Consider the following 57671-nt stretch of genomic DNA (forward strand, 5'->3'; position numbering starts at 1 on the left):
TTTTTCTCCCCCTCTCCCCCCCCCCCCCCCCCCCCCCCCCCCCCTCCCCCCCCCCCCCCCCCCCCCCCCCCCCCCCCCCCCCCCCCCCCCCCCCGCGTGAGCGGCACAGTCGCGCGATCGTTCCCCGCCCCGACAGACTGAACAGGACATCTTCTGTGACCGTCACCGACTTCGGCCCCGAACTGACCCACGACAACGCTGAGGCCAAGTGCTCCCGCTGCGGATGCACTGACAACTCGCCCTGCCCCGGCGGCTGCGTCTGGGTCGCCAACAACTTCATGGACGACCTGTGCAGCGCCTGCGCCGCCGAACCGGAGACCGCGGAGCTGCGCCGCCTGGTCCTGGAGCTGGGAAGCTCCGCCTTGCACCGCAAGACCGAGGTGATCGCCGCCCGCAGCAGTAAGCCCAAGGCCGCCGAGGACCTGCTCGCCTACTCCTCCACGACATTCCTCAGCTGCGCCGTACTGCGTCTTCTGGAACTGGCCCTGCGCCTCGACCCCAGCGGCGCCGAAACGGTTGCCGCCGAACTCCACGAGCTACGCGACGACGCTCCCCACGAGCTCGACTCCTTCCTCAAAGGCCACGCCGACGCCATCGGCATCGAGCCGAGGGCCTACTAACCCGACCCGCGCCAGCCCCTCACCCACCCGTCCTCAGAGGGCATTTGATCTAGGCGTATTGCCCTGTATGCCCTAGTAGGTTCCTCGCCAGGTTGGCGTGGTCTCGTCCGTTATGCGCTTGCTGAGGTTGTCGATCGAGGCGATGTGGATCATGGCCTCGGAGCTGGTGGTGAGGGTCTCGTAGTCTCGGGCGAGACGCCTGTGGAGCATGATCCAACCGATGCTCCGCTCCACTACCCAGCGCCTTTTGACGACGTGAAACCCGCGGATGTCTGGGTTTCTGTTGACGACTTCGACGTCGATTCCGAGGCGGGCTCCGTGTTCGATGACGGCGTTCTTGAAGCCGGTGTCGACCCAGCTCTTGGAGATGGTCGGGTAGGTCTTCTTGGCTTGGTCGAGGAGGCGTATTCCCAGGGCGTTTTCCGAGAGGCTGGCGGCGGTGACGGTCACGGCGAGGATGAGGCCGATCGTGTCGGTGAGGATGCCTCGTTTCCGGCCGACGATCTTCTTCGCGGCATCGGTTCCCTGGCTGGTCAGGGGCACGTTGGTGGAGGTCTTCACGCTCTGGGTGTCGATCACGGAGGCGGTCGGTTCGGGCTTGCGCCCCTCCTTCACGCGGGCGAGTCCGGTCAGGTCGTAGTTGAGTTGGGCGAGGATTCCCTCGTCGCGCCAGGCGGCGTAGTAGGCGTAGACGGTGCCGTGGTTCGGGAAGTCGTGCGGGAGGTATTTCCAGGGGATCCCTGTGCGGTTGATGTAGAGGAGCGCGTTGAATACGTCGCGGAGTTCGACTTTGGCCGGCTGTCCGGTAGGCCGGCGTTCGAGGCGGGAATTTCGCCAGGCCGTCAGTGTCGGCTCGATGAGGGCCCACCGGGCGTCGGACAGGTCGCTGGGGTACGGCTTGCGCTCGCTCACGGCACAGCGTGATCATGAGCGCCGGAGGGATCGGTTCCGCGAAGTCAGGCGGTTCCGTGGCATTTTCAAACCAGACGGGTTTCCGGGCATGGAAGCGCATGAGACGGACAGCCGAGTGCGCGGCCCGGAGGAGAACGTAAGATTGTCACCCCGGTCGAAGGCCCTCAAATCGGGGCACGATCAAAACCCGCATACCGGAAGAACCCTATGTGAACGCCCACTCAGAGGTCGTTTTCTCCCGATGTTTCATCCCGGAATTGGCGTTTGATCCTGGGCTGTCGGGTCGCGCCAGGAGATGGTGGCTTCGCCGGTGAGACGGCGGGCCATGAGGTCGGTCATGGCGAGGTGGATCATGGCTTCGGAGCGAACGGGCAGGGTCTCGTAGTCGCGGGCCAGGCGGCGGTGGAACATCAGCCACCCGTAGGTCCGCTCCACGGTCCAGCGTTTGGGCAGCGGGGTGAATCCCCTGGTCCCGGGGTTTCGTTGGACGATTTCCATGTCGATGCCGAGGGTGGCGGCGTGCTCGACGAGGTGCTGGCGGTAGCCGCCGTCCACCCAGACTTTGCGGATGGTGGGGTGGGCGGCGGCGACCTGGTCGACCAGGTGGGTGCCGGCGACGGAGTCCTGCACGCTCGCGGCTGTGACCAGCACTGCGAGCAGCAGTCCGAGGGTGTCGGTGACAATGCTCCGTTTGCGGTCGACGATTTTCTTCGCGGCGTCCGTGCCCTGCCCGGCGGCCGGGACGCTGGTGGAGGTCTTCACGCTTTGGGCGTCGATCACGCACGCGGACGGCTCCGCGCGCTTGCCCTCCTGCTGCCGTAACAGCCTGCGCAGTACGCCGGTGAGCTGGGCGAACACGCCGTCCTTCTGCCACTTGGCGAAGTAGCCGTAGCAGGTCTCCCAGGGCGGGAAGTCGTGCGGCAGGTAGCGCCACTGCACCCCGGTGCGGTCCACGTACAGGATCGCGTTCATGATCTCGCACCGGTCGTGCTCGGGCGGGCGTCCGATGTTCAGCGCATGCCGGCGACGCTCGGCCCGCCAGGCGCTGAGCACCGGCTCGATCAACACCCAGCGGGCATCGGACAGATCACTCGGATACGGACGACGTTCGGCCATGACCTGGACGTACCGCCGGTCAGGGGCGTGCGCCCAGGCGTGCACCGCAAGCAGCGGAAGCACGGACCACGCGACGGGCGTCTTGGGATGAGACAGGCGTAAGCCGCACCCTGTCCCAGCGGTCACCCCGTGCGGCGCATCCGCCACGCCCACTCCACCAGGCCCGCCGGGATGATGACACCCGATCGAAAAGCCCTGGATAAAGCGCACTTCACAGGTGAAAACGACCTCTCAGTACCTGTTTCTAAGCCGTCCGCGCTGATCAGAGGGTCGGTTAGGCTCGCGGCAATATCGATCTTGCTGAGCCAGGGGAGGCCATCGGTGTCGATGACGACGTTCGACGAGAGCGAGCGGCTGATATGGGCGGGCCAGGGTGCCGGCTACGCCGGAAGCTTCGCCAAGCTGTGCGCCTATCCGGTGCCGCAGTTGCTTGATGCCGCCGAGGTGGGGCCAGACGCGCGGGTGCTGGATGTGGGGACCGGGCCGGGGACGGTTGCTGCTGCCGCGTGTGCCCGGGGGGCGACAGTGACGGCTGTTGACGCGGAGGCGACCATGGTCGAGCTGGCGATGCAGGCCGCACCTTCGGCCGACGTGCTCGTGGCCGCTCTTCCTGAGCTCCCCTTCACGGATGGAGAGTTCGACGCTGTCGTGGCCAACTTCGTGCTGAACCATGTGGGCCAGCCCAAGGTGGCCCTGGCCGAGTTGCGCCGTGTCGTGAGGCCCAACGGTTGGATTGCGTTGACGATATGGGCGGTGCCCCCGGCCCCCGGACAGGCTTTGATCGGCCGTGCGATTCAAGCCGCAAGCGCAGTGCGTCCACCGCATCTGCCCGCAGGATTGGCCCCTGACGATGAGTTTCCCCGTGACGAGAGCGGCCTGACGGGGCTGCTGGAGGCGGCAGGGCTTCGCGAGGCTGTGTGCGAGACCTTGCGCTGGGATCACCGCGCGAGCGCTGAGGAATGGTGGAGCGGTCCTGCGAGTGGCGTGGCGTTCGGCGGTCAGATGGTGCAGAGCCAGACCCCTTTGATCCGCGCCGAGATCAAGCGCCATTTCGATCTGTTCAGCTCTGAGTTTGCTGGTGAGGACGGTGTACTGGCGTTGCCGCATGCAGCGTTGCTCGCTCGTGCGCGTCGCTGACGTGGTCGGCTGCTGTCACGCAGCGGTCAGATAGGAGTCCGAGCCGACAGGGCGTGCCTTCTTGCTGGGTCTCCGGGTGAGACGGCGGGTCATCAGGGTGATCGCGGCCCAGGTGATCAGAGTCTCGGACAGCCTGCTTGACTTCCCCACACAGCTGGTGACGGCCACGTGCTCCTGCAGACGCTGTCACAACAACAAACGCTGGGAGCGCAGCGCCCACCTCGAGCCGATCGACCAGCACATGCACGAGGGACAGAAGCAGGCCCACGCCACCGCCCGGCTGACTCCCAACCAACTCCGTCTCCTGGTCCTGGGCCAGGAGGAGGGCGTCACAGCGACTGCCAGCGGTCATAGCGTCGCAGCTTCGCTGAGCCGACCTTGGGAACGGACGATTCGACTGCAGCACTGAAGCGCTTAGGCACCAGTGGTTCGGCAACCGGAAGAGGATGGCGACCTCCTCTTCGGTCCGCGGCACGGGGCGAGGTCGTCCGACGTCGGTTTGTGTGACGTGGCAACGCAGACCCCTCGAGCTGGAGGGGGCGGCAGGCGCCGATCTTGGGTGCGCCTGAGCCGGGCTCGGATCACGGCCCAGGCGCACATCTCGTGCGGCTACTGGTGCTGGAACCACCACACGATGCCTGCCGCGAGTGCTGAGCCCAGGGCCCAGCACGCGCCGCGAACCAGGCTGAAGAGCGCGGCACGGCCCAGCTTGCGGACGTTGGGCATGGTCATGTTCATGTGTTCCTCTCCTCGGTGGTCTCCGGCCGGAGGGGCCGACAGGGATGACCGTGCCGCGTGTGGGTGGGTGACTGTCCGAAAGGGCGGGCACTGCGGGTGAACTGCCTCTACTCTCCTGGTCATTGACGCGCCCGCCGTGGCTTGATGCGGGCAGGCGGGCAGCCGCAGGCACACGGAAGAGGTGGCGTGAGTGGAGTCGTCCAAGGCCCGTGAGCTGTACGACGCGCTCCGGGCCCTGGAAGGCAGAGCCAAGGCCGCGTACAACAGGCATGCGGTTCAGAGGTATTCGCGTCGTGCTCTCGCCCGCGCGGTCGATGGCCATGAATCAAAGTTGGACAGGCGCCTGGCGGAGTGGCTGCACGGCGAGTGGGAGCGGGCGAAGACTCCGGACCCGAGCAGCAGTGAACAGCTGATCGCCGTGGTCCGACAGTGGAGCGCATGGGCGGGTGAGCGGTTCGACGAGGGCCGGTGGCGCACCCTGTTGGATCAGGCCCAGCCGCCCCGCTCGCCTCTCACGTCGGCGAAGGTGCCAGAGCGAGGACACGAGGCGCACACCGCCTGGATCGAGCAGCACGTCCTTCCGGCACAGTTGCTGGACAGGGAAGACGAACTGCGGGAACTGACCGCATTCTGCAGCGGGCCGGACCTGAGGGGAGCCTCCGGGTATGTGTGGTGGCAGGCACCCCCGTGGGCAGGTAAATCCGCACTGGTCTCCGACTTCGTGCTCCGGCACCGCCCGGACGGCGTGGAGATCGTGTCCTACTTCATCACCGATCGCCTGGGCCGCAACGACCGGCAGGGATTTCTTGAGACGGTGACGCGGCAACTGGCAGCGATCGCGCAGCGGGATGGCCGAGCTGCAGGAAGCCGGCCGGAGGACTTCCCCGACCTGTGCCGTGCCGCTGCGGAGGCGTCCCAGGACCGAGGTCGGCGCCTGGTACTGATCGTGGACGGCCTGGACGAGGACCAGGGAGCCGTATCCGGCGGACTGAGCATTGCCGCCTTGCTGCCGAAAGTCCCACCAGCTGGCATGCGCGTGGTGGTCACGGGCCGGCCAAGCCCGCCCGTGCCGGACGACGTTTCCTCGGACCACCCCCTGCGCTCCGGGAACATCGTCCGCCCGCTCGCTCCGTGGCCGCATGCCGAGGGCCTCAGCGCCCTGGCCCGACGCGAGTTGCACCGGCTGCTGGACCATGAGCACGTCGGGGTCCCGCTCCTCGGGCTACTGGTGGCGGCCCGAGGCAGTCTCACAACCACGGACCTGGCTGGCCTTGTCGGCGTGCGCCCGTATCGGGTCGATCGACTCCTGCGCGGGATCACCGGCCGCAGTTTCATACCCGGCGACCATAGCCAGATCCTCGTGTCCGACACGCAGACCGCCCCGCACCTCCATGCCCTGGGGCACGAGGAACTGCGCCAAGAGGCCCTGACCGCCTTGGGCGATGTGACGAACTTCCAGAGACAACTGCGTGATTGGGCGGACGGCTACCGCGCCCAGGACTGGCCGTCCGACACCCCGTCCTACCTGCTCTACGACTACCCGCGCATGCTGCACAGCGCTGGCGACATCCAGCGGCTGACCACGATCGCCCTCGACCCGCACCGTCAACGGGCCCTGCTCGAGCGCGCCTCCCTGGATACCGCGTTCGCCGACATCGAACTGACCGCCCAGACGGTCCGACACCAACGCCCCGACGACTTGGTGGAGTTGGCGGCGCTCGCGGCTTTCTCGGCCATACTCGCCGAGCGGGCGCGGGCGCTGCCCCCGTGCGTCCCAGTGGCGTTCGCCCGGCTGGGACACGCTCGTCGCGCCATGGATCTTGCGCTCGTCGCGCCCTTTCCCTCGGAGAAAGCCGTCCGCCTGGCGAAGGTGGCCCGTGTGCTGGTCGGCATCAGCGACCCGCACGCCGGCGAGGCGGCGGCGGAGGCCGCACGCTGGGCCGAGCGGGCCCGCCGCGAGAGTGCACCGCCAAGCGGGGATGAGCAAGACGCGGAGGATGCCATAGGGGAAGCGGCGGTGGCGCTGATCACGGTCGGCGAGCTGCTTCAAGGACGCAAACTGCTCGGCACGCTCGGAGCATCGGCCTCGGCCGGCGACGTGGCTGGGTCCACCGTGGTGGCCCAGGCTGCCCTCGCCGCCCGGCCACACAACCCTGCTCTGGCGGAGGAGTTGCTCGACCAGGCCGAGCGGTATGCCGAGGACCTCGCCGAAAGCTCTCCGGCCGATCCGAGCACCCCCGTGTCAGCGTGGTGCGCCGTCGCCGCTGCTGCCGACGGCGCACAAGCCGCCCGGTTGCATGAACGGATCAGCCAGTACGCCCAGGCGTATCCCTCACGCCTGCGAGCCTGCGCCGTCTCCGCGTCCGCGGCCGCTGCCCTGGCAACCGTCCGTCCACAGCAGGCGCGCGCCCTGGCCGAGCAGGCGGCGCGGCGCTTGGAGGCTGCGCTGGGCGACCCCCTGCGCTTGTCGGCTGACGACCATTCCGATCTGGTCATGCTCATTGCCCCCATGCTGACCTCAGTCGTACGGGCCCTGGTGAGCACCGGCTCGATGGACCGTGCCCGCGCGCTCGTGTCCTGCGCGGCGGTAACCAGGACGGGCGCCCTGAAAATGGACGCTCTCGCCGGCGCCCACGCGGTGATCGCCGAGAGCTGGGACGATCCGGAGGAGGAACCGTCGGCGCAGGCGCTGGCCCGGCAGGCATCCAGACTTGCCGACGACGGCCAACCCGAGGAGGCGAGCCGGCGGCTGGACCGGGCGCTGGAAGCCCTCGGTTCTCCCCAACGACCGGGCCCTCGGCAACGGGAGACCTGGCTCGTCTCGTTGTGCGCGGCACTGGCGGCCATCGGCCGAAATGACGACACCGCGCAGCTGGCTCGGAGTCTGCGGGACCCGGCCGAGCAAGTGCAGGCGCTCGCTGCGGCAGCCACTTCCGCGGCCGCGGCCGGGCATCCTGACGATGCGCGACGACTAGCGATCGAGGCCGCCGACCGTACCCGGACCTTGGAAGGCGCCAGCAACTTCTCCCTCTGGGAGGGGGCTCCCGGCAGGGATGTGGCCGACGCACAAGGCGCCGCCGCACAAGCCCTGGCCCACGTCGGCGAACGCGACCGTGCGCTCTCCCTCGCCGAGGAAACAGGCCCGCTGAAAAGCGACAGAAGGCAGCGGGCCCTCGTGGCAGTCGCGGCCGGACTGCGCTCCTACGACCCGGCCACCGCCGTGGACCTCATCGACCGCCAGCGAGAACGCCTCCGGGCCCCGGATCCACACCGTGGTTGGAGCGGGCGCATGGCCGAGCTCGGCGAGCTCTTCGCCGCGATCGCCGATGCCGACACCGCATGTACTGAGCGCCTTCACCAGGCTGGCGAGCACATGGTGCTGAAGATCCACGAGTCAGATGCCTGGCTGCATACGGAGGACCTCCTCACGATGCTCCTCCTGAGCGCCCGAGACGATCTCGACGACGCCCGCAGCACACTGGCGGGGTGGGAGAAGAAGTCGACGGGCGGCGCCCCGTGGGGACTGCCGACCGGAGCCATCGCTATCGCTCACGCGGCACTCGGCAGCTATGACGCTGCACGCCATCGTGTAAACCGCCACAACGTCCCGCACGACCGGGCCGAGGCGTTCGCCGCTGTGGCCGGCTACCTCACCCGGAGGCCAGCTGGTATCCGGGCCGTCACGGCATCCACGAGCACCGCCTTCACCGAGACGTTCCGAACCCTTGCCCTGACACAGCTTCCGCCCGACACGACGGAAGCCGCGCAGGAGGCACGGCAGTTCACAGCCGACGCGCTCGCAGGCGACGGCTGGCACTACGCCCTGCCGGTCCTGGCCCACATCGCCCCGGACGCTGTCGAACGCGTGAGGAACATCGTCTTCACTCACCGCCATCTTCCACTGCCGAAGGGCTGACCAGACGACGAGACCCTTCACCGGTCAGGCGAGGGCGTTCGCCGGGCGGTGACCGCCTCCCCTGAGAGTCGTGGGGATTGCCAGCCAGGCAGCGGTCCCGTCCCTACCGCGCCTCCAGCTTCGGGTCGTACACCTCGGGCTGGATGCCGAGCTCACCTGATTGAGCGCCCCGGAGAAGATTGAACTCAACGCGCAAGGCCGGGCATCCAGGCACAAGGCCTCTCGGGTTCGCCGCCAAAGTGCCCCAGGAATCCAGGAACCCGGCGGTTTTCCGTCGCCGGCGACTCGATGATCCGTGCGCACATCCCCAGTGGGGACCAGGTCGTGATCCGCGCCCAGCCAACCGTAGAGAACGCGGCCGCGATGCTCGACAGCGAGGCCACCGTGAACGGCCTCAAGCTGGACGGTGAGAGCGCCTGGCTGGTGCCGGACAACGACGCCTTCGCTCCTATTCGAGCCGACCAGGCGACGATTCTGGGAAAGGTCGTCGCCGTGGTGCGCACTTTGTAAAGGCGCCCCGCCGACAGTTACAGCCGCAGCCTGGGCCCAGCAGCTGAGCTGACCTCCGCAATGACCACTTCAGGGGCTCCGTCATTGAGGTGGGCAGGGACAGTGTCCCTGCCCACCAATTTCTCAAAAGCACAGGTCAGATACCTGATAGCTACCGCCGCCTGCTGTCATCAGGGACAGTCAGGGACAGAGTTTCCAGCAGCGGGGAGGGCTCGCCCCGAACGCGGGTACTCCAGCTCAGAAGAGCATGCCACTCTCCGACGGCTCCTCTTCTGGTCCGGTTGCAGCAGGAGGAACCGGGTCCTCGACTCGAGGCAGGGACCTTCCGCGAGCTCGGTCAGTCAATGAGCCCACTACTCTCGGCCGGACTGTCCGCGGGTCGACGGCCTCAGTGGGTGTTGAGCCTTGGTACCAGACTCCCTCACCATCAGTGTCCCCCTCACTCCGGTCTTGTGGCTTCACGTAGAAGACGCGTCGCTCATAGCGACCAGAGCCTAGGGCTGGTGGGGGGTCAGCGTCCGAACTCAGGTTGGCGTATCCGACGATGCGAGCATCCCAGGTGATCCGTGGGACTCCGCGTCTCCTCTGGGTCTTTACCAGAGCCTGGCGGACGTAGTCGTACCTCTCCCAGGCGGTGGGTTCCCCCTCGACCCAGACGATCTCCACCTCGTCGGTGATTCTCTGCGCCAAGGTTTCGGACATCGACGAGACTCCTTCCTCGGGCACGGCCTGCTGGCGGGGGTTGGGAACAGAAGGCGAGGAGGGACGGCATGTGTCCCTGGACCTAGAACTCTGTCCCTGCATGGAAAACACCAGGTCGGACGGCATATCAGCAGACATCGGAGGGCTCACAGGGACTCTTAGGGACAGATTCTCTAACTTGTCGAGAGAACGCGAAGGTATTTGAATGGAGTGACATATACAGGATCTGTGTCCCTGTGTGTCCCTGGGCGGGGGGCCACCATGCCGATGACCAGGCGTTTTTCCCTCGGGAGGCGAAGGAGGGCCTTTGTCCCTGGCTCATCGTTGTGTCCCTGCCGTTTCAGCCCCGGGTTGGTTCTCTTCCATGAGACCAATACCCACGTAGTGGCGACGGCCGTTGCTCTTCAGCATGTCTTTGGCGCTCATCATCTTGGCCAGCCGTCTGATCGCACTGCCGAACTCGCGAACAGGAACGGCCCGCATGCCGGCGGCGTTGCACCAGGCCTCGTAGGCCTTCCGTAGTTGGGCCTGCTCAGCCCGGTACGCACTGTGTGGGCCCAGCACGCAGCACTCGCGGACAAACTGGCCAACGCTGTCCTCACTCTCTTCATAGTCCTGGGTAGCGAGCCGAACTGAGTCAGGGCCAGCCAGCTTTCGGTCATCGCCGTCGAAGTACGCAACAGCTCCATCGATGAGCCACTGGAGAATGCCAGGGCCCTCGGTGGCGAGCATGCGCGCTGCGAGGTCCTCTACAACGTCCTCGTCCCGGACCCTTCGTGCGAAGAGGATGATCCGCATGCGGCGCCAGAACGAGTACCCACCCGTCTCCACGGTGGGGCGGTGATTGCCGATGAGCCAGAGTTTGTGGGTTGGGTCGAAAGTGAAGAAGTCCTGCTGCATACGGCGGGCCTTGATTCTGTCTCCCCCGGTCAGGAGCTTCAGCTTGGCCTCGTCAAACTTGGCACCCGGGTCGATCTCGCTGCAGAACACCAAGCGGCGCCCTTGCAGGTCCGCCATCTCGGTCGGGTGATTCGGATAGAGCGGAGCCATGAGGAAGTTCGGTGGGGCGGTGTCCGCGTAGTCCCCCAGGAGGGCCAACAAGACGGCCACCAGGACGCTCTTGCCGTTCAGTCCCTCACCGAATAGGAAAGGCATGATCTGGGCGTCGACGTCACCGGAAATGCTGTAGCCGCAGAGCCGCTGCAGGTACGCGATCATGTCTCGACCCTCAGGGGTGTCCCCGAAGGTGTCTGTGAGGAACTTGTCCCACATCGGAGTCGGCATACGGCGTGGCCCCACAGTGGCGGAACGTGTGTGAGCGCTATCACGCCTCGGTTCCAGGAGCGCTCCGGTTCGTAGGTTGACTGTGCCCCGCGGTGTGCACAGGGCGTATGGGTCGGCGTCCAGTTCGTCCGACTCAAGCGTGAGCTCCGGCAAACTCTCCGCGGCCTGGATGACCGAGCGAGCACCAGCCATGCTGAGAGACCTCTTCTTGTGCCTCTCCAGCTTCCTGTCGTCAAAACGGATCGATGCGTTTGACCGCGGATCAGGGAACGGCATCTGCTCAGCCAACTGGAAGACAGACTTCACAACGGCCTTCACCTTGGCGTCGAGCTGCCACCGATGGCCAGCCCACTTGTACCAGCCGTGCTCTGGGACGAACCGATAGTCGTCGCCGTACACACGAAGGAAGAGGTTGGCCATGCCCCAGTCAGTCAAGGAAGTCGGGAGCAGAACCTCCACGGGACCACGCTTAACGGAGGGCTCAGCCCCAATCAGCGCCTGAGCCGAGGCTGTTGCGCTGTAGGACTCCGGAACCCGGCTCGTCGGCACAGAACTGCTCGTGGTGCTCATCAGCGGTCTTTCGGAGTGAGGGGCTGGCGCTGTCCTGCGGCCAGTCCGGATTGGATGATGCTGCGTGCCTGCCGCTCGCGCTCTGGACGGGCGTGGAGCGCGGCCTTCAAGAGCGCGGTCTCGGCCTCGGCCGGGCTGCCGATGAACCCCGCAGCAACGAGCCCGCCGAGGGTATAGGCGGCCCGGTTCACCTTGGTGTTCCAGCCGCTGCCTTCACTGAGTGATGCGCAGTCTGCCACGTAGCCCAAGGCGGTCGCCGCAACCTTCGCCGCCCACGCGGAATCCGTCGCTGGGGAAGCCGTGGCCATCCGTGCCCGATTGGGAACCTGGGGGCGTCTCTGTGCCGGAGGCCTGGCCGAGAGGAGATGTCCGGTTTGCTCAAGCGCGCCCGCCAGCCATCCGGGCAGCCGAGCGGGCCGTTGGCAAGAACCCACCGGCTCGTAGGTTCCGGCAGCGACCTGGGTTCCAGGCGCGATGATGTAGCCGCCGTAAGCGCGAACGTCCAGCTGCCACCCCAGCGCTACCCCATTGACGTTGCCGCCGGCAGAGCACCGCCAAGTGGTTTGCCGAGGTGTACGGAAGTACAGATGCATCCCGCCGCTCGGCGTGCGTACGGCCAGCGTGCGCTCCCCGTCGGTGAAGTCCTCGCCGTCGAGGGCCTGGCTCAGAACCCGGAAGGCGTCCAGGCCGTTGCGGACAGCCTTGAGCAGTTCTTCGGGTACGGAGAAGGCAGGCAACACATCCGAGAGTTCCGAAGGCGGTACGTCCGCGTGGCAATCGAGGTCAACCACCAGGAGCTCAGCCGGCCCAGTGGAGATTCCGACGCCCATATGCGGGCTTCCGCCCCACCACCGGTCGATCAGCGAGGGCTCTCGCGTTGCCGCATGAAAGCCGTGACACCACAGTCCCCGACTCAGACAGCGACACTCCTCCACCGAGTGTGGAACGTGATTGGGGTGGCCGATGCGGCAGCGGGAGCACCCTGGCATCGGGATCTTCCCCATGGGCTGCAGGGGATGCACGGGCCAACCCTGGCGCGCGCACCGGCGTGCGATGTCGATGGAGTTGGCAGCCCTCATCGAAGTGAGGGTCCTGCCGTGCCCGGGAACCGAAGGCGGCTTGCAGTCGGCCTGTTGTGGCACTGGATGAGATGGGTTGCCGTCATGATCACCAGCTCTTGAATGTTCGACGAAAGAGAGAAGGACGGATAGTCGACCTGGCGAACCGGTCAGTCCGAGATCTGGCTGGTAACCTCAAGGACACCAAGCGGAGGCCCAGCCTGCGTGAAGGCACCCTCACTGTTTCCGGCAGATGGGGGTGCCTTTTCTTATGCCACGAGTACCCCCTCGTCTGCGGCACCCGGAACCGCCAGAGCCCACTTCCCCAACGGCAGCAGCACCAGGTGCTCGACAGCCCCCCCGGTGTGGATCCACTCGGAAACGGCCTCAAGGGCGGCGGTGGCCTCGCACTTGTCGGGATGCACGACGATCGTGGTCCGGGCATCGAATTCGCCTGAGTTCAGCAGGCCCCGCACCGTCTCGATCAGCTTTCGATCCCGCTCTTGTGCTGCCGCGGTCCACTCACCAGCCTGAGCCCGGCGATTGGTCGAGCGCGTAGCGCCAAGAGCATGAGCGCATCGGGCCACCACCACGTCAGCGCCAGTGAGCTGTCGCGCTGACGGCAACAGGCCGATCCGAGAAAGATTCCGAAGAGTCTGCCGGCTGACGCCGGATTGCGCGGCAACCCAGTGCTGCGACCGGGGCTGCCGCAGCGCCGCCACATCGATCATCAACTATCCCCTGGTAGTCGAAAGCCACTCGGCTCCCAGAAGCGACCTCGGGGAACCCCTCGACGGCCCACACACGTGCGGGCAGCGACCCCGGGTGGACGAGCCTCGACCACCGGAGCTGCGACCACACTTAACTCCAGTCCCAGCACCGTGGTCAAACACGCCTCACCCGACACGCCGCAGATGAGCAGATTAGTGACCGCCTCACGCCATATCTGCAGGTCAGGCAGATCGCCTCAAGGCGCCCCCGAAGCCCCAGGCATGCGCCGACACCACCCACCACGGCGGACGTGTCCCTCCGCTGTGGGTGACCCTCGGCCAGCACTACCCAGTCCAGCTCACGCCCGGCCTAGACTGCGGTCAACGATCACCGCTGCCGTACGTCACGGAGGCCCGAGAACTCGGCATTGGAGTACCCCTTCAGCTGCGTCTCGGCCCGGGCCGACCTCATCGCAAGGGGACACCTACCTGTGCACAAGCAGATATCACTCACTCCCCTCCAACGCTGTCTCATCGCAGTCGTGGTCGTGGGTGCCCTGCTTGTCGCCGGCATCGCATTCGTCGGCTCCTACACTGCAGTTCACCATGTCGCGGAGGCCAAGGGCTTCGGCACGTTCTCGATGGTGTTCCCCATCGGCATCGACTGTGGCATCCTCGTCGTCCTCGCACTCGACATCCTCCTTACCTGGCTTCGCTGCCCCTTCCCTCTGCTGCGCTACACCGCATGGCTTCTGACTGGCGCCACCATCGCCTTCAACGCCGCACTCCTGTGGCCGGATCCGCTGGGGACCGCGATGCACGCCGTCCTCCCGGTGATTTTCACGGTTTCGGTGGAAGCAGCCCGCCACGCTGTCGGCAGACTGGCCGACATCACCGAGGCTAGGCACATCGAAAGCGTCCGCCTGGCCCGCTGGCTCCTCTCTCCCGTGCCCACGTTCAAGCTCTGGCGCGGAATGCAGCTGTGGAACCGCCGCTCCTACCAGACGGCCCTCGAGGAAGAGCAGGCCCGGCTGGTCTGCATCGCCAAACTCAAGCGGCGGCACGGCTTCTGGTGGCGTTTCAAGGCGCCAATCGAGGAACTCCTACCTCTCCGCCTAGCAGCCCTCGGTGTACCACTCCAACACGGCAGCGAGCCTGTGCAGCGGAAGACTGCTCCCCCGGCTACACCGCAACGCCCACACCGCCCCCCGGCGTCCCGGCGACTGACTTCTACGGCGCGGCCCGAGCATCCTGTCAGCATGAGGCTCGACAACACGCTCCCTCGTCGTCGGAAGGATGCTTCGCCGCTGGAGCCATCACCGACCTCTGATCACCTCACTGCCCAGGTGCCGCGAGTTTCCGAGCTAGGCGAAACTCTGTCATTGGCGACCCAGGTGGCAGCGGATCCCCCGCCCGCCAAGCTCGACGCTGGTGTCACTTCCTTCATGCCGGAGCCGGAGCTGGAGCTGGAGCTGGAGCCGGAGCCCGAGCTGGAGCCGGAGCCGGAGCCGGAGCTGGAGCCGGAGCCCGAGCCGGAGCTGGAGCCGGAGCCCGAGCCGGAGCGGAAGTCGGGGCCAGGGCCCGAGTCGGAGGTGCGCCGAAGCAGCGGCATCTTCGCTGGCACAGGCGCCACGCGGGCCGAGGCCATCTACGCCGTGTTCGCCGGACTCACGGACCGGACCGGGAAGTACCCCAGCATGCCCCAGCTGTCGAAGTTCCTGTTCGAGGAGCACGGCATCACAGGTCAGAAGGGGCGCCCCATGAGCGCCGACAGCCTGAGGCGCTACCGCAAGGATTGGGTCACCCGCTACGAGCGCGAGACGCAGGGCATGCGCTCTGCGCTCCCTGGCTAGCCAGTGCGTGCACTTCGTGCTTTTGTGAATCTTGAGGCGCTGGGCTAGGCCAGCCTGACTCGTGCCAGCCGCTAGGGCACAGTTGGGCGGGGATCGTTCGCCAGGTCGCGACCAGCCAGAACCGCGATGGGTCAGCAGCGACCCACCCCCCCTGGGCAATGGCGGCTCGCCTTATCTCGTGTTCGTCGGGCACCGATCTGAGTTGAGGCAGGTCGGCCTCTTTCGGAGGAACGACGCGATGTGCCTTCCGCTCCTCAGACAGACAACCCCTGTGGCAGATAGTGTGCTTGTGAATTTTGGGGCCTGCGAAACACCCTTGAGCTGACTGCTCCGAGTATGAAGGCCGGCGGTATGGAGGGCCAATGGGGCAGCACGCGCCTGTTGGAACGGGGGCGCAGCGCAGTCGCACGGAATGCCGCAGTGGCGCAGGCACCCGTCGCAGCTGCATGTACAAGCTTGTGTTCCGTGCCAGAAGCTGAGCTGAGGCCGGAGACAGGACTTGAGGCGGAGGTGCGCCGAATACGCGGCCGTATGGCATCACTGGACGGAGGGGACGGCCGGTGAATGCGGAGAGCTTGCGGAGAAATCGCACCGAGTGGATGTCCCGTACCGGCGAGAGACTGCAGGTCTCGCTTCTGAGGACTCTGAGGAGACTTGTGTTGGCTGCTACCAGCGGCCTTGTAGTCTCCTGCCGCGGCCAGAGTAAGCGCGAGCACATAGTGCCTTTGTGAATGGACTGCTCAGAGGCCTGGATACGTCGAAAGTGTTAGACCGACGCAGGCAGGGCACGCATGGGGCTCCGTCTACGCCGGCCGTCTCACTTAACGGTGTTGCGTGCCGCCGTGCAGGACGTACAACAGCAGGTGCGCCAGGGTGTTCTGGAATGGCCGCTGGGCTTGGCCGAGGTCGGATCGGACCAGGCCCAGCGCGACCCGGGGGAGTTTCGGCGACGAAACTCCTATGCAGCAAGATGCAGATCGCGTGCGATGACCCTGCCGATCGCGTCGAACTGCTCCATGATCAGCGGATCCTGCCCCTGCATGTAGTAGTGGACGGGCTCCTGCTCCTTGACGCTCTCCGCTACCTGCACGTTCTCAGAGACGTACGGCAGGAGCATGTCCCCATAGAAGGCCTTGAGCTCCTCGTACATCTCCATGTAGAACTTGCCGCGGTTCTTCACGTAACCGTTGAAGAGGATGTAGCGGAGGTCGGCAGCCCCGCCCGAGAACTCGAACTGCTCCTGGGCCGTGCTGATCAGCGCCTTCAGGCCGTGCAGGGTGTCGTCGTCCTTGGTGTCGGGCTTGACACAGCCCACGACGTAGTCGGACGCGCCGAGCTCAGTGAGCTCGAGGGTGTCGAAGGTTCCCCGACTGTCGATGAGGAGAACATCGAGAGTGCCAGTGGGCAATGCCTCGATGGACTTCCGGAGCCAGTGCAGCCCGGCCTTCGAGCGCGAACCAGGACGGCCAGCATTGCGAATGTCTTCAGAGGCGATCGCCATATCACGAGATCCCAGGATCAAGCTGACGTTGGGGATGGCTTCGAAGCACTGATTGGTGTCCCAGCGCTCGTCATCCAGGAGCTCGCCCTCCTCCCCCCGTGTGACGGGAACGACTCGGGTGCGCGCAGGAATCAAGGCTTCCTTGAGGTCGCATTCGCCCGTGAGGACGCCATAGATGTTGGGCATCTGGGCCAGTCGCGAATAGATCAGCTCAGTGCGATGAGGGTAGTACTTCCTGTTGGTGACGCCGTATCCGAGGTAGGTAGAGGCTGCCATCGTCTGGTCGCAGTCAGCGATACCCACCTTGAGCCCCAGGTTGCCCAGGCTGACCGCGGTGTTCACGATGCCAGTGGTCTTCCTCGTTCCACCTCCTTCGTTGGCATAGTCCACAACGAGCGGACCGTCCGGATACAGACGCCGAGTGAGTGGAAGCTGCAGGGGCAGGGTGATCGATGGGCGGGACGGTTGAGTCACGGAGGCTCCAGAGCTCAAAGTTTCGCTGACGAAATTGCCTCAAGGGCTGACTGGTATCCCGTGATGTCGTAACCAGCACCGTCGCGAAGGTGCTTCAGGTAGCCGGCGGCACGGGCGTCAAGGTGATCCCCGACGCTGCGCAAGTGCAGCTCGTCGGTTGCGAGCGCGACCGCGTACGCCATCGTAAAGACGCCGCCGTCGTCTGCCGCTTCAAGAGCTGCAACATACCTGAATCGGTTGGCGTCCGTCAGCCCGACCCGCTCTGCAATCTGCACAGCAAGGTCAAGTGCCTGCCGCGGTGCCTCAAAGAGTGCGTGCACGGCGACCCTTCGCATGGCGGCATCCGGAGCCGACCATGTGGCAGCAGACAACACCTTCGTGCAAGCCAGCAGCCGAGCGTTGACGTCTGACTCAGCGTCCGAATCAGCCTCACTCGTGGACTTCTCGGCTTCTGCAGGTTCGGAGGAGGTACGGGCAGTCGCGAGCTCGGATCCAGAGCTCTGCTGGGCCGGCACCTTGACGTCGCTGGTGCTGACAGTTGCGTCGCCGGAACCCTGTGCGGAGGCAGCGGGTTTGAGGGAGACCTGTGGTGTCGGCGTGATCTCGGGGTTCCCTGGTCCCTGCTGCTCGCTACCGCCCGGCGCGGCCTCATCCTGCTGCTCGGCAGTCTTCTCGGGAGTCCCAGCCCCGTCACCAGGGGACGATGTAGTGGGGTCCCCTTCTGGTAGCTCATGGGCCAGGTCCGGGGTGCCCCTGTTGGAGTCGGTGTCACTCGTGTCCTGGGCGGACGTCTGCGCCTTGCCCAGCAGGGAGTCGCATGCGACTTTCGCCGTGACCCCGTCCTCCTGCATCAAGGCCCAGCCTTGTTCGACCAGCTCGGATTCCTTCAAGCGGCTGACCAACGTGTAGGCCGGCTCCAAGCCGATCTTGCCTTGACGGATCGCGCGCCGCAGGGGGCCGTCCTGCAGTTCAAGGAGCTTCATGCGCTTTGAGATGTCAGAACGCCGCTTGATGGCACTCTGCTCTCCGCCGAGCTTCTCCAAGATCTGGTCGTAGGTGAGGCCTTCCTCCCGCCGGATCCGATCCAGAAGCATGGCCTCCTGAATAGGGTCCCAACCCTTGCGGAAGTTGTTCTCGCTGAGAAGGACAAAATCCCCCTTCTCCAGGAGCTTGTCGCGCAGCACGACTGGCACGCTCTCGGTGAGGGCCTTCTTGCCAAGGAGCGCTCTGTAGCGCCGCTCACCAGCCAGCAGAACCCACTCGACTGCCGGAACGAAGTCGTTCGCGTGTTCTGGGTACTTCGCGATAAAGGCGTCGGCTGAGCAGACTGCAGGGTCCTGAATCAACTCGGTGTTCTCGACGTTGTTCGTGAACTCTTCAAACTCTTCAGTCTGGTACTCCCACTCCTCGCGCAGGTTGCGGGGATTGGGGGCAATCGACTGGAGGGGAGTGAGGAAGCGCTGGCCTTCCTGCCGTCGGTTGAACTGCCCGCGAGGAGCCATGGAGGGACTGCCAGCGGCCGGTGCTCCCGCCGATGCCGCCGCGGGTGGCGGGGGCGGCGGCGGTGCGGGGGGATTGTTCTTCGTGCGGCGTGACATGCAGACTCCAAGCTCGACGTCATGTGGATCGCCAGCACCATAGCGTGTTGATCACGACGTCTGTGGCAAACCGCCCTGGCTCAGGATCACGAGCTTCGCAAAACGGGCCTACGACCTCAGTCGAGACACGGATCCTGGCGTTGCGAGTTTCGTTGACGAAACCAGGTGTGGAGTGAGGGAGGAGCCGAAGCCGGATCGCGTGAGACGTGTCCCGTCCCACGAATCGAGTCGATCGCGATCCGTCTCAACGAATCGAGTCACCGCAGGCGGCCCAGAGGCTGACGTCCTTGGATGGCCCAGTCAGCGTTCATCTCAACGATGTGTCACCTTCGGTCAACAGCTCGTGGCGACTGGATTCGGTGAGACGGGGCAGCGCGGAAGGGGCAGGGGGTTTCCGAGCCGTGTCGGTTGGTTTCGCCGACGAAACCGCAACCGCGTTGGGTGCGTGAAGCGCTTGGGGCCCGTAGGAAACAGCTTCAACGCCTGCGGTCGCAGAGACCCCGGAGGAGGAGCGGGCTGCAGCGTCCGAGGCCTATCAAGGTTTCGTTGACGAAACTGCCCTTCGCGATCGCCGGCGTCAAAGGGTGCCCCGCCTGTCGATCCGGCCACCAGGGGTAGGTGGAGTGTCCGTGTGACGTGCCGACTCAATTCCTACACTGCGTGGTCCGCTCTGGCGATGGCTGCAGGATCAAATTTTGATCTTGGGCTACCTGAGACCCTCAGTACCGCCCTTCCTAGCTCTCCGGGTCGACGTAATCTCCACTAGCCGCGGCGCTTCGGTGCTTCCGCCGGAGGTGACTGTCCAGGCCTCCCGAAGCAGTGGGAACCGCTCCTGGTCCAGCTCTTGGTTATGGAGTGACGCGTCCCCTCACCCACCCATCGCAGTGACATGCATCTGCGGCGCCCAAGTACAACAGCATCGTGAGACCGACCAACGCCTGCCGCTGACCGTGGACGGTGTGCGAGGCACCGCGAAGCAACCGGAGGTGAGTTTCGTCGACGAAACTCCGGTCGTATCACGTGCTAACCCGCGTCAGGGCAGCCGAGGAATCCTTCAAAGGGAATCGCCACATGTGGGCAGGACACAATGCTCGCCCTCTCTCGCCTGGCGAGAGAAGTTGGCCGCAACAGCGAAATCCGTTCGCGAGGTGGAAGCCTGCCTTCGTCCAACATGCGGAGGTGGGCGATGCGCGTATGCCCCAGCTCCACACGCGTCTGACCAAGAAGGACGCAATTGACCTGCGGCTTTAGCGTGTGAGGAAGAGAGGGATGGGAGAAGATTGACGGGCTTACCAGAGGCCCCGGCAACAGAGTGTTGCCCATTCTCAAGGACCATCATGGAGCAAAAGAGGCCCCCCAAGCCGCTCCGGCCCGCTACCGCGGACACCAGGCGCATCATGGCACGCTTCGAGAAGCGACACACGACAGCCGACAATCCGCGCAGGGACGAGTTCCCTGATGCGGAGTCCCCAGGAGCCGAACTTGCTGTCGTGCTCTTCGCGCGCAACCACAAGAGGGCGCTCCCGCGCCTTGCTCGGCGCGCAGAGGCCATCGACCGCCTGATCCTCATCCAACAGCTCCGCCTGCTACTCGATCGCGAGGAACTAGCTGCGCTCCAGGACGGGACTGAGGCCGGTGCCACGTGGAGGCAGTTGGGGGATCCATTCGGCATCACCACAAAGAACGGCACGGTCCAGCGCATGCAACGACTCCGGGTTGCTGTGGAACTCGGACCCTCAGCTCTGCGAGCACCGCACGTACTGAGGGCGCACGAGAGAGGCGAGGCCGAGACCGAGGACAGCCGCAGCAACTGGGTTGAGCTGAACCACGAACGGGTCCGTGGAGCCTCCGCCGAACTCCTCCTCCACCGGGCAGCACTGACCACCGACGACGATGCCGACGAGTGGCTCGATGACCTGGCGGACTTGCTTGATGAACCGGTGACCCCGACCTGCGAGGCCAGCATCATCACCCATCTCCGGTTCGCCGCAGAGGAGATCGATCGGGTTTCCGAGGAGGCCGGCCAGGGGCCTGCGCACTCGCCTGAAGCTGCGGCGGCGCTGAAGGCCGTGCGCGGTCTGATCGGCGGGTACAGACGCCGAAGCGCCCCGTAAAGCTGAATCACTTGGCCGGCTTCCTCTCCGAGCGCTCGGCCCGAGCCCGGGCCAGAGCGAGTCGGTGCGTCCGATCCGCCTGCCACCGCCGCATAGCCTCTGAACTCGGCTGAGGAGGCTCCGGCGGCTCCGGGGCACGCAGCGTGTTGCGTGTCGCAGCGAATGGATCAGATCCCCCATCATCCTCGTCCACTTGCGGCAGTCGTAGGGCACGCAGCGCCTCCCGGATGCGGAGGTACTCAGCAGAACCTGGCCGCTGCACAGACCCGGGTGCGGCCGCGAGGGAGCAGAGCGCCTCAGGGACGTCCGCTGACGGGGGCGTCTCTATGCAGGCCGCTGCCCGAGTGTCCGGCAGGAGCACCTTCAGCCCTCTCACCTGATCACCCGCAGCCTCGGTAAGGACCGCCAGCAGTTGCCGCTCACGAAGCCGAATATGTGCCGCAGCCGCCCGGGTCAGCGGCCGCAGGACTAGAAGACGCTGTTGTGAGTCGAAGCCAGCAACAAGCGCGTGCTCCTGGAGCGCGGGGAACAACTCTGCCCAGAGATCCCGGACCCGCTCGCCAGCGAGGTCGTCCAACCAGCCGTAGCTGGTCGCCAGGGCACCCACCGCCGCGCCCAGGCCGATGGGCTCACGTCCGCTATCGGCTCGCGACGAACGCTGAGGTCGCCTGCGCGTAGCAACTGGTGGAGCGGACCGGGCGGCAGTGGCCCATCGGCGCAACGCCATTCGGGCCAAGTCAGGGCCGCTGGAGGACGTACTGCTCTGTTCGTGGATTGGTGCCTCTGCCGGGCCTGCGCTGGAGGGCCCAGCTGCGTCGTCGCCAGGGGCAAGTGGCGATGTCGCTGTGCCAGTCATGACGCCCCGGCCCCGCTGGTGCTGGCCAGCGCTGCCTCGAACGCAAGGGCGGTGGCATCCCAGTCACCTTCGGGGACCGGCAGGCTCGGGTCTGTCGACCGCGGGGCATCAGGATCGAGTACATCCAACCCGCGATGAACCTGCTGCAGGGCGAGCTTGGCTCGGCCTTGGCGGATGCCGTCGGCTACGAGGGACACGAGCTTGCTTGGCAGATGCTGCCTGTCGCTCAGGTAGCCGTAGTCAGCCTGACGGTTGCGCCTGGACCTTGCAGAGACGCGGTCGGCCTCGACGGCACGTCGACGACCTGCCTCAGTCGGCCAGATGACGGTGGCGCCCTGCAGCCGACGGGCGAGAAAACCGGAAGGGCGGGTGACGCGTTCCGGCGAGGTCTGGAGATTGAGCCAAGCCACGATCTCGTCCACCGTCCAGCCGGCATCTGCAACCGCACCGACAACCCAGGCGATGCGGGGGAGCGAGGCACGGTGCAGCCAGGGGACACGCTCGATGAGCTGAGTTGCCAGTCGGAAGCGTCGACGTACTGGGGAGCCTGATGAGCGTGGAACGTTCTGCGGTGCTGTGGGGATGGTTCTCTTCAGAGGGGTACTAGTAAGTCCCGCAGAAGAAGATCTACCTGTAGTACCTCCCATTGGGGTGCACGGCCCGCGGCGACGGCGGAGCCAGCGCTTCGCCGTCGTCCCCAGCTTTCCCAATTGCTTGCGCCCAGGCTCCGAGCAGCCGGTCACGCGCCGCTCGAACCCGAGGCCCGTCGTAATGACACCAACAGCGCGATCGAAGGCAGGAGGGATGGACCGGCGGAACTCCGACGCCAACGGGGACATCCCTCGCCGACGAGTCCCCTTGACCACATAGACCAGCAGACCGGTCTCTCGAAGGCAGCTGAGGTGGTACTGGACGCAGCGACGCGAGCGGTTCAGCCGACGCATCAGGTACTCCACCCCGGGCCGGCAAGGAGTCAGCTCGGCGAGCACCACGGCAAGTTGCACGGTGAGGTCGTTGAAGCGCGGGTGAAGGCCCGCGGTGCGGGCCCACAGAACGGTCTGCATCCACGCGTAGGGCGAGCGGGCATCCCGACACGGGCTCTGCGCGAGCCACTGGGAAGGCTCTGCGATGCCGTGGTCGAGGCTGATCGGGGCAACTGTGACACCTGGTGTCCCACCTGCTCTCTGGATTTCCTGAGGTTGGGCAGGGAAAGGGTGACAAGGGGCAGCACTCTGCTGCATAGTGATGTTCACCTGATTCGAGTCGGGATCAGGGCAGCACGAAGCCCCGCCGGGCGCGTACTGCATTTGAGGTGAAGTTCGCCTGTTAGTCCGGTTCGCACCCGGACGTCAGGACTCGCGCGGTCGGCAAACCGCGCGATGGCATGGGGCCTGCGATCTCACAAGAGGTGCTCGCAACACCGAAGTGAGGGTGCAGGTCGGCGGATCGAGCGTCTCGCAAACGCCGGCCGCCACACAGCGGTTACATGAGCCGCCACCTCCCAACTGCCACGTGGAAGGATCCCCTGAGCCCCGCACCAGACGGGGACATCTCGCTACCTGACTCCAGGTGCACAACGCCCAGGTCGCGGAGCCCGGATGTCGGTCGAGGACTCATGCGCACACCAGTTCCACGTGGCGCTGAGGAGATGCCGGAGCGAGGGAGCGCGTGGCTTCACGCAGAAGCCGCCCATAGGACACGTTCCGCGGACCCTCCACGGGCACCAACAGGCTGACGGCACCGATGATTGGGCTCACGAACTCGGGTGTCGTCCCAGACTGCGGAGGGACCGCGGCAGAGACCCAGTTCCAGCCCGGAAGCGGCGCGGCAGAGCGTGCAACACCGGTCTGTCGGATCATCCTGAGCTCGGGCTGGTCGGCATCCGGCCCGGCCAAGTGCGCCAGGATGACGCGGCCAGGCGCATCCGACTCGAGCGGTGCCTCTCGCAGTGCGGAAGCCCCGGCCGGATCGCGCAGCACAGCACGGCGAAGCGCCAGAGACTCGCCCATCAGGTCAGTGCAGACCCGGGTCGCGCCGAGCGACAAGAACGCGTGGAACATGACCACTTCTCCGGTCTCCGCGTGAAGTGACTCAAGAACGCTCTGCACTTCCGCAGTGCCTGAGACCGGCGCGATCAGGCTTTGACCACGGTGGATCTGCAGAGCGAGCGGCACCAGTTCGTAGTGGCCGTACAGACCGGGGGAGCGGCGGACGAGGCCAGCCTCAATGAGCTGCTGCAGGCGTCGGTACACCAGCCGGCGTGGCAGGCCGCACACCTCAACGATGTCCCGTGGTTGGTGAGGGCCGTGTCCGAGCTGGATCAGGGCACGCAGAACCCCGTAGGTCCGCTCGACGGCGCTGTGCTGAGAGGAGACCAGCTGGCCGACGGACATCGAATGCAACCCCCTTGCATTAGATCCTGTGGCGGTGCGGAGGTTGTGCCCGTCATACCTCGTAACAGCCTGAGAACTGATCAGTACCTGACGTGAATGGGAGCTGACCAGGAAGTTCAACTTCCGGTGGAGGTCGACGGCGTGTTGCCACAGGGGCAAAATGACGGAAAGAGTGGCTCTGACCTGTGGAAATGACGGTCGAGGGCCGATCTGTACCAACTTGAAATTTTCCCGAATGTATGTCGACACATCGTCACGAGCCGAGAAGGCCCTCACGAAGCCTTCACAGGGATGACATCCAGGTCAGGAGCAGAGGACGCAGCCGACGCGGCGTCACGACGGGGCAGAGATGCCCGCTCCCAGAGGTCTAGCCCGATGACATTGGGGCACTCGGGCCCCAATCCTCCTTCTCGGGCCAGTTCGTCAAGTCCGGTATGTATCTCCATACGCGAAATTCCCCCTACACCAGCATCCGGAAGTTCCGGTAGCGGACGGTAGAAAGATCAGGACGACTGAGAAAAGCTCAAAGGGCGAGACTGCTCCCGGCTCAAGCCAGGTTTTGGTCTGCAGCCGCCAGGTGGTGAGGCGCAAGGTCAGTGCCCGGACCGCGCGCCACACCACCGTTCTGCCTGTCCGCACTCCTGAAAAGGGTGCCCAGCTGTCTCCAAGGGCCCGCGCTGTCCACGAGTGCGATGCGGCCACCGTTCCCGACGTACGCTCACGTAGACCACGAAACTGCACGGAACCAAGCTCTGGCTGCATGAGCCCCCGGCCCCACCAGGTAGCCCGAAGAGGGCAACAGAGTCAGCAAGATCCGGGCGAGATGCCAGCCTCCGCAGTAGCACCAGCGCAGCCTTCGTCATCACATCAATAGGTGGCTGGCGTCCTGCCCTGGAGGCCTTGCTCCACGACGCGGTGCGCCTGTAGGTGCGACTCAACGCGCTAGGCGACGAGAGCAACGACGAGGCCGGAGAGATGGATACCGTCGCTCCAAAGAGTAGACGGGCCCGGTGATTGGCGAATGTGCGGGCAGCCTTGGAGAACGGGTCCAGGCGTCAGAGAAGGAGAAGTCGGCGGCGCGGCGGGCAGCCGCCGCGTTGTAGAGCTTGACGGTCGCGGTTCATCGCGCCGGCGGTCACCGGATCCGCGACGAGTCCGACCGGGGCTCCGAGATGCGCACGACCTGCCGCGCCCGCGTACGCGCGCCAGACGTCGTTGATGACGCACCCATCTATACAGCGACGTCCGACTGCGCGCCTGCAGGCAGTCCGCGGGCGGTGGCAGCCAGGTCGCGGGAAGTGGTCCCCAGACGATAGCTATCGCAAGCGAAGGCGACGTGTGGGTAGGCGACGTGGAGGGACATGAGGACGCGGTTCATGTAGCCGCGCGAGCGGTGCTCTACGACGTTGGTCGTCTCCCTGACCTGAGCCAGGTCTACCGGGTCTGCCAGGCGTGAGCTGTGTGTTGGCGGTGTTTCACGATCGATGTGTCCAGCCAGCAGATGCGGAAGAGCTGCTCGATACCGGCGTCACCACGAGGCCGTGAGTCGGGTCGGACATCCTCGCGACATGGTTCCTCCGGGGGCGGGTCTCTCCTGTGGCGGCTCGCATCCCGGCAGCGCGGAGGGATCTGCGGAGGTGGGAGGAGTGATGGTAGCGGAGCAGCTGTTGAAGTGAGGGTCCAGGTGGCCGTGTGTGGCCGTGATCCAGACAGGTTGGAAGTGATAGCACGGCAGAACGGCAGTCGGCGCGGGCTTCTGACCGCAACGGTGGCCGGAGTCCGGCCACCGGGCCGTCGGCGCCGAGGAACAGACAGGGGCAGCCCCGGTGCGGTCGGCGCCGTGCAGCCGTCGTGGTGCCGGGCCGCGCACACCGCTGTCGATCCCGACCACCCGGAGCGAACAGCCAAGCTACCTCGGTAGGCCGTCCCGTCACCTGGCGGGCGGCTGAGGATGACTGAGCCGGCTGTCCAGATCGGCGAAGAGTTCTCCCATGTCGACACCCAGTGCGTCAGCGAGAGCGAACACCTTGTCCAGCGACACGTTGCGGCGACCGCCTTCGACACCTACGTAGGTGACGCGGTTCATGCCGGCCGCCTCGGCAAGTTGGGCCTGCGACAGTCCCGCTCGATTGCGCAGGTCCTTGAGGCGCTTTCCGAACGCCTGACGTCGCGCCAGAACGGCGGGGTCAGCGGTGTCATCAGGCGCTTTCGGCATGAGCAAACCGTATCCGACCTTAACCCTGTTGCCTATAAGCGACATGCAATGTAGCTTATAGGCAACACCAATTATGGTTGCCGAGCGCCGGTGATGGATGACCGCCATTCCCCTCCGACCGTCCGTGCATCAGCAGCGGCGCCCACCCTGGGAGTACCCTTGTGACCGAAAACCTTCCAGCCGCGCGCCAGACCGGGCCCGCCCAAGATCCGGCTGCAGAGATCGCCCAGCTGACCGCGGAGCTCGCCCGACTGGGCGCCGAGGCGCAGCGACTGGCCGCCGCAACGAAGCCTGAATCCGACCCGGGAAGCGCACTCGTTCCGGCCGCTGGCCAGCACGCAGTCGAGGCCAAAGCCAGCATGGTCCGGCACCTGGCCCGCCTGCAGCGCCTGCAAGAAGACATCAACAGGCGAAAGCGACGGCTCCGGGAGCTGATGGAAGCCCAGATGCAGGCGGCATACAGGGCCCTGGAGCCGCTGCGCGCCCAGGCCGAGCGCATGCAGGAAGGAATCGAGGCGATCACCTTCTACCTCGGCATCGAGGAGGGCATCGAGACACTCCGGGAAGGCGAACCGGCTGCGGCGGACACACCTGTGGTACTGAGGCAGCTGGTCCTCAGCGCCGATCAGGAGTGCATGGTGGCCGCCGAGAGCGGGGGCCTGGACGTCGAGGGTCTGGACGACTTCCTCGCCTGGTTGCTGGCCGATGAAAGGAACTTGGACCAGGTCCTGCCGGAGTCCAAGGGGATCGTGGCGCTGGTTCCCAGCCGCACCGAGCGCCGCTATGCGAGGGACCCCTGGTTCAACGCTGCGATGAAGGAAGCGAACGCCGCAACGTTCTTCCTGGTCCGCAACGGCGAGCGCCTCTACGCGGTGTTCAACGAACTCAAGCTCCAGCGACAGCTCTTCCCCGCTGCGGACGAATTCGCCAACCTGTTCCAGGATCACAGGGGACGCCCGCTGGAACCCGGCAGTCCCCAGTGGAAGAAGGCCGAGGAGAAGGCCGATGCCACCCGGCGCCAGTACATGAAGGTGGGACTGCTGCTGCAGGGACTGGTCGACCGAACCACCATCCTTCACCCGCACCCCAAGGAGGGACTCAACCTGCTCGACCAGGACGCCATCGACGCTGGTCGGGTGGTCCTCATCCCCGACGCCGAGGACTCCTATGCGCTCGGGGACGGCAGCGAGCAGTTCACCGAATGGCAAAGGCGCGTCAACTCACAACTGCGACCCGGAATGCGAGTCATCGTGGCCAGCAGGAGCGATGCCTTCCGCCAGCTGGCCTACGGCCGCGACGACTACGGGCACGGCCATCCCCGCCTCCACCCCGCGACTGCCGACGCCCCCAACCCCGGCACGGTATACACCATTGAGCAGCGACGTCCGGACGGCGGGCTGGTGATCCGCTACAAGCGCCCAGACGAGGTGTGGACCGATCGAGGTCTGCGGCCCGCGAGGGTTCGCGCCTCCTGCACCGTGCGGGCCGAGGATCCTTTCGTCCTGGCCTATGACGCAGCCGAACCCGACGTGCTGCGGGCCTTCCTGCGCAACCGGGTCGACCGGGTGCACTACCTGGACATGGTGCCGGTGATCAACGCCGCCGTTGCTGCCAAGGAGGAGGAGCGGGCCGCCGAGGCGCCCTTCCGGCAGATGGTGGTCGGCATGCTGATGCAGCAGTCCGGCGAGAGCTTGGCGGCGGCAGAAGAAGCTGCCGTCGGCCTGATTGACTGGTGGAAGTTCGCCAACCGGGTTCACCGCCCGCTGACCGGCCGCGGGGCCGAGGCGGACGCCAAGGCCGCCCGGGAAATCCTGGCCGAGTTCCGGCGCCGGCAGCACACCGAGCACAGCCGCGCCACCCGGGAAGTGGTGGAGGCGCTGGCCGCCAGGCACCCGGACGCGTTGCTGATCGCTCAGACTCATGCCGGTCACCTGGTCGTGCTCACTCCGCACGCGAATGGTCCGTTTGTCGCTGAGCACACCTACAACCGGCGTGGACAGGCGCGCAGCAGCAGGGACTGGGTGCTACCCGGGGCGCGGCCGAACCGGTGGACGGTCCTGCGCAGCACGTCGGAATGGGAAGGCTGGGACCGCGGCGCCGCCCTTGCCGAGCACCTGACCGGGCCGGAGCATAAGACCCTCGCCGCGGAGGCCGCCCTGCTCGCCCGCACCGAGTTCCCCGACCGGGAGGTCGTGGCCGTGACACTCCAGGGCAAGCATGCCGTCATCGCGTGGACGGTCAGCTCCTGGGGTGAGGTGGACGAGGATCACCCGGCTACCGGCAAGGCGGAAACGGTCACGCTTGAGGGGTACGGCTTCCGCTGGCAGCGAGACCGTCGTCAGCAGCCAGTTGCTGGACAGTGCACCTCGTTCGGCCAACACAATTGGGACCGGCGGGGAGACCGCCACCCTTGGGAGGCTTCGTGGGGCCAGGTCGTCAGCGTCCTGCGGCTGGACGGAGACCTTGTCCGACGAGCCGAGGCAGCGCATGCGCGCTACCAGGCGGTGGCCCGGCGCGGCGAAAAGATCCGGGACGCCGCCCGCATCGCCTACCGTACGGCGGAGTCCACCTGGAGCGAGCGCCAGGAGCAGAAGGCCTACAGCGCCTTCCTGACCGAATACGGGGAGCCGAGCCTTTGGGAAGGCCACCGCAAGACGATCAAGCTACCTCCGATGCCCGAACCTCCTGACCAGACCCGCGGTAGCTCCCGACTGCTCGGCACATCCTGGTTCACCGCTCTCGCTTCCCTGATCGAGGCCGGCGAAGAGTTGACCAACTACACCCTCGGAGAAGCACTCGAGACCCAGGGCCTGTCCAGCATCCCCGCAGCGCTGTACACCTTGCCCCTACGTCGCCCCACTGGCAGTTGAGAGAAGCGGTAACTCGGACGCGAAGCCCCGCCCATCCGGTGATTTGTGTGCCAGCTTCCCGTGCCGCGTGACTCACGGTCCCGCGAACCCGCGCGCTTCCGTCCGCGCCAGCGGCAAGCCGGCGCCCGCCAAGAAGGAGGACCTGACGGTCCGCAAGGCCACTTGGTTGATCACCCACATACGGACAAGCTCGACGAGAGCAAGGCGCTCGAGCCGAAGCAACTCCTCACTCGCTGCCCCGAACTGGATGCCGCCGACTGCGTACGCTCCTGCGCCCAGATGAAGACCGAGCGCCGCGGCAGCGACCTCGATGGCTGGATCACCCACGCCCAGAACACCGGCCTCAAGCCACTGTGCAGCCTTGCCCGCGGCCTGCGGCAGGACTTCCGAGGCGATCGCCGCTGGCGTCGCGCTGGAGTGGAGCTCGGGCGAAATCGGGGGGAACGCCAACCGGGTGAAGCGGACCAAAAGGGACGGCTATGGGCGGGCTGGCTTCGACCTCCTCCGCCGCCAGATCCTCCTCGCGGACTGAGCACCGTGATGCTCCGCGATCGGATCACAAGTAGTGGATCAGAGCCGCATACATGGCCGTTGACAGGCTTGGGCTCAGGTCGCGGTGGCACAGGACGGTCCCTGCCACAAGGTGTGGTGATTGAGGTAGACCCAGTGGGCTTCGTTGGCGGGGCCGGTGCTGAAAGCGGCGGCAGCCCCAGCTTGGTAGCGTGCTGCAGCGGTTTCGCGGTGGTGGAGGGTCGGCGTGGCCGCCCGCTGCCATTGCGTGAAGGCGCATCTGTCCAAGGGGGCTTCCGGCATTGCGGGCGTTGGCGAAACCGGCGCGGGCGAGAGCGAGCCTTCGTCCGGTGCTCGAGGTTGGTGGCGAGGTGGGAGAGGCAGACGACGATCTTGCCTCCGAGGACGCCGTCATGCTCCGCTTTGAGGGGTGCAGCGACTCTGCCTGGTAGGCCTGGCCGACGGCCGCTGGACGCGCGCGCTGAGCGGGCACCGGTCGATCCGGCCGTGACCGGCGAGGCGATCCACACAGTGCGTGCGCCGACGGGACTCGCCGGGCTCCGCTCAGAATGGGCCTCCGCTGTGACAGCCGGGCTCGGTCTCCATCAGATGCGCCCCGGAGCCGGGCCCGCCGCTGGTTCTCCTCGTCTGTCGGCGACGGCTGAATTGTGAGCCACTGCCGACGCTTGGGTTCTACTGGTCCACTTTTCAGCCGTCGCCGACACTCGTCCAGATCATTGAAGCGGACATTCTGCCCGACCGGGCTCATCGTGCCTCACCCACTGGGACGAACCAGGTGGCACCGCCGAAAGGATGGCAGTGACCAGGCAGATGGACAACCTGGGGCGGACGACCACCGGCCCGGCCGTTGCTCCAGCAGGACACCACACCTGCACGGCTGTTGGACCAGCACATCTAGCACCTGGCCCTGGAGTCCACGACGGCCCGTCGGCCGATCGCAGCAGCCACCCGGCCCGCCGCAGCGAAGAGCATCGCGTCCTCTGTTCGTGCAGGCCTTCAACCCGACGTGGGGTGAGGGCCTTTCGCGATCAGTTGCCGCAGGTGCGTGTGGCAAGGGTCATGGTGAGCAGGTGGCCGTCGCGCTCCGGTGACACCTCTGTCTGCCCGCTCGTCTAAACGATGGTGATCAGCGCCTCCGAGCCGCGGCCCGGGCAGTGATCCCTGATGCCAGCAATGGCGAGTCAAGGTAGGAACTGACTGCAAGATGGGCGGAACTGTAGGCGTTGAGCATGGCCTTGGTGGTTCGCGTCGCCTCGGGGTCGCGACGCAGGATGGGCCTGACTTCCTTCGTGACGGCAGCCTCCAGTTCCTCCAGTGGAACGACTTCATGCAGGATGTGCAGATAGCTTGCAGTCCTGGCGTCGAACGAGCGGGCAGTCAGCATCAGCTGACGGAACTTGGCCTGACCGATCTCATCAATGAGACGACCCATGAGTCCGCCCCAGGCGGGCGGCACACCGAGGCCCAGCTCCGGCATGCGGAAGCGGCAGTCATCTGCACCTACTCGGATATCGCAGAGGGCCGCGATTCCCAAACCCGCCCCAAGGAGGTCGCCGTGCACTTGCGCGATGGTCACTTTCTCGGTGCCTTTGAAGGCGTCGCACACGCGGCGAGCCTTGTTGGCAAGCGTACGGAGGGAGGCTCCTGAGGGATCTTCGTCGAGTAGTGCAAAAAGCTCGGCTCGATCACCTCCCTTGCAGAAGTGATCTCCGGCGCCGGATAGCACCATTACACGAATGGCAGGGTCGTCTTCCAGTTTTGCGAGTACGAAGAGGAGCTCATCGAGAACCAGCTCGGATATCAAGTTGCCTTCCTCGGGCCGGTTCAGTTGCACTGTAAGGACCTCGCCCTTGAGCGCAACGAGCAGCGTCTTCAAATGTTGCAGCATTTAGCATCGCTTCTTTCGATATCGCATGCTTCATGGGAGTGGTGTTCAGGCGATGGCCAAGCGAAGTGAGCCGATGTGACGGAAGGCGACTCGTGGCTCCCAAAGTGGGGGAGCACTGATGCATAGGCTGTACGGTCGGCTGAGAAGAGCCTCGAGCAGGACCGTTGCCTCCAAGCGGGCTAGGGCATTACCAACGCAGTAGTGGATACCTTGGCCGAAGCTGAGGTGAGAGGCCCTGCGGCGGATGTCGAAGACGTGAGGCTGGGAATACTGGCGCGGATCGTGATGGGCGGCTCCGACCATGAGCTGCACCATCTCGCCCTCTCGCACGTTCACTTCGCCGAGCTGCGTGTCTTCGGGCGCAATCCGGCTGATCATGTGGATTGGCGCGTCGTACCGGAGTACTTCCTCGACTGCGTCTGGTACGAGTTCAGGTTGGGCTCGGAGCAGATCCAGTTGGTGAGGAAATTCGAGCAGTAGGCGAACGGTGCTGGACAGCACATGGGACGTGGTCTCCAAGGCTGCGAGGACCATGAATAGTGCGAGGGAGCGGACCGCGGCGTCGGCTTTGGAACGGTCGCAGACAGCGTCGTCCCAATGTCGTATCCAGGAAGAGACGGGGTCTTGCCCTGGAGCTCGTCGGCGTTCCGCTATCAGATCGTCGAAATATCTCTGCAGCTTTTCCGTTGCATCGTCGGAGAGTGCACGCTCGCTCGGACTTGGGAAAAGCTCCTGTGTGTGAACCTGGTCATGGGTGAGGGACGTCAAGAGGCCGTAGTCGGCCTGAGGGAGTCCCATCCACTGACCTATGATCCTCACAGGAAGCTCATCAGCGATAGCTGAACAGAATTCAGCTGGGCCTTTCTGGAGATCGTTGGTGAAATCGTCGAGGAGCTCCTCAACTGTCGCCTTTATCGTGGGTTGCAAGGTCGTCAGCGAGCTTCGATTGAAGATGTTTCCCAGCGACCTCCGCACTTGTGTGTGAGTGGGAGGATTGAGCATTGGGAGAGTCTGCCCCATTTGCAGCGACGAGGGCGCACGCCAACGCGCCCTATCGTCCTGACTCCGGCGCCAGTTATTGTCAGGCACGCGCCAGGATCTATCTCTTAGAACTCGATCGCACAAACGGTAGGAATTCACCAGATGCCCGCCCCACGGCGCTGGGATCACTTCACCCATAGCTAAGAGTCGTTCATAGTGGGGAAGCGGATTCGCTTGACCGGTAGCTGAGCGAAGCCGGGAAAAGAGGGAAGCCACCATCCGCCGGTCGACAGCTTCGGCTTCGGGGCCGGCGGCAAGGGTTGACCTCACCTGAAGCTCCTTTACAGAAGATCCATAACAATCGCCATCCTGCCTACCCACGCGGTGGATCGGATACGCGTTCATTGGACATCTATTATGTTAAAAAGATCACACCTGCACCTGCTGATAGCTAAAGGGACTATCCGGCAGCTGTCGTGACAATCGCTCGCTCTATCGTCAGCAGATGGTGAGTAAGGTGCCATACGTGGCGAACCTGCCCTATGACATGAACGCCGGACATAACAGGCTGAGTGGCCGGGCCGGGGCTCGGGCTGGATCGTCGCGTTCACTACTCATTAGCATCAGCGAAGACAAGCTAGCTCTCTAGCGCAGACTCCCCCAGGAGCGATTGATGTTTCCTGATAATTCGGCTGCCGCGGTCTGGGGAAAAGTCGAGACGGTCATGAATCTTGGGGTGGGCAATTGAATCCATGAGCATGTCGTACATCACAGCGATCATTTCCTCGACCCTCTCAAGATCTCCGTCGAGGGCGTGCGCCATGAAAACGAGGCCGGACCACTGGCCAGCGATTTGGCGAGCGATCATAGGGATATCTACGCCCGGCAGCAGTTCACCCCTTCGCCTGGCTTCGCTCAGTTGCTCTGCATTGATTTCCATCCAAGATGGCCACGGCGTGGGGTAATTCTTCGCCGCTTCGAATTCCAGGGACAAGCGATGCGCGGCACGTAGAAATGGCTCGCCCGGCAGCCGGGCCGCCAAGACCATGCCGACGTCGACCATCGCCTGCAGGATGAACTCCTGCTCCAGGTCTACACCGTCCATGGAGACTGCAGATTCCTGGATTGCTTCCGCTACCTGCTTTTTCGACTCGAAGTGAAAATAGAAGGCGCCTTTGGTGATGGCTGCCGAATCGATGATGTCGCGAGTGATAGTTCCGCGGTACCCGTGCCTTTCGAACAGCTCGCCTGCTGCGTTGAGAATCTTTTGGCGTGTCCGCATTGCTCGCGCCTGCTGCAGTTTTGGTCGTGCTTCGTCGCTCACCTCATGCGCCTTTCTGTACCTCCGCCGTTGATGTCGGGATAGCGTCGAAGTATCAGTCCAAACCGCGAAAACCACCAGGCGTCGGCTGTGCGCGCAGGGTGGCGAGGCAGCCGACGTGCGAACGAGAGCGGACGGTAGGCATCTCGCGATCTGTACCTCCGTCCGTGATCCTGCGAGCCGGCCCTTGCCAGCTCACTAGACGTGCTCGTAATAGGGCACCACCTGCAAGGCAACTCCGCAGCCGTTTGGGCACATCTGCACTTCTGCGAGCTCCGCGGCGGTCCTCCTATCCAGGAAGTCAAGTTCCCCGCAATCCGCCGGGCACAGAGCGTACACGTCATGGCGCGGCCCGGGACTCTCGCAACTGGCAGTTGACTCTGCAGTGTTGCCCTCGGAGTGTCGATTTGTGTGCATGCTTCCCCCTCTAGCTACTGGCGGTTGGCCGGCGGATCAGAAGTTCGGTGAGGACGCGGCAACGAAACTGGCGCTCAGGACCTTTGTGGCGTCTGCGGTCATTTTGCCCAGACCGTGGAGCAATGAGTTGATTGCGCGGACCGTTCGAGGCTCTTGTGATGGATGAGCGTTCCCTGCATCAGTCGATCCCGTGGCGGGCTCGATCCCTCAAACCCCCAATATGCCGACCCGAGACGTCGAGAGCAGTGGTCGACGCGGCATCTGATGGCACGGTCGGTGCAGGGCGAGCTGCGGTTGGGCCCAATACGCCCGCCAAGCGTTCTCGCTGCGTGACGGTCCTTGTACCCGTGTGGGGGCTGGGGCCGCAGACCATGTCTGCTTGTGGAGGCGGTCTCGTCTTGGAGCTCCAGGCTCATGACGTGTAGCAAGTGGCCCCCATTCCCGTCCGGTTGCGGCTGTTCGCTTGACGTCCGCGTGACAAGAGTCCCACACTGGGCGCCACAAGAACAGACCGAGCGGTCGAATCTGTGAGGGAAGGTAGTACGTATCAGTCAGGCGCATCGGCTCTCACGTGTGGCGCAGGCATAGCAAAACTGGGCGGCAAGGGTCCGAATTTCCTGGTTTCATGGTGGTTTAGGTCGTCCATCGAGCCTGAATGCTTGACACCGTAAGCGGCGGGTGTGCCGGTTAATGGTCAGACTAAACAGGCAGAGCCGTCTCTCCAGAGACGCGGCGCGTCGGAGGCGCGCCGAGACTGCCGCCGGAAGCGTCGTGCGCCGAGCCGCACAGCCACCGGACGGCAGCATCAGCACAGGGGGGAAGCATGTCTACGAGTTCGGTACTCATCACGCGCCAGACTCAGCGCGCGGCAATGGTGGCGCACGTGCCCACGATGCGCCCTGGGACTGTCCGGACCACTTCGCGCACCGCTGTCGACGGCCACGGAGAGCAGCATGACCTGCCGCTGGCACCAGGCCTCACCAAGTTCCTGGTGAACGCCCGCGACGCGCGGGGTATCAAGCAGGAGGACCTCGCAAACGAACTGTGCATGAGTGACCGTCAGTACAGAACCTGGGAGACCGCCCGCCAAGCAATCCCGCGGATCCGACTGGACGACCTGGCCAGAGCGCTGCGCCTCGACGAAGTTGGCCGCCGACAGCTCTACCGGCTGACCGGTCACCTGGTTCCACTCCCAGGAGCCCTCTCGGGCAACGAGCGCCTCCTGGCTCTGACCGAGCGGTGGGCGAACGTTCACATCCGTCGCCAGAGCGACCCAGCATGCCTCACGGACGGCGCCTGGAACATCGTCGCCGCCAACGATGCCTACTTCCAGCTATTCGAGGCTGTTACCCCGCACCAGCTCAACCATCCAGCCGTGAACACTCTGCGCTGGACGCTGTTCCACCCGGACGCGCCACACATGCTTGGTGACTGGCGCGACGCGTGGATGCTGCCAACGCTCTGCCAGTTTGCGCTGGCCTTCCAGAACAACCAGACCGATCCACAGCTTCGACGGATCCGCGAGGAGGTCGCAAGCCAAGCGGATCTCGAGGAGGCATACCTGCGCAAGGTCCCTGACCTGCTGGCGCAGCCGACTGAATACCCAGATGATGAGGACGGCGTCGTGCGGGAGGTCCTTGTGGGGGCGGAGGGCTACGCGTCAGTCCTGCTGACCACAGCGATTCCCTCCCACGCGCGTGACCACGGCTTCCGGGCTGTGACCATGTCAGTCATGGCTCGCGGCGGTTCAGCCGATTCCCAGGCCCACGATCCCATGACGGCGCGCCAGCACTCCCACCACGGCTGGTAACCCGGGCGGACAGGCGGACGATCGTTCTGGGCCTCGGCCCTGTCACGGCCGCAGCCCCGCCGGCCGTTCCGCTCAAGCAACCGGCGCAAGCTGCGAGGACGAGCGAACGGGCCGCAGGGCGTTCTCCGAACGCCGGCTGACCCGGGCGGCTGTGCGCAACACCTCGTAGGAGAAGCGGGTCTTCTCCGAGAACATCCTCGGGTGCTGGCCGAGCAGGGCCAGCGCCCCTTCGACGTGGCCCGCCCGCCCGTACACCGGTGCCGCGATCATCGACCACCCCGGCAGCGGGGAGCGCGTGAAGCATGTACCCAATTCCTGTATCTCCCGGAACCGGCTGCTGACGGTCTCGTCTTCGCTGTGCGCGCTGATCACCAGCCCAGCCGCGTCGGCCGACAGCGACGAGAGCTCGAGCGCCGCGCTGTCCTCGGAGGTAAGCGCCTCCACGAAGTCGTAACGCCGACCGTACACAGTGTCGACCCACAGTCGCCGTGCCAGTGGCACCGTGACAAAGAGCAGGACAACTTGAGCTGTTTGCCGCTGCAGCTGCGTCAGGTCGGGATCGGCACCCTGCGAAGCCACCTGCGGCAGACGCAGCCCACGAAGTGCACCACTGTGCGGCGTGATGCTGTACAAGCCCTGGCCGCGTAGTTCGATCTGCCCCTCCTCAACCCCACAGGCGAGAATGCGCTGGACGGTGGAACGGGGAAGGCCGGACTTGGACGTAATCCGACGCAACTCGTGGGCGCCAGGCCCGAGTTCCTCCAAAGCCGTCAGCACCCGGAACACCTTCGCGTGCGCCGAGGCACTCGTCGCGCGATCGACCGCTTCCTTCACTGTCAGCCTCCCCGAGAAAACGGCCACCGACAAATGCGAGCGGCTCGCTGTATGCCCTCCATCGTTGTCGCATTTCGACCGCGGATCTAGAAGAAGTGGGCGCCGGAGGTCAGACTTCCGGACACGTTCAGTAGCCGAATGGCCCGCAGAACTATCATTGCCATAGGGCCCGCTGACCGTTCCTGCACATCAACGGGCGGAGGCGCCTTCTCCGCCGATACGGAGCGCAACGAACGGCGCCTGACGCTACTAGAAGAATCGCCACGGAGGTTACCGCCTGGCGGTCAACCTCGCCCCAGCTTCCCGCCAGAAGGGAAGCGAGCAGGCGCCACACGCCCCAACACATACGTCCCGGGCCCGGTGGGCGGGATGCACCCCACCCCCTTCCCACCCTGGGACCATCATTGCCGCTCACCGTCGGCCAGCACACCCAACCACGTCACTTCCTGCACCACGCCACATGGCGACGGGCTCGCCACCCCGTCTCGCCGACGCACCGTCCCGCCCAGCGAGACACCCAAAGACTCACTGCTCGCCAGGCGGGAAACCAGCACGAATTGCCTTGCACACGGTTGCCCGCTGCGCACGCGCTACAGACGGTGAATCCGCCCAGCCCCGCCGCGGGCCACCAACCGCAGGAGGCAAACCCAGATGAGCGCCGGCCGAAGGTTCTACACATCCGCCTTCGGACACACCCCCACACCCACGAGGACCGTCGTCACCAAGGTCCAGACCGCGCCTGGCACGCCGCCTCCGCCCAGCGCTGCATCCGAAGCCGCACTCCCCACGACCCGAGACGCCCGCGAGCACCGAACCGGCTGACGCCAGGTGCCCTCCCTCCCGGCGTCTGCAGCCCTCCCCATCCACCGAAAGGGACGAGCGTGCGCCCGTCCCGGCCGTACGCGTCACACCATGCGTGAACTCCACCGCACGAACCTGCTCCGCGCCACGGACGCACTCGGCACCGCCATCGCCCAATACGCGCTGCCCCTGATCGTTCTCGCCATCACCGACAGCGTGAGCCACTCCGGCATCGCATTCATCGCCGAGTGGCTGCCCCGCATCGCGATCCTCCCCGTGGCCGGCGCTCTGGTCGACCGCATCGGAGGACGCATCGTCCTCCTCACCTCCTCACTGTTTCGAGCCCTCCTCACCTTGGCGGCCATAGGACTCCTCCTACTGCACCCGCAGCAATGGTGGACCGTGATCGTCTTCGGAGCGGTCGGGGGAGTCCTTGCCGAGTTCTCCTTCCTCTCCTGCGAGGTCATCTGCACCCAGGTGCAGTCCGGCCACGACGTCCACCGCATCCAGGCACGCCAGATGCAGATCGACCAGGCGGCCCTGCTCATAGGCCCCCTCTGCGCCGCCGCACTCGTTGCCCAGCAGCCAGTGGCGGCTCTCGCGGCGGTCGCCCTCCTCTCCTTGGCCACCACGTGCGGAGCGCCCCTGCTCGCGGTCGGACGTCCCCAGCCCAACGAGGAACACCCACCGCAGAGCCCGCTGAAGTCGATGGCTGTGGGGTGGCGCATGCTACGCACCCCCGTCATCGCCTGGATCGCCGTCGTCATGAGCGCCGTCCAGATCTTGGTCGCCCTGCTTCTAGCCGCCGCACCCGGCATTGCCCTCCACCAGTACCAGAAGGCCGAGACCGATCTGGGCACCATGTGGACCGCGGCAGCAGTGGTAACCCTCCTGGCCACATCCATCACCCGCCGAGGAATCGACCGCTGGGGGATGGCACCCCTCCTCGTCCCCAGTGGCATCCTCCTCGCCGCCGCCTCGGTCATGGCCGGCACGGTCGGGACCTTCCCCGCCTTCGCGGTAGCCGCTACCGCCATCGTGGCGGGGGAGTGCGCGGCCAACGTCGTCCTGCGCACGATGAGAACGCTGGTCATCCCCGGACACGCCCTCGGCGCCACCGTCAGCGTGCTGTGGGTGATCGGCCTGCTCCCCTACCCGCTGGCCGGCCTGGTCGTGGCCCTCGTCCCGCTGCACGTCCTCCCCGCCGTGCTCGCCGTCTGCGGCATCACCATGGGACTGGCCATTGTGTTCGGCAGCCGACAGCTTGCCCGGCACTGGCACCAGCACTCCGCCCAAGTCGGTCACTCAGCACCGGCGCCGAAGCTCTCAGTCCCTATGCCCGCGTCCGCACAGGACATGAACCAGGCCCGCACCGCCGAACCCGTATGACCCACCCCGACCGCCGCGCAGCCAGGCGCCCTTCCCGTCTGGCGACCCACTCAGAAGAAAAAACCGCGCTCCTCCCGCCCCACGGGAAGCACCCGGGAATCAGACGACGAACCCTGACACTCTCACATGACCACGCAGCTCAGAGGAGCCACAGCCGTGACCAACTACGCACTCGAAGCCCAGGCCTACTGGCGCCGCTGGCTCCCGCACACTCACGCAAACCTCGCCGACCCCGACTCCTTCTATCAGCAGCTCGGCAAAGACGTACAGGACCGCGTCATCGCTGTCTGGGACGCCCTCATGGAGATCCACCTAACCCCGGACATCACCGACCACACCAAACGAGCCGGCCTGCTCCAACTCCTGCGCCGAGAAGCCGAGCACACCGTGATACAGGCCCTGGTCCAGCTGCCCCCCGAAGCGGACACCGCGCAGCCCCACACCGAGCCGGCCGCGCACCAGGCACGCCTGAGCGACTTCGACACCCGCCTCGCGCAGCAGCAGGTAACCATCCGCACTCTCCTCGACGGCGACCGCACCGTCAGCGAGACCAGCGACGCCGAACTCCTCCAGGCCCTCCAGCTCATGCCGGAACTCCTTGCCGCGCTCGGCACCTCCCTGGACGAACTCCGCGCCCTGGGCCGCGCCCTCTGACCACTACCTGGAAAGGAGCGAAGGGTTGCCCACCAACTCCACCCCCGACAACCAGCCCCAGGGCACCCCACACCGCCCCCTCCAGCGGCCGGTCCCAGCGCATCTGCGCATCGCCCGCAACCTGGACGCGCTGCGTCTCCTCTCTCAGCTCCCCTACGATCAGCCGCTGACTGAGGAACAGCAGCAGATCCTTGAGAGATACACCTCCTGGGGCGCGACCGGCGTCTCGGAGGTCTTCAACGAGGCCAAGCCCGAGCACCAAGCCATCCGTACTGAACTGCGCACGCTGCTCAGCGCGGCCGAGTACGACGCCGCGGCCGCCTCCACCCCCAACGCGCACTTCACCGACCCGGCGGTCGCCGACGCGATACGAGCCGCGGCCAACGCCCTCGGCGTACCCGCCGATGCCCGCCTCCTCGAACTCGGCTGTGGCACCGGCACCTTCCTGACCCCCGGCATGGTCGGCATCGAACTCGAACCCACCAGCGCACGCATCGCCCAGCGCCTGAACCCGGACGCCACCGTCCACCCCTCCTCCTTCGTGGACGTCCAGCTGCCCCGCGACTACGCCGACGGCGCGCTCGGCAACCTGCCCTTCGGCGACTACGCGCTGACCGACCCGGCCCACAACCCCCTCGGTCTGTCGATCCACAACCACGCCCTGAACTGGCTGCTCGCCCACGTCCGTCCCGGCGGCATCATCGCCGTCATCACCTCACGGTGGACTCTAGACAGCCTCAAGGACGAAGCCCGCCGCGAGATGGCCCGGCACGCCGACTTCCTGGGCGCCATCCGACTGCCCGCCGGGGCCTTCGCCGGCAGCGCGGGCACCCAGGCCGTCGGCGACATCGCCTTCCTCCGCGTCCGCGAACCCGGCCAGGAAGAGGCCGGCTGGGACCCTGTCCCGACACAGATCGTGCCCCTGGAGGGCGGCAGCGCCAGGATCAGCAGCTACTTCGCCCGGCATCCCGAGCAAGTCCTGGGCACCCACGCCATGGTCCAGGGCCAGCACGGCCCTGAGCTCAGCGTCATCCCCGACGACCTCGCCCACACCCCCCGCCAGGTCACTGAGGCCGCCCAGCGCATCATCGAACAGGCCCAGACATCCCAGCTGACCTACCAGCCCGCCGACCCCGCCCAGCGTGCCGCCGTCGACGCCGAAGCCGAGCGGATCCAGCAGGCCATCAAACGGTTCGGCACCGACCTCAGCGCCCACGAGGGCTCCATCATCCAGGAGAGTGACACCTTCCTGACGCTGCGCGGCAGACAACTAGTGCCCTTCGAGCACGACCCGGCCGAGCGTGCCGAACTCCACGACCTCCTCGCACTGCGCGACCACTACCGCACCCTCGTCGACCTCCAGGCCGCCGACGAAACACCCCCCGAGACGGTGGACGCGGCCAGGGCACAGCTCAACGACGCCTACGACCACTACGTCACTGCCCACGGCCCGCTCAACCGGGCAATGAAGACACGCAGCGCCCGCTGGCACTTCCGGCTCGACCCGCTCGGACCGGCCGTCATGGCACTGGAGGTCTACGACCGCAAGACGGGCACCGCCAGCAAGAGCAGCATCTTCGACCACGAGGACAGGCCCACCGACACACCCACCCGCGCAAGCACACCGGCCGAGGCTCTCGCCATCAGCCTGAACCAGCGCGGCACCGCCGACCTCGCCTACATCGCCGAGCTCCTCGACATCCCCGCGGACCAGGTACGGACCCAGGTCGGAACCCTCGTCTTCGACGACCCCAAAACCCGCGACGTCATCCCGGCCGACCGCTACCTGTCCGGTCACGTCCGCGGCAAACTCCACATCGCCCAGAGCGCGAACAGGGACGCAGGAGACGACCGCTTCCGGGCAAACATCGAGGCCCTCAAAGCGGTCGTCCCCTCCGATGCCGAAGCCGGCGACATCGACATCGAACTCGGCGACCCCATGCTGCGCCCCGAATGGGTCGAAGGCTTCCTGCGCACCCTCATAGGCCACCAGGAGATCTACGTCAGCCGGGTCATCGGCGGGGACTGGCGCATCGAGGCATCCTCCGATGCCCGCAAGCTCAGCACCAACCGCGACACCTACGGCACGCCGCGGTGGGACGCCATCACCATCGTCGAACGGATGCTGCGCCGCGCAAGCCTCCTCGTCCCACCCACCAAAGACGAAGAGGACACCCCCACCAGGACCGACGACGGAAAAACCCCCAGCGCATCAGCGACCGAGGACGTCCAGGCCCGCGCCGATGAGATCAACAGGCTGTTCGCCGACTACATGTGGGAAGAACCCGCACGCGGCGAAGAACTGGTCCGCCTCTACAACTGGTACTACCGCTCGCACGTCACCTACCGGCCCAGCGGCGCCCACCTGACCTTCCCCGGCCTCAACCCTCAAATTGCGCCCCGCGACTACCAGAAGGACGCCGTCGCCCGCGGCCTGGTCGAGTCCTTTCTGATGGAACACGACGGCGGCTTCGGCAAGACGCTGTCGATCCTCATGACCGTCATGAAGCGCAAGCAGCTCGGCCTGTCGCGCAAACCCATGATCGTCGTGCCCAACAACGCCCTGGGACAGTGGGAGCGCGCAGCCCGCTGGGCCTACAAGGACGCCAAGATCCTCATCTGCTCCCAGGAGGACTTCAACAGCCACGGCGGCGCCGCCGAGACCCGGGCACGCCGCCAGGCATTCATCGGAAAGATCGCCAACGGCAGCTTCGACGCGGTCATCGTCCCGTACACGGTCTTCGAGCGGATCCCGCTCTCGCCCGAGTCCCAGCAGCTCTACCTGGAAGCGGTGTCCACGCGTCTGAGGGCCTTTGTCGAACTGCAAAGCCGCGGCCGCAGCCCCGAGCGCGACGTCCTCGAGCAGGAACTACTCAACGACCTGCGAGACCCGCTCGTCGCAGAGGTCCTCGGGGAGGACCTCGCCCTGGCCGGCATGGGCGACATCACCGACGACCGCCCCAGCGCCCGCACGGTCAAACGACTGCGCACCATGCTCACCAAGCTCGTGGAGCAACTCCGCAAGAACGCCCTCATCCACCGGGACGTGGGACTGCCCTTCGAACGCCTCGGCATTGACGCGCTCTTCGTCGATGAAGTGCAGAACTTCCTTGGTATCGTCTACCCCACGCGCCTGCCGGATCTCGCTCTCGCGCCCGCCGCCCGCGCCTACGACCTCGACATGAAGGCGTGGATCATCCGGCGTGCCTTCAAGGACGCCGTGATCGTCGGGGCCTCCGGAACACCCGCCCGGAACAAGATGTCGCAGTTCTACCGACTGTTCGACCTCATCAGGCCCGACCTGCTGCCGCAGGTGGCCATCAACGACCTTGACAGCTTCAACGGCATGTTCATCGAGACGGTCCTCGAGCCCGAGATCGCGCCCAACGGTGAGATCCGGTTCAAGGAACGACCTGGCGCCTTCCGTGAGACGAACCTCAACACCTACATCCGACTGCACCACGTCATGGCCGACGTGCGGACCCAGCACGACGTGACGATCAAAGGCCGCCCCGCCATCGCAGGTGGAAAGCCACAGATCCACGTCATCCCGCGCACCGAGGGCGAATCCGAATGGATGAGCACCAATTGGCTCGGTCGCATCGAGCGCTTCGAGGCAGGCGAGCCCGACAAGGGCGACATCATGCCGAGCATCATCAACGACGCGGTGATGCACGCCATCCACCCCAAGCTGGTCGGGGAGGAAGCCGACGGTCCGACCGTCCTGGACGCTGTCGTCGACAACGTCCTGCGCATCGACCACGCCTACAAGGACCGCCGCTACCGCACCGACAGCAGCGACCCGGACTCACCCCTCCACCACAACCCCGGGGCCGGTCAGTTCATCTTCTGCAGCCTCGGCGTCAGCAATGCCGAGAACCGCCGCAAGGGCAAGTGGAGCGCATACGACTACATGCGCGATCGCCTCATCGCCGGAGGCATACCGGCAGAGAAGATCGCCTACATGCAGGACGCCGGCGACAGTGCGGCAAGGAAGGAAGAACTCCTCGAGAAATTCCGCACCGGCGAGATCCGCGTCCTGATCGGCTCCAGCGGTACCGCCGGTGTCGCTGTCGACGCACCTGACCGCGCCATTGCAGCGCACCAGGTCACCTTCGGGTGGCGCCCGGACGAGATCGAACAAGAGCAGTGGCGGGTCTGGCGCCCCGGCAACCAGAACCGCGTCATCCAACTCCACCAGTACGTCAAGGACATGTCGGCGATGGCGCTGCGTCTGCAGCACTGCGAGCGCAAGGCCCGATTCATCGCCCAGTACAAGACTGGCCACATCGACCTGACCCAGATCGATGAGGTGGAGCTCGACCTCAACAAGAGCACCTTCGACATCGCCGAGCTCAAGGCGATAGCCGCCGGCAAGCAGATGCTCCTCGACAAGCACAAGATCGACAAGAAGGTCCGTCGTCTGGAAGCGGCCGAATCCCGGTGGCGACGAACCCGCGAGCACCAGCGCAGCATCATCGCCAACGCCGACGAAGTCATCGCCGCCGGCCAGCTCAGCGTTGACCACGTGAGCGATCTCCTGAACCGCCGGGACGACACTACCCAGCGCGGTCTGCGTCTCAGGAACAGCGAGGCACCTGCTACCGCGGTACAGCTGCGCGATCTCCTGCTCGAGGTGGGCGGCCTGGAGCGTCGCAGGATCGCCACCCTCGACGGGGTGCCGCTCAACGTCAGCCTCTTTCCCGAGGCCGGCACTGCGGTGTTCACCATGGAGGGTGTTCCCGGCGAAGAGGTCCTCGTGACCCTGGGCACGAAGGAACACCCCGCACCGACCGGAACCTGGGTGGCACGGCTGACCAAGATGCTGGGCAACCTCGATGGCGCGCTGCAGGCCGCACGTGACGAACTGGCCGGACGCCAAACGAGCGTCGAGCGCGCCCACCGACTGATACACCTCCCCTTTGACCAGGCGGAAGCGCTCACCTCAGCCCGCGCCGAGCAGGCGCACCTGGCCGACCTGATCGCTGCCGAGGCCGCCGCGAACACACCGGACCGCGACGACGACCCCAGAGACACCAAGGAAGCGACCGACCAGGAGATGCAGGACCTGGTCGACTCCCTGCTTGCCGACGATGACGAACTGGAAACCTCCAGCAGCAGGGGGAGCTCACGCACGGGCGGGGGAGGGGGGTCGTCAAAGACCGGCGAGCCGCAGCAGCGCGCCGACGAGGACGAGCTCGGCATCCCAAGTGATGACGACATCACCGTCCCTGAACTGCCCCGGCCGCCTGCACTGGCCGAGCTCGGCGCCAACCTCGTCTACAAGCTCACGCGCGCTGGCCAGTACATCGGTCAGAGCACCGGCCGGGAGATCGCGGACCACCTTGACCGGGGCTACCAGGAGGCCAGCGCCGCCGTCAGCAAGGAAGTCCAGAACTTCGCCCAGTACTCCCCACAGTGGGCGCTTCAGGGTGCCACGATGCGTGACGCCCTACTCATCGCCGATCGCGGCGCCGACGGCGGCTGGACCATCACCGGATCCCGCGGCACTCGCACCACCCTCACACCGCAGCCGGACGTGCCCGCAAGCGCACTGCCCTACGACAGGCTCGCCGACACGTACCTCGGCGAAGACGCGGTCCTGATCCGCTACGCCCAGTGGAAGCTCGCAGCCGAACACTCCGGCACCGCGGAGGACCAGGCCCTGCACGCCTGGACAACCACGCTCACCACGCTTACCACCGGACGCTACGATCTCCGTGACCGCGGCCCGACCCTCGAGCAGGTCGTGGCTCGCGCCACCCACTTCCAGGAACTCGCCCGTCTCGCCCGTGCCGTCGCCGAGAACTCGGACCCGGACAGCGCAGAACTCGCCGAGAACATCCTCGACGAGGCCCAGACGCACCTGGAACGGCTCGGCCGCCTGATGAGCGACGAGACCCTCCACGAGCCCTGGAACAAGAGCCGCCCTGACCGCCTGGTCGGCCTGCCCGAGCCGTTGCGCGGCAACCCCTGGGGCGGCGACACCGACAAGATCCACCGGGGCTATCTCCTGACCGGAGCCACCGACACCCAGGCGCTGACCGGCGCTGAACTGCACTACGCCCTCCTCGCCCTCAAAGAGAACGGGGCCCGCATTCGGCGCCATGACGCCGAGAACCCCCGTGTCCGCGCTCTGACCCCCACATCACATACGTGGACCCGGCTCGATGCCGAACTCTCACCGAGCCAGGTGGAGCAGCTCCAGGGAGCTCGCCAGGCCACCCACGAGGTCGCGCACCGGATGGCCGACGACGCCAGTCTGCGGCGTGCCGCGCACCTCGCCAGTCATACAGACTTCCGCCGCGAGGCCGCTGCCTGGCTCGCCGTCCATCCTGACGCCTTCGATGACCTTGCCGATCTGCGGACCGACGGGTCCACCACCACGATGAGGGCGGCCGTCGAGCTGATCACGCAGCAGGCCTTCCACCGCGCCCGCGCCAGCATGCGTCCCCGCGAAGCAGGTCGCATCCTGCACCAGCTCGTCAGCCAGTGGGACATCGAACACACCAACCCGCTGCGGCACACCGCCGAGTACCGGTCCCTGCACCAGGTCCTCGACCAACTAGCCACCAACGACATCGAGCAGAGCGGCACCAGCGAACTACTGCGCCGCGCCTTCTTCCGCATCAAACAACTGGCCGATGCAACCGAAGGACACGACCACGCCCGGGCTGCCAGCATCCTCGCCGAGCACGGCTGGATGCTCTCAGCGGCCACCGGCCCGCGCCCCGCCGGCATCGAGCAGAACATCTGGGCACGCCAGCACGAAATGGCTGAGAATCTCTCGCCCTATCCCTTTGATGCGAACCGCTGGTACGAGCACACGAAGGCTGACGGCGGTGTGGCCGACATGCTCGGCTCAGACCTCAACAATCTACTCGCCATGGCGAAGCATGCCGCCCAGAACGGTCCCAAGCGCGTCGTCGTGCGCAACGAGCCGGACGGCGGCATCCGCATCACCGGCGCCCGCACCATCGTGGCCAGCCCCCTCGCCGAACAGTTCCCAGCCGAGATCGAGCCGCACGCCGACGAAGTCAGAGATCTGCTCAACATCGTGTTTCAGGAAGGCAACCCTGTCGGCTTCGGTGACAAGGAAACGATCAACAGCTGGCTCTCCACTCAGCTTGAGAAGGCGTCCGAGGGCCTGCGCGCGGCCGTTGCAACCAGCACCCGCACGGAGACGACATTTTGCCAAGCCTTCCGAGTCCACGCCTACGAGGCCATGATCCGTGCGGGCCAAGACCCAACGCTGGGCGACATTACCTCGCACCTCTCGGTGCAAAAGGCGCCTGCGGCCCCAGGTCAAGATCCTCACGAGGCCGCCGTTGCTGAGCTCTATGAGAAAGCCGTCGCCAAGGCAGAGGATGACAGACTTCTCCATGCGGCAGTCCAAGAAGGTATGGCTGCTGCTGACCCAAGTGCTCCACTTCAGGCACTGATCAGCACAGGAATCTTCGACTGGCTGGTCACGGGGGCGGACCTCCCGGCCAACGAGGGCGGACAGGCGATCCGGGAGCACGTCCTACACACGCTGGACTCTGGCACCGTCGGCCCCGCCCTCACTGACCTGCTCCAACGGGTATGGGACGCGGCGCTCGCAGCCGACACTCGGATGCGTGAGCACTGGGGAGTGCGGCACACACGTGGCCGTGCCCTGGATGCTCTGATCAGTGCCATCGACAGTACGAACGTCTGCGACGACTGGCGCAACGGCTCAACGCCCAAAGAAGAGGGGGCATGGAAGTCCGCCTTCCGCAGGGCTCATCCGCTGGAATGGAGCTGCCTGCACAGCGCCGACGAAGCGTTGTTGCGAGCCAAGCGGGCCGCAGCAAGGCCGCAGGATCTGCTGCTGCAGTGTGAGGGTGCACTGCACGCAGCGCAGACCCTGAAGGAGTTCACCGCCGGAAGCCAGTGGGCCGATCAGTACACGGCTACCGTCGATCAAGCGGTGGTCGGCTTCCAGTATCTGCGCCGCTACCTCCAGGTACTCAGCCGCCAGCCCGACGCCTGGGAACCAATGCGCCGACAGGTCAGGGAGCTGTCGCCGATGCAGCTGCAGGACCTGGAGGAGCAGACAGGACGATTCGCCCGGGCCGGTGACCGAGCTCGAGCCCTCTGGTTCGATCCATGGACCGCCTACCGACTCAGTCGCGGCGACATCCTCACTGGAGACCAGGTCGCGCGTCGGCTGAGAGGCCTGATCGCAGCTGGGGACCTGGTCATCGAAGACAGCGACGGCTCCCTCATCCTTCACACGAAGTCGGACCCGTACCCGATTGTCCTCAACCGTCTCCATGGGGAAGAAGCCCTCGCCTACTTCTCGGAGCTGCCGGATTACAAGGCCGCCGTTCACGCCGGCGCTCAGGAGCCACGCTTCCCCGACACCGAAGCCGTGATCACCCACCTAACGGCCAGCTCCATGGAACTCGCAGCTCCTGAAGACCACGGGAAGATAACCGAGCGACGCCGGCGCAGCCTCGAGGAACTCGTTGCCGCCGACGACCTGGTCATACAAGGCCGCCTGCTGCTCGCACGCGCCCCCCGAAGCACGCAGTGGCACCTGTACTTCCCAGGCACATGCACCCCCATCCCAGGCCAACATCCAGACGGCTTCCCAAGCCTTCAGGCCGCCAGCGTCGCCGCGGAAGCCGTCCAACAGATCACTGACCGCTCCGGGAATCCCTTCCCCTGGGACGCTCCACTGGCAGGACCCATGTCCCGCTTCTGGCGCTCACACGATCACCGCACCCTGGACGAAGCTGTCGAGACAGTCCTTGCGGCGGATCCCCGATGCGACACCGAAGGACTCCACCGCCTCGCCGCCGAGGAGCGGGCCGAACGCACCGCCCGCGACATGGCCGTTCGTCAACAAGATCTGACCGACGGTTACACGCTGGAACCCACCCGGCGAGCCGTCTACGACTCAGACCAAGGACGCAGCCTAGAAGTATCCCTCAGGCTAAGGGCCACTCGTGAAATGGCTGATGTGATGGGCCCAGATAACGGGGACCTGCACGGCCAATTGATCACCGTCCGCGGAACCGCACAGAGCCTGAGCGAAGGCTCCTACAACATCCGCGAATGGCCGCTCGGCGATGACCAAACGCCAACGCTGGTGCACCCGATCACTGTGCGCTTGTACAGCTGGAAGGCCGACGACGGGCGCAGCGGCGAGATCCCCGCCGAGGTGTTCCTGAACCATCCCCTGCCTGCCAACTATCGCGTCCGTCCCGACGTGCCGACATTCGCCAAGGATCTGGCTCAGACCTTCTATGACAACTACCTTTGGCCCAAGCCGCCTTCCGGGGTCGACACTGGCCGGCCAACAGGCGAGCCTCGCGCCAAAGACATCTACAAGCGAGCGCGCACCGCCATGCTCGCTCTGAAGAAGGGCCAGTGCCTCAGCGGCAACGTCCGCGAAGACTTCCTGCGTATTGCCCAAGACCTGCAACGCCTCGCGGACGCCTACAACCGCGGACCAAACCACTCCAAACACGAACAGTTCGCCGAGGCCTCCGCCGATGCCAGGGTACTGCGGGAGACACTCCTGCAGCACCTTCGCTCTCCGCGCTACAACGGTAGCGGCACGGCTGACCACCGCCTTCACCCGGACGAGGACATTGCTCCGCCGCCTCGGGCCATCGCTCAGCGCGGAGGAATCCAGCTCCACCCCTGGGAAGCGGATACCGGCGCTGCCGTAGCCGTGACCGGATACACCCCAGACGGCGCCGAACTGGTCGCCGTAGAAGGCACTCTGCGCAATGCCACCTACCACGTGCGCGACCTCGCCGGCGACAGACAACGCGGCACCCTCATACGCATCGAGCACGCTGACGGCCCGGAGGAAGTCTTCCTCCCCGAGGGTTGGCTCATCGAGCAACTTCCCGCAACGCTGCACCTCGCCCTGGCCTTCCCTGGTATGCCCCGGGCCGCCTTCGATACGCCAACGCCCCAGTCCGCCCCCGGATCCGCAGACACGAGTCGACACGCGGTACAAACCTTCCGCTTCGAGGGCGACCGTGCAGGTCGCATCTTCGCCCCCTCCACAGTCTTCCGTTTCGCGCACCAGGCCCTTCTGACCGGCCGCGACGGACCACTAAGCCGCCTTGACAACCGTGCGACCTGGCGCGACAACGGCACGCTGGAAGTCCACTACGCGCGGGCCATGGCTGGCGACCGCGACGCGCTCATCTTCCACCCCGACTATGCCGAACCGTCCCCGGATACCGAGATCGACCCGGGAAAGTGGATGAAGGTCCACGACGCAAAGAGCATTGCAGAGGCGGCTAACCAACAGGCTCTGGTCCACCTCGCAGCCACCGACCCCGAAGTGCGCAGCCACATCGCGCAGGGCGGCGCCGCCCCGTTCGCCACCTGGCTCAGCCGCCAGGCCCGGCTCGGGCACCCCCACATGCACCCCGACCTGCGCACCGACTGGATCGCCCACCCCCGCTACCGCAGCGACTTCATCGGCCTCGGTGAAAAGGAACTCCTCACCCTGCTCGATCAGTCCGTTACACAAACACCCCCGAGCCACCTCGCGTACAACAGCCACCAGGCGCTCGCCGACGCCCGCGCACACCTTGACGCCCTCGCCAACCAGTGGGACCAGCAGGCCAAAGGCTACGTCAGCGAACGATCGACCACCTGGAACAAATTCAAGAAGGGCTGGCAGGCAGCCCGCACGGCACCGTGGCACGCCACCGACCCCGACGGGGGCGCCCTCCACGTCCACTACACCCAACTGGTTGACCGAGTCCAAGCCATGAGGCGCTGGCTGAACAACCAGGAAGGCCCCGACGCCCGCCACAGTGAGCTCCTGCAGGGCCTCGACACCCTCCACCTTCACCTCACCCGGCACCTCCACCGCCTGGAGGCCTCCCACGAGGTCGATCTCAACCTGAACACCGAGCTGGCAGCCATCACAGCACAGGCCGCACAGGACCCGGCCACCGCGTCCGAGCACGACCTGTCAACCGCTCTGCACGCCTGCCGTCAGGCCCTGGCACACCCCGCTGGCGATGCCGACCTGCGCCTCGACCTCGACTTGGCGGCCTGGGCTCTCACACAACCCCGCTCTACCCCCGAACACCTCAACCGCCTGGCCTCCCTGGCCCACACGGCGCACCGCATCGCCCACCACTACGCCACGGACGCAAGCCAGCCCCACCGCGACATCCAGGCCGCGGCCGAGACTCTCACCCGCGTCGCGCAGACCTACACCGCCCACCTGATCCGAGCCGTCCGTGACGAAACGCCCGACACTCCCCCCTCACGGGCGATACTCGCTTCCATCCAGAAGCAGGCTCTGGCCGAAGACAGTCTGCGACGCGCCCGCGACAGCGACACCTGGGACGAAACCCTCGACACGTGGCTGACCAGCTCCATCCAGATGCCCAGCCCGCTCGTGCCGGCGACACGCCTCGCGGCGCGGATCGGTGAAGCTCTCCCCGGCCCGGTCGCCGCGCTGCGAGCTGGGATCCACCACACGCTGAACGCGTCCAGCGAGCCGTACCGCAGCTATGTCGAGCACCAGGCGGCGGTCGAGTTCCTGCGTGGTGCGGCCCGCAGTGTGCTGCGCGCGCGTGATCCGAAGGGCTCGGCATGGGATTACCGGGACTTCTCGAAGAAGTGGGCCGCCTTCGATCCCTACATCTCAAGCAAGCGGCCTGAAGACACCGCAGCCCTGTCCTCGGCGATTCGGGCCACGCAGAACCTCCACGGCACGCTGTCCAAGAACGTTCGCCCGACCAACCGCCAGATTTGGGCCGACCTCAAGATCCTCGAAGGCATGGCCGCCTATCAGCAGAAGCGGCTGGCAGCCAGCGAGAAAACGTTCGGCACGGAGGCGTCACCCCTGACGAAGGCCCCACTCGACGGAATCACCCCCTATCGGCAGGCAAGCGAACTACGTGGAGGCCTGGCAGAGTTGCAGGCCGGTTGGAACCAGCTCCATCACGCGGCCACGCAACCAGGCGTGCTCGCCCACTCTGTGCACGCGGACCTCTTCACCGATGTGACCGCCGCCTACGCACACTCCCGCGACATCCTCCTCAGGCTTCCCGGCACAATCGGCGCACTGTCGCACCTGTACGAAGCGGCCGAGCGCCTCGCCTCCCACCACGTAGGCCTCGCGGACGATGCCGCCGCACTGGCCCAGCGCGCCCGCCACCACGCTCTGCGGACCCTGGCCACCGTCCGCACCCCCGCCGACGACGCCCCTACCCTAGACGCCCTGCACAGCGAGCTTCACGAGACGACACTCGCCCAGGCGCCCGGCGCCGCTGTCGACGTGGCAACCCTGCGCGCCCAGATTCCGTCGTTGGTCGCCGACGAACACCTCGATCGCTTGCTGCAGCGCCTGCCATTCACCCACCCCGCGCGACTGCGTGCCGAGAGCTTCCTGGCCTCCTGGACCGGCGACAACCTCGCAGACTCCGAAGACCTGACGCTGCCCCTCGCCCGACAGCAGTACTTCTACCCGATGGTGCGCCTCGCTCAGATATGCGCCGACCTGCGGGCCAGCCTGCCCGAAGACGTCGACACAGCCGGCTTGGACGCACTGGAGCACCACATCGGCAGCTACCACCAGATGGTGATCGGCCAGCGACACAACCCCCTCCGCCCTGCTTCCAGGCTTCTTCGCGCTCCCACTGCCACCGACCCCGACGTGCCTGTCCCCCCGGCTGCCGCACCGCCGCAACCGGCCACGGAGCGGGCCTCCGTGCACACGACTCGCAGCAGCCCCCCGCACTCCAACGAGAGTTCCGAGAGCCCGACCTCCGAGCAGCCGCGGGCAGACGCCCCCGCGATCACCCCCGCCGACCTGCCGGAGGCACACACAGCCTCTGGCTCCCAGCCTGGTCAGCCCGTCCCGGCCGACGCCGAGACACAGGCCTACGCCGATGAGACAGAGCAACCCCCGGCCACCTCCGAAGCGCCGCGAACGACGCCCCCTACACCGGTGCCCACCGTCACGCGCGACGCCGCAGTCCTGGACATTCCGCGGTGGGATCAGCCCCCGAACCTGCCCGCACAGCCTGCCGACGCCTTCTCGGTTGATGAGCTGCCCGGCTACCACTGGCACCTCAGTGACGACATCGTCGTCGTCCACTACGAAGGCCAGCCCATCGGGCACGCCGAGCGCTACACCACCACACGCGACAAAGACCGATTCCGCTGCTACCTCGGAGACGACCAACTCACCAAGAAATGGTCAGACAGCGCTGCGGCTAGCCACATCGCCACCGTCCACCATCACCTGACTCGGCCGGCCCAACCACCCGCCACGGAAACGCTGAGGATCGAGCACACCCCCGAGCACACTCGCGTGTACGGGACAAGCCAGGACGATCTCGAGGCGCGCAGCGCTATCGAGGTCGTCGGCCAAGCCCGACCCGTCTACGGCCGTCCAACCGGCAGCAAGCGAGGTCGCGGGCGCAAAAGACCTTTCCTGCACTGGGAATTCCCCGGCACTGAGCAGGAGCGCCAAGCCGCCCTCGAAACGCTGACTGCACTGCTGGCCAGTCGAGGACGGCACGTGCCTTCCACTGTCGCAACGTCCGACCAGCCGACCATTCCGGGTGAACAGCAGGCTCCTGCCGAGCGATCCGCTTCCCCTACGGCCGACGTGATAGAGGGGGCTCCCGAAGACGCCGAGGCTATCGACGGGATGCCGGGCTTCTGGTGGACCACGCATGTAACGAGCAACGACGACCCAGGCGCAGACTACTCCTGGAGGCGCGAGTCACTCACCGTCGGCTTCCAGAGCACCATCATCGCGACCGGGAGCCTGGGCGGCCGATCCTGGGCGATCCACATGGGCAACGCCACCCTGACAGGGGCGACGCCTGAAGCCGCTGCACGCCGTGTCGCCCGCCACTGGCAGGACCTGCAGACCCAGCCCAGCCAGAACAGCGGCCGCGAACCGCTGTGGGTCGAGCACAACCAGCAGATGACCCGCATTCACGGTCTCACCGCCTCCGACCCTCAGGGCAAGGCCGCGCTGACGACGGCAGGATTCGTCAACAAGAGCAGAACGGGCACGACTGAACCCCGGGCGGGCGGCCTCGGCGCACGCGAGCGGGCCGTCAACATCCTGGTGCGGACTCTGGCCGACCAGGGCCGCGTCATCGAAGTCCACGCCAACCTCGCCGACCGCGAAGCAGAACAGGCACCGAATCGCCAGGACCTCACCGCACAGGACTTTGAGTGGCAGGCACAGAGCCACCTCCGGATCGACGAGGGCCGGTGGTCCGTCGCCGACTTCGAGCCCGGCGACGAGATCTGCCTCCGCGGCGACAGCTACTGGCGTCGCGTTACCGCGGTCGACGGTCTCAAGCTGACCACCGCGGACGGCGCGAGCCGCATGGTCACCTCGGTATACGCCCAGCGGCGTGCAGGCGTCCTCACCCGCTGGACAGATCCTGTCGTTGAGACCGGGCACGCGCGCCCGCTCCTTGCGCCCGAGGAGAACCGCAGCGACACCGAGATCGCCGATGAACTGGCAACCCTCGCGCTGCCGGCACGAAGCCCGGAGCACGAGACAGCGATCAGCCGTCGCCGCGAAACTCTGACCACCGCGGTGGACCGGCGCCGGGCCGCCGCGCAGCACCAGGAGGCCGAACGGCAGACCGTTGCCGCCCTACTCGACATGCCGAATGCCCTGGAGCAGCGCGGCGGCGAACTCCTGCATGACGAATCTGGCCGCCTGCTCGGTGCGATCATCCGGATGAAGCCCAAGGCTTTCGTCTACCTCTCCGCAGACGGATACACCACGCCGGTGGCAGACAATGCCGACAAGGTCCGCCAGTGGGCCTTCAACGACCTCGAAGCGCGGCAGGAGGCATCACCGGACGGCTGGCGTCCCAGCTTCCTGCGCGACTTGAAACCCGGCGACCTCGTCCGAATCCCGGGGCTGCGTCGCACCCCGGGCACCCTGCGGTACACGCTGGACGAGGACCTCGTCGGCGAACCGTTCATCTTCCAGCGCCTTGAGCGGTCCGACACCGGCACCGTCACCCTTCACGGAGAGCGAGAAAGCCAGCCGACACAGGAGACCATCCACTACAGCCACCTCAAGCACGGCATCCTCCGGGCGGCGACCGGAGCTTGGGCCTTCACCTCCGACGAAGTGGCACTCACCGCGCTGCGCCGACGGGTCCGGACGGCCGTCGACACGGTCGGCGGTGCCCCGATCATGCCGGTCAATCACGTCCCCGCCCTGGAAGCCCTCAAGGATCGTGCCCGGGCAGCCGTCCGCAGGCCGCTGCACCCAGACAACGTAGCGAGCTCCCTCGCTGACGCAGCGAACCAGGCTGACGCTTTGATCGGCTCCCTGTCCGCGGATGACAAGGACTTCCGCGGCAGAGTGTCCGCGCTTCGGTCCGTGCTTGCCGCTGCACGCGAAGGACTGTCCTCCGCCGCGCCGACGGACACCGGCTCCACCCCTGCATCGGCAGCAGTCCCGCCGACCACAGCCGCCGCAGAGCCGGAACAGAGCACCTCCCCAGAGCCAGAGACACAAAAGGAGAAGAGCTCCCCAGCTGCCGTGCTAACAAGCGGCGGAGGCCAGGACTGGCGCCAGATGGAACCCAGCGCGTACGGCCTAGACCGACGCGCCACTGCCCCCGCGCTGCCGCCTGTCAGCCCCGTGCCAGGGCAGGTCGAACTCCCGGATACCGATGGCATGCCTGATGCACCGGCCCAGCCCATGGAGCCGGAGGAGGACACGGGCACGATCGATGACGAGGACGCCGCCGTCCCGTACCACCGTGATGGCTGCACCGGCGAGACCAAGTGGCTCTACCTCGCCGCCGACGAAAAGCGCCGCGTCCGCCACTACCTCTCGTGTGACTGTCACGGTGTGCGGCTGGGCAACTTCCGGCAGTCTGCCCCGCTTCTTAGGCCCGGGCGCCACATCAGCGCCGTCCGTACCGCGCAAGCCCTGGCATTGGCCGACCGGAACAACTATGAGATCTCGGGCGAATTCACCGCCTTGGACGAGCACACCATGAGGGCCCCCGTCATCTGGCGGCATGCCGCCACGCGCGAGAAGGAGGTCGCAGTCCCCATGCCCGATCCCCAGTCCCCGGCGACCCCCGACACCCAGGCCCCGCCTCAGCAGCCGTCCCATACGCAGGCCTTGCCGGCGCTTCCTGATCAGGCCCCGCAAGATCTGGAAGAACTGCGTGCCTACTACCGGCAGAGGGCTCAGCACACCAGCAACGGCCCCCTGAAACTGGCGTGGAACCACCGGGCCGCCGACGCGTCCATGGAGGTCATGGCCGGGGGACTGATCCGTTTCGGCAGCACCCGCGACTGGCGCCTCGCACCGTCCGGTGCCGGCATGCCGTTCGACAGCACTGCGGACAACCTCAGCTTCGCCAGCAAGACGGAGGCAGAGGCATTCGCCAAGCACCTCGCCGACGTGACTGGCGAGGGCGGCGCACCGCTTCCTTGGGCAGCAACCGACTTCCGCCCGGCCTTCGACGGGTGGCGCAGCGACCGAGGGGAGCCGCTCGGGCTGGCACTGGCACGCCTGCGGGTCGAGTTCGACCGCAGCCGTGGCCGCGAACCCTTCTACGTTGCCGCTCGGACCTACCAGCCCTACGAGGACCAGGGCGCTTCCCGTGGCGAGGCACCTCACGGGCACGTCTGGCCCGACGAGGTCCCCGACAACAGCTGGGTCCACGTGCCAGCACACGCCGGCGAACCGTCCCGTGACGTCCTCGTCACGTCCCGCACGCTGCTGCCCCGTGGTGAAGTAGAGATGACGCTGGACGGCGGCCAGACGGTAGCGGTCCCGCGCAACATGGCCCTTCCCGTCGCAGAGCAGACGGAGGCCGTCGACACGTCAGGCCGCACCATCGGCCGACGCGTCGAGTCCACGCTTCTGCAGCCGGGCCAATGGATCCAGATCGACGCGCACGCCGGGGTCCGGCACACCCGACGCGAACGCGAACTCCCCGAGATGGAATACCGGGAGGTCTACCAACTGCGCGGCCGTATCCGCGAGCTCACCACCACCCCCGAGGGACAGCTCAAAGCACACATGGAGGGTGTCACCGCCCTGTCCGGGGACACGTGGGGCAACCACACCCCCGACATCGTGGGGTCCTATGGAGAAGTGGACCCGGTCACATGGCCACTCGGCCAGCGCACGGTCCAGATCACGGCAGACCAGGCCGCATTCGACGCCATGCTGGACCGTCCACTCACCGTCGACGAGATTGTGCACGCCAACAAGGCCCGGCAGCCCTCAACACCCGACCTCGTCTTGATGGCCCGGGTCGTCCACCAGGCCGCGTCCCTCGTCGCAGCAACCGATACCACCTACCCGCAGCACGATCGCCTCCAGCCGCTGGCCACGGCCCTGCCCCCACTCCTCGCTGACATCGACCAGGCGATCGAGACAACCGACTACGCATTGCTCCTGCGCACCACGCGCAGCATCTACGACCTGGTCGACGAGACGGCCGGCAACATCGACGTCTACACCCCTCCGGGTCTCGAGCCGCTCTTCACTGCCAGCAGCCACCTGCGTTCCCTGCTCCTGCACCAGCACAGCGACCAGGTAGACCGCGCGATCACCGAGATCCAGCAGCAGTGGACCGAGCCGTCGCCTCTGCGCGAGATGAGTGACGAGCAACTCTTCGACACCGTGGAGGAGTGGGAGGCCCGAGCCCCGCGCGATCAGTGGGCCCGTGAGGAAGAGAACTGGCCCGAAACCCCTAAAACCATCACCAACGCGGCCAACATAGTCGTCGTCCACGACGACAGGCCAGGAACACGATCACGCGTACAGGGCCTCGCCCGGTACGACCGGGCCGCAGCAGCCGTCCTGCGCGATGCGTCCTTCCGGCCCATCACTGGCTCCAGCGGAGTCAACTGGGA

The 57671-nt window shown here is 66.1% G+C and carries 29 protein-coding genes (1 of these 29 running past the window's edge); 11 read left to right on the forward strand and 18 right to left on the reverse strand.

Annotated elements, in window-relative coordinates:
* Positions 1–155 precede the first annotated feature (155 nt).
* Positions 156–620 carry a hypothetical protein gene (locus tag AC07DS_RS17310; RefSeq protein WP_479146161.1) on the forward strand — a complete coding sequence of 155 codons (465 nt, stop codon included), beginning with the start codon at positions 156–158 and terminating at the stop codon, positions 618–620.
* A 72-nt stretch (positions 621–692) separates the two neighbouring features.
* On the opposite strand, the gene AC07DS_RS17315 is transcribed toward AC07DS_RS17310, so the two are convergent.
* Together AC07DS_RS17315 and AC07DS_RS17320 are read right to left on the reverse strand one after the other, a co-directional pair.
* On the reverse strand, positions 693–1532 hold the full coding sequence (locus AC07DS_RS17315; RefSeq protein WP_479146163.1) for an IS5 family transposase: 840 nt from the start codon (positions 1530–1532) through the stop codon (positions 693–695).
* Between the two features lie 246 nt (positions 1533–1778).
* Positions 1779–2648, reverse strand: a complete 870-nt coding sequence (locus tag AC07DS_RS17320) for an IS5 family transposase (protein WP_479146165.1) — start codon at positions 2646–2648, stop codon at positions 1779–1781.
* A gap of 327 nt (positions 2649–2975) precedes the next feature.
* Here AC07DS_RS17320 and AC07DS_RS17325 point away from each other — a divergent pair, with 327 nt between their 5' ends.
* Positions 2976–3785 (forward strand): class I SAM-dependent methyltransferase, encoded by an 810-nt coding sequence (locus tag AC07DS_RS17325; protein ID WP_479146167.1) that lies wholly within the window; start codon positions 2976–2978, stop codon positions 3783–3785.
* A 609-nt stretch (positions 3786–4394) separates the two neighbouring features.
* Here the strand turns inward: AC07DS_RS17325 and AC07DS_RS17330 are convergent.
* Complete coding sequence (locus AC07DS_RS17330) at positions 4395–4523, reverse strand: hypothetical protein (RefSeq protein WP_479146169.1); 129 nt, start codon at positions 4521–4523, stop codon at positions 4395–4397.
* 190 nt (positions 4524–4713) lie between these two features.
* Between AC07DS_RS17330 and AC07DS_RS17335 the strand changes: the two genes are divergently transcribed.
* Positions 4714–8439: a P-loop domain-containing protein gene (locus AC07DS_RS17335; RefSeq protein WP_479146171.1), complete on the forward strand. Its 3726-nt coding sequence runs from the start codon at positions 4714–4716 to the stop codon at positions 8437–8439.
* A 204-nt stretch (positions 8440–8643) separates the two neighbouring features.
* On the forward strand, positions 8644–8949 hold the full coding sequence (locus AC07DS_RS17340) for a LexA family protein (RefSeq protein WP_479146277.1): 306 nt from the start codon (positions 8644–8646) through the stop codon (positions 8947–8949).
* A 237-nt stretch (positions 8950–9186) separates the two neighbouring features.
* Here the strand turns inward: AC07DS_RS17340 and AC07DS_RS17345 are convergent, their stop codons facing one another.
* The 4 genes from AC07DS_RS17345 to AC07DS_RS17360 all read right to left on the reverse strand — a co-directional run bounded on the left by AC07DS_RS17345 (position 9187) and on the right by AC07DS_RS17360 (position 13294).
* Entirely contained in the window at positions 9187–9651 is a 465-nt protein-coding gene (locus AC07DS_RS17345) for a DUF6009 family protein (RefSeq protein ID WP_479146173.1), read from the reverse strand.
* A 318-nt stretch (positions 9652–9969) separates the two neighbouring features.
* Positions 9970–11394: a DNA primase family protein gene (locus tag AC07DS_RS17350; RefSeq protein WP_479146175.1), complete on the reverse strand. Its 1425-nt coding sequence runs from the start codon at positions 11392–11394 to the stop codon at positions 9970–9972.
* A 110-nt stretch (positions 11395–11504) separates the two neighbouring features.
* The gene (locus AC07DS_RS17355) at positions 11505–12584 is read right to left on the reverse strand and encodes a bifunctional DNA primase/polymerase (protein WP_479146177.1); all 1080 of its coding nucleotides are present in this window, start codon (positions 12582–12584) and stop codon (positions 11505–11507) included.
* A 248-nt stretch (positions 12585–12832) separates the two neighbouring features.
* Positions 12833–13294, reverse strand: coding sequence for a MerR family transcriptional regulator (locus tag AC07DS_RS17360; protein ID WP_479146179.1), 462 nt, complete (start codon positions 13292–13294; stop codon positions 12833–12835).
* Positions 13295–13764: 470 nt separating this feature from the next.
* On the opposite strand from AC07DS_RS17360, the gene AC07DS_RS17365 reads away from it, so the two are divergent.
* On the forward strand, positions 13765–15126 hold the full coding sequence (locus AC07DS_RS17365) for a DUF2637 domain-containing protein (protein ID WP_479146181.1): 1362 nt from the start codon (positions 13765–13767) through the stop codon (positions 15124–15126).
* A 958-nt stretch (positions 15127–16084) separates the two neighbouring features.
* Here the strand turns inward: AC07DS_RS17365 and AC07DS_RS17370 are convergent.
* Both AC07DS_RS17370 and AC07DS_RS17375 read right to left on the reverse strand, forming a co-directional pair.
* Positions 16085–17101 (reverse strand): ParA family protein, encoded by a 1017-nt coding sequence (locus AC07DS_RS17370; RefSeq protein ID WP_479146183.1) that lies wholly within the window; start codon positions 17099–17101, stop codon positions 16085–16087.
* Between the two features lie 14 nt (positions 17102–17115).
* Complete coding sequence (locus tag AC07DS_RS17375; RefSeq protein WP_479146185.1) at positions 17116–18603, reverse strand: ParB/RepB/Spo0J family partition protein; 1488 nt, start codon at positions 18601–18603, stop codon at positions 17116–17118.
* Positions 18604–20096: 1493 nt separating this feature from the next.
* On the opposite strand from AC07DS_RS17375, the gene AC07DS_RS17380 reads away from it, so the two are divergent.
* Entirely contained in the window at positions 20097–20813 is a 717-nt protein-coding gene (locus AC07DS_RS17380) for a hypothetical protein (protein WP_479146187.1), read from the forward strand.
* A gap of 7 nt (positions 20814–20820) precedes the next feature.
* Here the strand turns inward: AC07DS_RS17380 and AC07DS_RS17385 are convergent, their stop codons facing one another.
* The 4 genes from AC07DS_RS17385 to AC07DS_RS17400 form a co-directional block, all read right to left on the reverse strand.
* Positions 20821–21669, reverse strand: coding sequence for a DciA family protein (locus tag AC07DS_RS17385; RefSeq protein ID WP_479146189.1), 849 nt, complete (start codon positions 21667–21669; stop codon positions 20821–20823).
* On the reverse strand, positions 21666–22091 hold the full coding sequence (locus tag AC07DS_RS17390) for a hypothetical protein (protein WP_479146190.1): 426 nt from the start codon (positions 22089–22091) through the stop codon (positions 21666–21668). Before AC07DS_RS17390 ends, AC07DS_RS17385 begins: the two co-directional genes overlap by 4 nt.
* Before the next feature lie 1191 nt (positions 22092–23282).
* On the reverse strand, positions 23283–24062 hold the full coding sequence (locus tag AC07DS_RS17395; protein ID WP_479146191.1) for a helix-turn-helix domain-containing protein: 780 nt from the start codon (positions 24060–24062) through the stop codon (positions 23283–23285).
* A gap of 1930 nt (positions 24063–25992) precedes the next feature.
* Positions 25993–26277, reverse strand: a complete 285-nt coding sequence (locus AC07DS_RS17400; protein ID WP_479146193.1) for a helix-turn-helix domain-containing protein — start codon at positions 26275–26277, stop codon at positions 25993–25995.
* A gap of 161 nt (positions 26278–26438) precedes the next feature.
* Between AC07DS_RS17400 and AC07DS_RS17405 the strand changes: the two genes are divergently transcribed.
* Positions 26439–29147, forward strand: coding sequence for a hypothetical protein (locus AC07DS_RS17405; RefSeq protein ID WP_479146194.1), 2709 nt, complete (start codon positions 26439–26441; stop codon positions 29145–29147).
* A gap of 72 nt (positions 29148–29219) precedes the next feature.
* On the opposite strand, the gene AC07DS_RS17410 is transcribed toward AC07DS_RS17405, so the two are convergent.
* From AC07DS_RS17410 to AC07DS_RS17425, 4 genes are all read right to left on the reverse strand, one after another.
* The gene (locus AC07DS_RS17410; RefSeq protein WP_479146196.1) at positions 29220–29615 is read right to left on the reverse strand and encodes a hypothetical protein; all 396 of its coding nucleotides are present in this window, start codon (positions 29613–29615) and stop codon (positions 29220–29222) included.
* 1189 nt (positions 29616–30804) lie between these two features.
* Positions 30805–31554, reverse strand: a complete 750-nt coding sequence (locus AC07DS_RS17415; RefSeq protein ID WP_479146197.1) for an enoyl-CoA hydratase/isomerase family protein — start codon at positions 31552–31554, stop codon at positions 30805–30807.
* Positions 31555–31611: 57 nt separating this feature from the next.
* Positions 31612–32952, reverse strand: coding sequence for a cytochrome P450 (locus AC07DS_RS17420; protein WP_479146199.1), 1341 nt, complete (start codon positions 32950–32952; stop codon positions 31612–31614).
* A 232-nt stretch (positions 32953–33184) separates the two neighbouring features.
* The gene (locus AC07DS_RS17425) at positions 33185–33871 is read right to left on the reverse strand and encodes a ScbR family autoregulator-binding transcription factor (RefSeq protein WP_479146201.1); all 687 of its coding nucleotides are present in this window, start codon (positions 33869–33871) and stop codon (positions 33185–33187) included.
* Positions 33872–35108: 1237 nt separating this feature from the next.
* Here AC07DS_RS17425 and AC07DS_RS17430 point away from each other — a divergent pair.
* Positions 35109–36095 (forward strand): MmyB family transcriptional regulator, encoded by a 987-nt coding sequence (locus AC07DS_RS17430; protein WP_479146203.1) that lies wholly within the window; start codon positions 35109–35111, stop codon positions 36093–36095.
* Between the two features lie 72 nt (positions 36096–36167).
* Here the strand turns inward: AC07DS_RS17430 and AC07DS_RS17435 are convergent, their stop codons facing one another.
* A complete protein-coding gene (locus AC07DS_RS17435; RefSeq protein ID WP_479146205.1) occupies positions 36168–36929 on the reverse strand; it encodes a helix-turn-helix domain-containing protein in 762 nt (253 codons plus the stop codon).
* Between the two features lie 912 nt (positions 36930–37841).
* On the opposite strand from AC07DS_RS17435, the gene AC07DS_RS17440 reads away from it, so the two are divergent.
* The 3 genes from AC07DS_RS17440 to AC07DS_RS17450 form a co-directional block, all read left to right on the forward strand.
* Positions 37842–39119 (forward strand): MFS transporter, encoded by a 1278-nt coding sequence (locus AC07DS_RS17440; protein WP_479146207.1) that lies wholly within the window; start codon positions 37842–37844, stop codon positions 39117–39119.
* A 156-nt stretch (positions 39120–39275) separates the two neighbouring features.
* Complete coding sequence (locus tag AC07DS_RS17445) at positions 39276–39773, forward strand: hypothetical protein (RefSeq protein ID WP_479146209.1); 498 nt, start codon at positions 39276–39278, stop codon at positions 39771–39773.
* 25 nt (positions 39774–39798) lie between these two features.
* Positions 39799–57671 carry the 5' portion of a hypothetical protein gene (locus AC07DS_RS17450; RefSeq protein WP_479146211.1) on the forward strand. 14908 nt of this gene lie beyond the right edge of the window, so 17873 of the gene's 32781 nt are visible here — the first part of the coding sequence; the start codon lies at positions 39799–39801; its stop codon lies beyond the right edge, outside the window.

The organism is Streptomyces sp. NPDC044064, assembly GCF_056434245.1.

Coding starts and splice junctions, on each gene's coding strand:
- AC07DS_RS17385 (WP_479146189.1), bottom strand. CDS start 21,669: ATGACTGGCACAGCGACATCGCCACTTGCCCCTGGCGACGACGCAGCT.
- AC07DS_RS17440 (WP_479146207.1), top strand. CDS start 37,842: ATGCGTGAACTCCACCGCACGAACCTGCTCCGCGCCACGGACGCACTC.
- AC07DS_RS17345 (WP_479146173.1), bottom strand. CDS start 9,651: ATGTCCGAAACCTTGGCGCAGAGAATCACCGACGAGGTGGAGATCGTC.
- AC07DS_RS17395 (WP_479146191.1), bottom strand. CDS start 24,062: ATGTCCGTCGGCCAGCTGGTCTCCTCTCAGCACAGCGCCGTCGAGCGG.
- AC07DS_RS17380 (WP_479146187.1), top strand. CDS start 20,097: ATGGCACGCTTCGAGAAGCGACACACGACAGCCGACAATCCGCGCAGG.
- AC07DS_RS17400 (WP_479146193.1), bottom strand. CDS start 26,277: ATGCCGAAAGCGCCTGATGACACCGCTGACCCCGCCGTTCTGGCGCGA.
- AC07DS_RS17420 (WP_479146199.1), bottom strand. CDS start 32,952: ATGAACGCGTATCCGATCCACCGCGTGGGTAGGCAGGATGGCGATTGT.
- AC07DS_RS17375 (WP_479146185.1), bottom strand. CDS start 18,603: ATGGCTCCTCGCGGGCAGTTCAACCGACGGCAGGAAGGCCAGCGCTTC.
- AC07DS_RS17360 (WP_479146179.1), bottom strand. CDS start 13,294: ATGATCGATGTGGCGGCGCTGCGGCAGCCCCGGTCGCAGCACTGGGTT.
- AC07DS_RS17320 (WP_479146165.1), bottom strand. CDS start 2,648: ATGGCCGAACGTCGTCCGTATCCGAGTGATCTGTCCGATGCCCGCTGG.
- AC07DS_RS17355 (WP_479146177.1), bottom strand. CDS start 12,584: ATGAGGGCTGCCAACTCCATCGACATCGCACGCCGGTGCGCGCGCCAG.
- AC07DS_RS17330 (WP_479146169.1), bottom strand. CDS start 4,523: ATGAACATGACCATGCCCAACGTCCGCAAGCTGGGCCGTGCCGCGCTC.
- AC07DS_RS17430 (WP_479146203.1), top strand. CDS start 35,109: ATGTCTACGAGTTCGGTACTCATCACGCGCCAGACTCAGCGCGCGGCA.
- AC07DS_RS17325 (WP_479146167.1), top strand. CDS start 2,976: ATGACGACGTTCGACGAGAGCGAGCGGCTGATATGGGCGGGCCAGGGT.